The sequence below is a fragment of the Saccharopolyspora sp. NPDC045839 genome, assembly GCF_056431645.1.
On the sequence record NZ_JBWKKH010000057.1, the window covers coordinates 1 to 42,154 of the forward strand.

A 42,154-nucleotide genomic window follows, 5' to 3' on the forward strand; every position below is an offset into this window, starting at 1 on the left:
CCCCCCCCCCCCCCCCCCCCCCCCCCCCCCCCCCCCCCCCCCCCCCCCCCCCCCCCCCCCCCCCCCCCCCCCCCCCCCCCCCCCCCCCCCCCCCCGCCGGTCAGCGGCCTGCTGGGCCTGCGCCGTTGCGGAGTTCAGCGTTCCGTTGCAGGCGCCGCACTGCTCGGCGTTTTCTTCGCGGCGCCGATGGCGAGTGCCAGCAGTGCCAGTGCGCTCAGTCCGAGGACTGCCGCGACGGCCGGCAGCAGTCCGGCCCCCAGGTTGCTCAGGGTCAACCCTCCGATGGCTCCGCCCAACGAGACTCCGAGGTACGTGCCCGACGTGTTGAGCGCCAATGCCTGCGGTGCGGCCGGTCCGGCGAGCAGGTGGAGGCGCGCTTGGATCGCCGGGGAATTCCAGAAGGCCATGCCGCCCCAGATCGTCCCCACCACGAGGAGGACGGAAAACGGTACGGGGCGGGCGAACCAGAGCACGCCCAGGATCACCATGATGCCGGTGAAGGTGCTGATCCCGGCGACCAGCGTGCGGTCCGAGCCCCACCGGTCGGTGGCCTTCCCGCCTGCCCAGATGCAGACGATGCCGGCCAATCCGGACGAGCTGAAGGAGAGCGCGCGCTGATCGACGCCGGCGTTGCTCACCGCGTCGAGGTAGGGGGCCGTGTAGGTGAGCATCATCATCGATCCGGTCATGAGCGCGCAGTTCGCCATGAGCCCGAGCGATACCGGCGCGCTGGTGAGAGCGCGCAACTGCTCGGGGATGCTCGGCACGTCGCCGGCCTCGCCGCGCTCGCGAGGCAGGGTTGCGAGCAAGAAGGCCAGCGCCGCGGCTCCGGCGACCGCCATCGAGACGAATGTCGTTCGCCAGCCCCAATGGCCGCCGATCCAGGTGCCGATCGGGACGCCTGCCGCGATCGAGCCCGTGACGCCGAGCGCCACGACTGCGACGTACCTGCCGATGTGGCTTTCCGGAGCTCGCTCGGCGGCGTAGGCGAACACCGCCGGGGTGGACGCCGCCGCCGCGATCGCCGCCACGACCCGCAGGGCGACCAAGAAGCCGAAGCCGGTTGTCGTGGCCGCCAAGATGTTCGCCACGACGAAGATCACGAACGAGGCGGTGAACAGGTACCGGCGGGACACCCGGGCCAGGGTGACTCCGGCGACCGGCGCGGCGAGAGCGACGGTGAGGGAGAAGACGGTCACCAGCTGTCCGGCGTGCGCCTCGCTGACACCTAGATCTCGCGCGATCTCCGGCAGAACACCCGCGATCACGTAGTCATCGGTGTAGAAGACGAAAGCCGCTGCGAGCAGTGCGAACAGCCACGCGGGCACAACTGATCTCCCTTTGCAGTACAACAATGCCTGACAGTGCGCCGCACACTATCACAGGTGTGATAGTTTGCGGCGCCGCTGTCGGCCGGGAGGCTCGCCGGTCAGTGGCCTGCCGGGTAGAGGTACTGGTCAGGCGGGATCGTCGTGCTGTGTGCCCAGGCTTCGAAGAAGCCGTCGAGGTCCTTTCCGGACACTTCCGCCGCCAGCTCCTCGAACTGCGGCCAGGAGGCGTTGCCGCCCGCGTACCTGGTCTGCCACTGCCGGAGGGTGCCGAAGAATGCCTCGTCGCCGATGCTCCGGCGCAGCGCGTGCACCATCAGCGAGCCCTTGTCGTACAGGGCTTGGTGCAGGGGGTTCTCCGAGCCGGGGTCGTACAGCTTCACCGACCAGAACTCCGGGTCGTTCCGTTCATCCTCCACAGTGGATTTATAGAACGACTTGTCGATGTCGACGCCGTTGTGCTCCTGCCACAGCTGGACGGAGTACTGGGCGACGCACTCGGCTATGCAGCCGTCGCGCCAGTCGGTGAACGACACGTTGTCGCCGAACCACTGGTGGGCGTTCTCGTGCAGCAGCGAGAAGTCGAAAACGGCGCCGAAGTACGTCGGCCGGGTCTGGGTTTCCAGTGCGCCCGGGTTCTCCCCGGAGCTCTGGCCGAGCACGATGCTGCCCGCCGAGGAGAACGGGTACTTCCCGAATTTCTCGGCCAGCACGTCCATGATCTCGACGTATTGCTCCTCGGTGGCCGGGTCGATCTGCGTGCCGGGGGAGTAGGCGTTGATGACCGGCGTGCCGTCGGAGAGCTCGGACCTGTGCACGGTGAACTCGTCGATCGCGACCGTCGTGAGGTAGGTCGCGATCGGCTGGTCTTCGTGCCACCGGAAGGTCGCCTTGCCGCCGGCGGTGGTGGTCTCGCCAGGCAGTCCGTTGCCGATCACCGTCCAGCCCTCGGGAACGGTGGCCGTCAGGTGGAACGCGGCCTTGTCGGACGGGTGGTCGTTGGCCGGGTACCACGACGTGGCCGAATGCGGCTCGCCCAACGCGTTGGCGCCGCCGTTGGGGAACGTGTGCCAGCCGCCACCGCCCGGCTGCCCGGAGTACCGGACGCGCACGGCGAACGAAGCACCCGCGGCGATGGGGCTGGCGGGGGTGATCACCAGCTCGTGCTCGCCCGCGCGGCCGAACGACTTCGCGGCGACGCCGTCGACGGACACCTCGGTGACCTGAAATCCGGACAGGTCGAGGTGAAAGCCGTCCAGCTCCGCGCTCGCAGTCGCGGTCACCGTGGTGTCGCCTTCGAGGTAGCCCGGCCTGGCCGGGTCGTAGCTGATGCCGACGTCGTAGCGGGTCACGTCGTAGCCGGAGTTCCCGTCGTCCGGGAAGTACGGGTCGCCCAGACCACCGCTGCCGGGCTGGGCCGACGCGGTCGCGATGCCCAGCACCATGACGCCGGCGACGGCGCCCGGCACGAGGAGTCGGTTACGCACCGGCCACGCTCCAGACCGCCTGGATGATGGCGTTCGTGCTGATGACCTCGGCTTCCGGATCGACGTTGTCGATCGTGTCGCAGGCGTCGTGGATGCACGCGCCGATGCCGTTGGTGAACCCGGACACCGGCACCCCGGCCGCGTCGAAGGATTCGTGGTCCGAGCCGCCTACGCCGATGTCGAACGTCGGGATGCCCTGGTCGGCGAAGTGGCGTTCGAACACGTCGGTCGCGGGCGCGCCCGCGTGGATCACCAGCCACTGCCGGTCGCCCTTGGAGCCGGTCATGTCGAAGTTGAGGTACACCGCGATCTTCGCCAGCTCCTCGGGAGTGCGGGCCGCCACGTACTTCGCGGAGCCGATCAGCCCGGGTTCCTCCGCGCCCCACCAGGCGAACCGGAGGTGCTTGGCCGGGGCCAGGTGCGCCTCGCTCACGGCCAGCGCGGTGGCCAGGATCGCGGCCGAACCCGTGGCGTTGTCGCTGATCCCCGGGCCGGCGGGCACGCTGTCGAGGTGGGCGCCCAGGAGCACCACTTGGTCCTCGTCGCCGCCGGGCCAGTCCGCGATCAGGTTGTAGCCCTTGGCCCCGTCGTGCTCGAACTCCTCGACGGAGGTCCGGAAACCCGCTGCGTCGAGCCGTTCCTTCACGTAGTCCAGGGATTCCTGGTACCCGCGGGTGCCGTGCGCCCGGTTGCCGCCGTTGCGGTCCGCGATCCGCTGGAACTCCTGCAGGTGCGGCAGGACATCGGCGGTGGACACGACGGGGGTTCCGGCGGCTTGCGCGGTGGGAGCCCAGGTCAGTGCGGCACTTGCGACGAGCAGGGCCGCCAGGGCGTGTGATCTCATGTGCCGGAACGGTAGGGATGAGCTGTCAAGAACCTGTTGTGATCGAATGAGATTCCCTTCTGGGGAACCCTTCCAAAGCGGATCAGGCCAAAAGACGTCGATCAGATCGGGATCAAGCTCTGTAGGGGACCGGCCGTCGTGGTCGGGCCAAGGCCCGCGTCCCTGGCCCGACCGCGACACTCAACTCCGCGGAAGCTGTGGCGATCCTCACCGCGTGTTACGCCATCCGGTCCATATCCTGTAGTCCGAGACCGACGCGCCGAGTGGGGAGAGGACCGCGTTGACCGAGGCACCCGAGAGCACGCCCAGCTACTTCGAGCGGCTCGACGCGCACCGCTTCAAGCCGACCACCCACGCCAGCGGCGCGTGGCGCAACGACGAGCAGCACTTCAGCCCGGTGGGCGGGATCCTCGTCCACGCGATCGAACGCGCGCGGGCCGGCCGCCCCGAGCTGCTGCTCAGCCGCGTCAGCTTCGACATCCTGGGCAAGATCGCGCTCGACGAGTTCGAGATCCACGTGGAGACGACCCGGCCGGGCCGCACCATCGAGCTGGTGGAGGCCACCGCGATCATCGCCGGGCGCCCCGTGGTCCGGGCCCGCGCGTGGTTCCTGGCGGAGCTGGACACCAGCGGGGTCGCCGGGGGCGAACCCGATCCGCTGCCGGACCCCGAGTCGCTGGTGCCCTGGCCGATGAACTCCCTGTGGCCGGGTGGCTTCATCGCGTCGCTGGACACCCGGCCCGTCGGCACGCCCCGGCCCGGGCGCAACACGGCGTGGGTGTCCACCCGGACCGACCTCGTGGCCGGCGAGCCGGTCAGCCCGGTGGCGTCCTACGTGGCGCTCGTCGACACGGCCAACGGCATCGCCGTGCGGCAGGAGCCGACCAAGTGGATGTTCCCCAACGTCGACCTGTCGATCCACCTCTACCGCCAGCCGGCAGGCCGCTGGACCGGGCTGGACACCACCGTCGTCTTCGGCGGCCGTGGCCAGGGCCTCACCAGCACCGTCCTGCACGACGTCCGGGGCCCGATCGGGACCGCGCAGCAGAGCCTCACCGTCCGCCCGCTGGAGCAGTAGCCCGCGCTCACTTGCGCCCGAAGAACTCGAGCTCGCCCAGTGCGATGTGCTTGCCCTCGGCCAGGCCGGTCACCGTCTTGATGTGCACCCGGACCTTGACCACGTCGCTGGCCTTGATGCGGACCTCGTACGGGGTCGGGCTGTCGGGCACGTCGACGGTCTCGGTGCGGGTCCGGCCGCCGGAGCGGGTGGCGGTGATCTCCAGCCGGGCGGGCCGGGCCTGGCTGCGGAACTCCTCGTCCTTCCGCGACGGCCCGGTGCTCACCAGCACGCCCACCAGCCGGAACGGGTGATCGAAGTTGAACTCGGCCCATTCCCCGGGCCGCTCGGTTCCCCAGTACACGTCCCTGAGCCCGTCCACGGCCTTGCCGCGCGGGTGGTCGGGCATCTCGGCGCTGGCGCTGGAGCTCACCGGTCCGATCGGCGCCGCCCCGAAGGTCTTGTCGAGCACGTCCTCGACGATCTCCCGGCCGGTCGGGTAGAACAGGACGCCGCCGATCACCAGGACGATCACCACGGCGAGGATGACGAGCCGCCGCCACACCTTGCCGCGATCGATCCGGCGCCGCCGGCGGCGCGCGCGATTCGATTGCGGCGCTTCGGAATCCGGGATGAGCGGCGCGGCGCAGCGGATGCAGAACCGCCGTTCGGGCGGGTTGGGGGCGCCGCACGCGCCGCACGGCGGGCCCTCGGACACGGGCTCCGCGACCGGCGCGTTCGGCTCGGGCCGTGGCGCGACGGGCTTCGCCGGTTGCACGGCGGCCGGTTGCTCCGGCTCGGCGACCGGTTCCGCAGGGGGTTCGGGTGCCGCCGGGATGGGGGCGGGCGGGACCGGGATGCGGGCCGTCGGCGCTGACGGGTCTGGCGCTGACGGGTCTGGGGCGGACGGGGCCGGGGCGGGTGGTTCGGGTCCGGTGCCCTTGTCCCAGCCCAGGTAGGCGCCGCAGGTGGTGCAGAAGTCCTCGCCGCGGGCGACTTGGGCGCCGCACGTCGAACAGGAGCGCATCGGGTCATCCCCCTTCCCGTTGTGGCGGCCCTGGCAGGACCTCGACGGTGCAGGTGAGGTGGATCGGGCAGGCCGCCTCGACCACCGCGTCGACCTGCTCGCGGTCCACCGCCGAGCGGCCCGGCCAGACCTGGACCACGGCCCGGGTGATCGCGTTGCCGGGCAGCGCGGTGCCCGGCCGGGTCGACCAGACCGCGCCCGGGCCGTCGAGCACTCGCGCGTGCACCCCGGCGCACAGCCAAAGCCGGTCCACGAGCCCCCGCACGGTGCCGTTGCGGCGGTGCAGCTCGACGGCGCGCATCACCACCGCCCGCCGCAGCGGCGGCGGCCACGCCGGGTCGAGCTCCACCGCGACCCAGCCGGCCAGCCAGGACACGAAGTCCTCCGGCGCCACGCGCGGGTCGAAGTAGCCCGCGATGTTGTCCATAGTGGACAAGATCGGGGCGAGGACCGAGTCCAGGCCGGCGGTGAACCGCTGGGCGAAGTCGTCCCCGGCGTACAGCGCGGGCAGCAGGTCGCCGAGCGGGTAGCGGCTGGGCAGGTCGGGTACCGCGCGGCGGCTCATCGCGGGCCTTCCGCCGGATCCCCGGAGCCCACCAGCACCTGGTGCTGGTGGGAGAAGACCAGCGCGTGATCGGCCAGCTCTACGCGATCCACCGGCGTGCCCCGCTGCCCGGTGATCGGATCGGCCGGGAACAGCCGGATCTCGTCGATCAGCTCGACGCCCTCGACCTGCTGGAGCACGGCGAAGACCTCGCCGACCTGGACCGGTCGCCCGAACGGCCAGCCGGTGCCGTCGGCGCCACCGCGCAGCGGGTTGAGGTACCGGTAGAGCGCGGCGACGGCGTCCCGGTTCACCCGGTTCACGTCGGCTTCCGCGGAACGCATCCGCGCCACGACGGTGATGCCCTGGTAGAACGGCGGCTCCACGACCAGGCGGGTGCCCAGCAGCCGGTGCTCGTCGAGCCGGGCGGCGATCGCGGCGAGCAGCTGCGGCGAGGGGATCAGCTGCTCGAAGCGCAGCTGGTCACCCGCGTCGGCCACGGCGTTCGGCACGACCAGCACGCGGGCCGCGCCCGGCTCGTGCTCCGCGCCCGCGGGCAGGCAGCGGATCCGGGCCGCGGCCGGCGCCGCCTGCCACGCGATCTGCTCGTAATCCGCGGCGGTGACGGCCCGCTCCTGCACCCGGAGTTGGTGCGGCGCGCGCACTTTCGCCTCCGACACGGTCTCCCCGTCGACGCCGCCGCCGGCGGCCTCGCGGTTCTCGACATCGGCCACGTAGGGCACCGAGCTGCGCAGCACCGAGATCGCGCCGCGCGCCACGTTGCCCGATCGGCCGCCGCCGGTGCGGTACTTCGGCACCCTGATGTGCGCGCCCTTGGGCGGCACCGCCCCGAACCGGCGCAAGGTGCCGTCCGGCGCGCGCACTGCGGGCGGGAAGAGGAACTCGCCGTTCGTCGCGTCGAGCGTGACGTGCCGGTCGGCGGGGCCGGAGTTGCCGAAGTGCTCCACGACGTGCCAGTCCTGCCAGCCGTCGTCCGCGGCGACCTGCACCACGATCGGCTCCGCGTCGGTGAGCACCGGCGCCCGGTCGAGCCGGAACCGTTGGCCCGGCACGCCTTCCGACAGGCCCAACGCGACGTCGGTGACGGTCTCGGCGTGCTCGACGGTCGTGCTGCCGCCGATGGTGAACGCCTCCGCCACCCGGACGGTCGGCGACTCGGAGTAGAACGGCTGATTCCGTTCCGGGGCCACGACGCGGCAGCGCAACCAGCCCGCCCGGACGCCCGCCACCGACGACAGGGCGTGCCCGGCGGGCACCTGCAGCACCACCTCGCCGGGCCGGTTGAGGCCGCCGGTGGTGTCGTCGAAGACCGCGCACTCCGTCCAGCGCACCCCGTCCCACGACTCCCACACCAGCGGCGGCTGCCGGGGATCGACGCCGATGCCTTCGACCTGGCTGTCCAGCCGCACCGCGACCACGCAGCGCGGGACGGCGTTGCTGAGGCCGAACAGCATGGCGTCGTCGACGGCCGGTTCCGCCTGGAAGCACGGCACGTCCTTGCCCGCGTCGAGGTCGCCGGTGCGGTTCTGCTGCGCCCCGGTGGCCGAGATCGTCACGAGCGTCGTCAGCTCGCAGGGCACGATGGGCAGTTCGTCGGTGGTGGCGAAGACGACCGCCTCCTCGGTCTCCGAACGCGCGGTGGCGACCTCGGTGCCCAGCGGGAGGAGCACCGTCTCCGGCTGCGCGGCCGACAGCCAGAAGGTCACGTCGGCCCGCGCCGCCGCCGGCGGGAACAGGCGGACGCCGAGCAGGTCGAGGAACGCCAGGTAGTTCTTCTCCGGCACCCGGTTCAGCCGGTAGATGAGCTGGTCCACCATGTGTGCGAACGTCTCGATGAGGGTCACGCCCGGATCGGAGACGTTGTGGTCGGTCCACTCCGGGGCGCGCTGCTGCACGTAGCGCTTGGCCTCGTCGACGAGTTCCTGGAAGCGGCGGTCGTCCAGGTTCGGCAGGGGCAGGGCCATCAGTCCGCGTCCTCCTCCGCCGCGCTGTGCGGGATCGTGTAGAAGGGGAAGACGAGGTTCCTGCGGTCGTTGGTGGCGCGCAGCGTGTAGTGCACGTCGATGTACAGCACGCCTTCCTCGACGGTGTCGAACGCGACGACCACGTCGGTCACGTCGATCCGGGGTTCCCAGCGCCGCAGCGCGCTGCGCACCTCCTGTGCGATGCGTCCGGCGGTGGCGCCGTCGCTCGGGGCGAACACGTACTCGTGGATGCCGCAGCCGAATTCCGGGCGCATCGGGCGCTCGCCCGGCGCGGTGCCCAGCACGAGGCGGATCGCCTCCGCGATCTCCTGCTCCCGCTCGACCATCGCGATGCCGCCGGTCGCCCCGACCCGCATCGGGAAGGCCCAGCCGCGGCCGATGAAGCGCTCGCTCACAGCGGGCCTCCGATCAGCACGTTCGGCGCCCCGACGACCACGGTCGCGCCGCAGGTGGTCTTGTCGTTCATCCGCGCGGCGGGCAGACCGCCGATGAGCACCACGCCGGAGCGAGGCGGGCTCGGCATGAGCACGTTCCCCGCGCTCAGCACGGTGTGCGGCAGCAGCGGGCACACGTGCTGACTTCCCGTCACCGCGGCGGGTTTGCCGCCGATGAGCACGGTGGCCACCTTGAGGGCGGCGGCCGCGGGAGGCTGGCCGATGGTGCCTCCGTGGGAGGTGGGATCGCCCATCCGGGCTGCGGGTGGCATCGCGGGAACTCCTTGTCAGCTCGCGGAATCGGTCTGATCAGTTGATGTGGACCATGCGGCCGCGCAACGTCGCCATCGCGCCGCCGTCGATTCCCACGTTGGTCCGGCCGTTGATCGAGACCGACGTCTTCGCGTCGATCGACACCGATCTGCCGGTCAGGGTGATGTCGCCGGTGCCGGCGTCGAGCGTGATCCCGCGGTCGGTCAGCGACACCGTGCTCAGCGCCCGCCGGCCGCCGACGGCGGACACCGTGATGTCGATCGTCCGCTGCTTCTCGTCCATCCGGATGTCCAGCCGCTTGTCGCCGCTGGTGAGCCGGATCCCCGGGGTTTTGGTGGTGGAGTCGATGAGTTCGAGCCGATGTCCCTTGCGGGACACCAGGGAACGCCGGTTGACCTTGCCGGTGGTGCGGTCGACCAGCGGCAGGTCGTGCGGCGACGGGTTGTCCCGGCCGTTGTAGAGCCCGCCGAGCACGTAGGGCTTGTCGAGGCAGCCCTGCTCGAAGCCGACCAGCACCTCGTCGTTGACGTCGGGACTGAACACGCCGCCCCCGCCCTGCCCGCCGAGCTGCACGGTGCGGACCCAGTCGGTCACGTAGGCGTCGTCGAGCCACGGGAACTTCAGCTTCACCCAGCCCCGCTGGGCCCCGCCCGCCTCCTTGATGTCGGTGACGATCCCGGTGGCCAGGCCCGGGATGCGCGGGCCCCGGTCCGGCGCGTTGGCGCCGGTGACCAGCCCGGTCAGCGACCGGTCGAGGGAGGTGCTGACCAGCACCGTGGTGCGGTAGCCGTTCCCGGGCTCCAGCACGTGGTGCACCGCCGTCGCGGTGAACCGCCCGGAGAACTTGGGCCCGACGTTGCCGAGTGCGACCGGCACCCCCGCGCGCAGTTCCGGGTTGCCCTCCGCGACCGCTTCGATCTCGCCGAGCCCCGCGCTCATCGACGCCGCCAGCGCGCGTGCCGCCGCCGTGGCCTCGGCCTGCGTGCCGTAGGGCGTGTCGGCGACGCGCAGCCGGGCACCCTTGCCGAACTTGCCGGTCGCCTCCGCCGCGGTGAGCCCCGGCCGCACGGTCTTGCTCCTGGTCGCGTTCTCCTCGGCTATCAAGGGACGTTTGGTGGCCACGTTCCAGCCGCGCACCTCGACCTTGTCGACCTGGTCCACGGCCGTGAGCACCGCGCGCAGCGCCATCAGGTTCCGGCCGTACTCCAGGACGAACGGGCTCTTGGTCGCCGGGGTGTCGGGCGAGGGAGCGCTCGCGGCGGGTTTGAGCGCGGCGAAGTCCAGCCGCCCCCGCTCGTCGACCCGCACGGTGACGCCGTGTTCCTGCGCCAGGTACTGGAGGAACTCCCAGTCCGACACGTTCGCCTGGGAGAGCTGGGTGTAGGTGATCGGCTTGGCGTCGATGCGGCCGGCCCGCAGGCCCGCGCCCGTCGCGACCTTCCGCACGATCGCGGCGGCGGTCATGTTGCGGAACGCCGTGACCTTCCGGCCGCGCATCAGCCGGTGCGCCTTGCTCATCGCCCGCACCACGGTGAACGAGCCGGTGCCGTCGGTGTCCAGCTCCAGGCCGGTGACCTCGCCGGTGAACAGGCGCTTCGGCGCCTGGCTGGAGGTGGTGGCGACGGACACCGTCAGCGGCGAGCCGATGGTGATGCCGGTCGCGGTCAGCAGCTCGTGGTCGGGATCCCGGAAGGTCAGCAGGGCCGCGTCGGGCAGGCCGACGTTCTCGTCGACCACGCAGCTGGTGAGCTGTTCCTGCCAGGCCGCGGGCAGTGGGCCGGGCGTGGCCACGATCGGATCGGCGGCGACGGAGCGCCCGCCCTCTTGCGCGCCCATCACGCACCGTCCTGTCCGTCGTCGAAGGCGGGTACCAGCAGTTCGGTGCCGGGCACCAGGATCATGGGGTCGTCGATCTCGTTGGCCTCGGCGATGATCCGCCACGCCGTCGCGTCGCCGTACTCGTGCCAGGCGAGCTGCGGCAGGCTGTCGCCGGCGACGACCCGGTGCGTGCGGCGGGTGTTCTCGGAGCCCGAGGTCGGGTTCTGGCCCGGGGTGTCGACGCTGGCCTCTTCGATGCCCAGCGAACAGGTCGCCCGCAGCGGCTTCCCGTCGACGTCGAACAGCGAGTAGTCGACCGAGAAGTTCGACAGCACGCCGTTGAACGAGGTCGTCCTGGCGGTGCCCCACTCGAACCGGACCCACGGGCTGGCGGGCTTCTTCCCGGCCAGGCTCTTCGGGGTCGGCACGCAGGCCACCATCAGGTCCTCGATCTTCTTCTCCACCGAGCCGTCGTGCTTGTCGGTGGCATCCAGGAACACTTCGAGGGAGAGGGAACGCGGGCCGCTGCCGACGAATTCGGGCAACGCCGCGTCGGGCGCCATCCGGGACGGCTTGCGCCGCCACTCGGTGCTCTTGGTCAGCGCGAGCTTGTTCGGGTTGAACTGGAACCGGACCCGCTTGATCGTCGCGCCCGGTTTCGCGCCGACCTTCGCGGGCGGCTCCATGATCAGCAGCTGGGCGCGGGCGAGGTTGTTGCCCGGTGCGGCGGCCATCCGGCCCCTCCTCTCACGACGGTTGCAGGCCCAGGTGGGCGATTTCCAGCGTCTCCACCGCGGCCTGCGCGGTGGACGGGTCGAAGGACGGGCCCTGCCAGCTGACCGGGATGATGCCGAGCACCTGCCACCGGGCGATGGGCGTGAGATCCGGCTTCAGCGCGACGATCTCGCCGTTCTTGCGCTCGGCGCGCCGGATGATCTGCGCGAGCCACCGCGAGATCTTGGCGGTGTCGCTGGTGACCGGCCGGGTCAGCGTGATGTTGGTCCAGGTGATCCGGGTGGGCAGCTGCCAGGTGAAGCCGTTGTTGCCGCCCTCGGCGAACTGCTCCACCTCGACCTGGGCGCCGAGCCCGGAGCAGGTGTTGAACCTGCCCAGGTCGTTGCCCCCGATGACCAGCCGGAAGAACACGCTGGACGCGAAGATCTCCTGAGGCACCGGCAACACTCCTTCCGAACGTGCTAGCGGCGGCGGTCGTGCAGCCGCCCGATTCGTTCCCTGCCGTGGCGGAACTCGGCGCGCAGCAGCCGCCCCACCGGCTCGATCAGGCGACGAGCGAGCTCGTCGATGTCCTGCCCGCCGCCGCCCGCCCCGGCCGGGGCGGCGTCCTGCTCGGGCTTGCGCTGGACCACCGTGACCGGAACTCCCGCCGGGACACCGGGAATCGGGCTCGACGCGGCGACCGGTTTCGGGGCAGCGGCCTGCTGCCGGTGCTCTACCGGGGCTGTGCTCGAACGCTGCACGGTCGGAGCCGCCGAACGGGACACCGGGAGTACTTCGTGTGCGCCCGGGCCGATGTCGTGCGGAGTTTCAGCTGCTCGGTGTCTCACCGCAGCACTCGGCAAGGCTTCACCACCGGGGCGGTGCGGTGGCGTCGGGAGCGGGGTGAGCTGCACCGGAGTGCCGGATGCCGGGGGAGCAGCCGAGATCCGGGCCCGCTGCACTGGCGTGCTCGGCGCGGGATTCGGCGGCGTGATCCCGGACGGCGGTGCCGGGTCGGCGTGGCTCCAGCCCACCGGTGCCACCGGTCGTGCGGGTTGCTGAGGGCTGCGCGCCGCGCCGACGCCCGGGTCCTGCCCGATTCGTGCGGTCGGCGGCCGCGCCGACAAAAGCGGCAGGATGCGCTGGACGGGTTCGTGGGTGCTCGGGCGAGCCCTGGTCTGCGTCGTCGCGCGACTCGGGGTCGAGGGTTCGGTTGTCCGAACCCGGCGTTGGACGACAGCGGCCGCATCGGGGCCTCGAGCGGGGGAAGCCCCGGTCAACGGGAGTGTGGTCGGCGCATCGCTTTCCGGTGAGTGAAGACGCGCCGTCAGATCCTCGGGCGTGGCCGTGGAAGCCCCCCGGCGCTGGCTCAGGGGCGAGCGCCGGACCACCGGCACCAGGCCAGGCCCGGGTTCTGCCTCGCCAACCCCGACCGGAAGGCCCGGGTTCGGAGCCGTCCAATTTTGCCTAAAATTGGAAACCTCCAGATCCCGCCCGGAATCGGGGGATTCCCGATTTTGCCTAAAATTGGGAGCCTCCTCGTGCGGGGCCGCGTTGGTGACGTCCTGGTCGGATGTCGATACGCCATGGGCCGCCGGAAGAGGATGGCCGGGCGGCGCGCTCAGCGGGTTCTCGATCCGTTGCACGGCAGCAGCGTCATGGATCAGGGGTGCTACGGGAGGGGCCTCGTCGTGTCCTCGTTCGGGGTTGGCCGGGATCGCGTCCCGGATCGAGCGCGGGACGATGGGGTCGGTCGGCGCCGAGTGCGCGCCGACGGGTTCGGGCCCTTCTGGCGCTTCGCCAGGGGAATCGTCGTGCGCAAGTCGCTGCACCACCATGGGTTCCGCGGAATCGTGGATCAGCGGCGCAACCGGGGCGTCTGCCGACGCACTTCGCGGTGGGGCACCGGCTGGTCCGTGCGAGGTCTCGCCTGGGTTATCTGGCTCGGCAAGGCCGGGCGGTGGCAGGGCTTCGGCACCGCTCGCCGGCGAGTGCGCGTCGCGGGCTTCGAGCTCCGGCGTCGCGGCGAGCCGCTGAACCAAGGGATCCGCTTCCCCTGACGCATTGCGCGGCTGCGATGCAGGCGAGATTCGTTGCGGCTCGACCAGGTCTGCGGAGTCAGGGCGAACGGTCGCGGGAGAACCGCTCTCCGGGCTTGCGAGAGCCTCCACGCCGGTTGCTCCGGCGGCCGGTTTCCGCTGCACAACGGGAGAGTCAACGGACGGTGGGGCCGACTCGGCGGGCGTCGGACGGTCTTCGGCGCCCGCCGATCCGGCAGGTGTCGCGGACGGCGGGATCTGGGCGATCGGCGCTCCGATGCCCAACCGGGGGCGAACCCGGGGCGAGTCCTGGCTTCTCGGAGCGGCACGCGCGGAGGTCTTCGTGACCCGCTGGACCGCGCGGTGCTCGCCGGTGCCGGACGGCGCCGGATCGGTGCTCGCCGGCGGCAACGCCGACCCGGCCTCCGGAACTTGATCGGCCGAGCGGCCTGCGTCGGGGAAGACCACGGCACTGGGCGGAAGGGTGCGCAACGGGTCGCCGGGGCCTGACCGCACGGCGGCGTCGGCCTTGGCCGGGCGGGAAACCTGGCGCTGCACGACCGGCTCCGGCGCATCAGCCCTCCCGTCATCCGGAATTAGATCGTCTACTATGGATGATGATCCGGGCGCGAGCGTCGTCACCGCGCGCAAGGGCCGTGGCGCGAGCGGCGTCGCCGGCCGGGCCGCGGTCAGCGGCGGAGAGAGCCGCCGTGGCCGCACCGGAGCAGCAGTCCCTTCGGCGACAGGGGATTCCGCCGGGGCAACGGGTGCCGGGGAGCGGTCCAGCGGCACCGGATCGCCGTCGTATGCGGGGACGACCACGGGCAGCGCCTCGGCTGCCGAGCGCTGCACGGGAACGCCGATTGCCGGGCGGAGCAGTCCGTGCACGAGTCCGGACGGCGCGCCGGCATCGAGGCCGTGCCCCAGCTCGGTCATGACGCCGTGGTCCTGGAACGAGGTCACGGAGTCCCGGAACCGCATGGCCGCGGTCACGCCGATCCCGGCGCGCTGGATCACGCCGGGATCGGCGGCGGTCCGCCGCCACCCGCCGTCCCAGCCGGGCGTTGCGGTGGCAGGTCGCGCCGAGCCGTCCTCGCGCCGCGCGCCGCCGCGGCGACGGCGGAAGAGGTCCCACAGGCTCACCCGGTCACCCGCCTTCGTTCATCCTGGTGTTGATGCGCGCGATCTCGCGGACCCAACGCCGTCGTTCGTGGTGGTCGAGTTCGAGGATCTCCTGGCGCGGCCAGTGGAAGTGGTAGGCGACGTACGCGACCTCCTCGTGCAGCCGGTCGACCGCGTACGTCACGATTCCCCCAGGCGCCCACCGGCGAGGTCGACCTCGAACGCCGTGCCGCAGGACGGGCAGGTGACCCCCGCCCTGGTGTGCCCCTCGCTGTTGATCCGCCGGTAGAAGTCCTGCAGGAACGCGATGTCGGTGGCGTACATGTTCTCCACCAGGCCCGTGTGCACCTCGGTGAGGCCGCCGAGCCGGGTGATCACCTGGCTGAGCAGCACCACGCTGAGGTAGGCCGGGTTCTCCTTGACCCGCACGTCGATCAGCGGCCGGAGCTCGTCCTTCGCGGTGGCCAGCCGCATCCGGCCGTGCTTGTGCACGGTGCCGTCGGAGTGCACGTAGCCGCGGGGGAGTTCGAACTCGAACTCGTCGTGCTGCGTCGCCTGCTCGGCCGGGGCCGGGCGGGTGCCCGCCGCCTGGCCCTTGCCCGCGACCTCGTCGAGCTCGCCGAGCGACGCGATGCGTCGCCTCATTCGACCTCGATCCGCTCGAACGTGATGGTGGCCTTCTCCGTCGCCGCCTGGGATTCGCCCGCGGTGAGCGACGGGCCCTCCCACTTGCTGACCCAGGCGTCGAAGAGCTGCATCCGCCGCACCGTGTCGCCCTTGGAGTCCTGGATCTCGATCGTCAGGTTCTCCCGCGCGACCTCGACGTTGCCGTCCAGCAGCGTCTTCTTGATCCAGTCGGTGAACTCGGCGCTCTGGTCCATGCCGCGGGTGATCGTCACCTCGCCGCCCTTCTGACCACCGGGCTGCTTCTTGTTGATCCGCTCGCCGGTCGGCGTGACCTGCTGGGTCTCGATGACGTCCTGCTCGACGGTCAGGCCGCTGATCTCCTTGACCGATTCCACCGTGATGCCACCGAGCTGCACACCGAACCGGTGCGTGGCGAGACTGTCGCCCTGTGCCATGGCTTATCCGCCGCCTTCCGTGCTGTTGGGGCTATTCGCTGAGCAGGCTGGTGCTGTCCGAGAACTGGGAGAGCCGGAAGATCACGAACTCGGCGGGCTTGACCGGGGCGACGCCGATGTCGCACACGACCTGCCCCAGGTCGATCGACTCCTGCGGGTTGTTCTCCCGGTCGCACTTGACGAAGAACGCCTCCTCGGCGGTGCGGCCGAACAGCGCGCCGTCGCGCCAGGCCTCGTGCAGGAACGCGGAGATGTTGCGCCGGATGCTCGACCACAGCCGGTCGTCGTTCGGCTCGAAGACCACCCACTGGGTGCCGATCAGGATCGACTCCTCCAGGTAGTTGAACAGCCGGCGGACGTTGAGGTAGCGCCAGGCGGGATCCGAGGACAGCGTCCGGGCGCCCCAGATCCGGATGCCGCGCCCGGCGAACGCGCGGACGCAGTTCACGCCGATCGGGTTGAGCAGGTCCTGCTCGCCCTTGCTCAGGTTGATCTCCAGGTCCACCGCGCCGCGGATGACCTCGTTCGCCGGGGCCTTGTGCACGCCGCGCTCGGCGTCGCTGCGCGCCCACACGCCGGCGATGTGGCCGCTCGGCGGGACCAGTGTGTTGCGCCCGCTGGCGGGGTCGAAGACCTTGATCCACGGGTAGTACAGCGTCGCGTACCGCGAGTCGTAGCCCGCCTGGTCCATCCGCCAGTTCCGCACCTGCTGGGCGTTGAGGCCCGGGGGAGCGTCGAGCACCGCGACGCGGTCGCCCATCTGCTCGCAGTGCGAGATCGCCGCGAGCTGCACGGTCTTCACGCCTTCGGCGTCGATGAGGCCGCGCTGGTGGGCGCTCATCAGGTCGGGGACGGCGACCATGGTGATCTCGTCGATGGTCTCCAGGCCGCCGAAGCCGGTGCGGGCGGCGAGGTCCCCGACGTACTCCTGGGCGTCCACAGTGGCCGGTTTGGATTCGCGCGGCGGCGTCGCGGCGATCGTGACCGACTGGTTCTCCGGCCTGGTCAGGGCCGCGCTGGACCGCTCGGTGACCTCGATGAGCTTGGACCGCTCGCGGACCTGGGTGACCACGTAGCTCTTGACGTTCTTCTTGGTCGAGACGTCATAGGTCTCCGCGACCTTGCCGCCCTGGCCGACCAGCAGCCGGAACCGGTCCTCCGGCGGGTTCTCGCCCTCGGCGTCGGCGACCTCGACGGTGATGTCGGCGCCGGCGCCGGGCAGCGCCGAGATCCGCAGGCCGCCGAGTTCCACGGGCGTCGCCGGGGTTGCGTCGGGCGCCGCAGCGGGCCCGCCGATGCGGACGACGTAGGCGGTGCCGCCGCCGTTGGCGAAGTAGCCGTAGACGGCGTGTGCGAGGTAGCCGTCGTCGAAGCCGCCGAAGGTCTGCACGTACTGGCTCCAGTTCGTCACCAGCGTCGGCTGGTGGAACGGCCCCTGAGGTGCGAAGCCTACGAAAGCGGCGACGGCCGTCCCGACCCCTTCGATCGGTCTGGCCCCGTTCTGGACCTCCTCGACGTACACGCCAGGGGACAGGTACGACGGCATGTGCGCTCCTTCGTCTGAGGTGTGGCGTGCCCAGAGCCTCGCGCCCGGCGGCGCGAGCGAACAGGTCCGCCCGACCCCCACCGAGGGCAACACGACTGCCTTCCCGGGCAACCAGGCCCTGCCTTCCCGGTCTCGTCGGCCGGGAAACCGGGTTTCTGCCCCAAGGTGTGCCCTTCTGGACATTTCCCGACAGCGCTGGTCGCGGTACCAGTGCTGATCAGGTACGTCGTGAGGAGGTCTCATGCGCAAGCGACACGGCGACGATGAGACGGAATCGCGGGTGCGGACATCGCAGACTCGGTCGGCAGGTTCTGACGTCCCCGCACTGCAGGCGAGCGTTGTTCCACAGCCCGCTGCGGACATCCTGCATCTGCAACGAACCGTGGGAAATGCCGCAGTTGGACGGATGATCGCCGACGCTCGGCATGCACGTGGTGCGTCGGAGGAGGCGCAGAGGTCAGACGGGGGCTTCGGGGCAACCCAGGTACTTCCCCCTGCCCGTGCGTTGGAAAGTTCGGTGGGTAAGCGCAAACGTGCGGAGCCGACGGAACCGGCCAGGCGTTCGAGTCGGCTGAAGGTCGAGCAGGACTACGACATCAACAAGCCAATCCTGGAATTTACCTCTTTCTACAATGGTCCGCGGGAGCAAAGGCTTGAAGAGAAGCAGGGTTTCAGCTTTTATCAGGTGGCCAAACTGCGCAAGCCGGCTGGTGCGCCGCGGTCGGCCGATCATTATTACGACTTCCGGCAGCAGGTGCGGGACGAGTATGTGAGGAAGCCTCGGGGGCGAAGAAGCTGGACGCTTCCTTCGTGCAGGATGGTCCTTACCGGCCGAACTACGGCAAGGGTAAAAATCCGATGATCGATAACAACCCTGATGGGATCACCTTTCGCGACGAGCCCGGCTTTTCCGGGGATCGGAAGATCGACGGCGGTTCTTGGTTGAGCTCGTATCGGGTGTTCTTTCGTTGGAGCGTCAAGCGCAAGGATACCGGTAGCGAATGGATCAGCCCCGAGGTCGAGCACTCTTTGGAAGCGCCGTACGACGAGGGCAAGGACGTCACTGTTCTGCACAGCGGCCCGCACGACGAAAGGTGGGAGGTGGACCTTTCTGGGCCGGCGGAATCTTGACGATGGGTGGTCTTTGGGGATTGGCTTCCCGTCGCCTAGTTTCCGAATTCCGATTCCAGCACCAGCCTTCCCAGCTTGCCGTACTCCTGGCGCACCGCCGTGATCAGCTCCGCCATGCCCACCGGCCGGTCGGCTTCCGCCGCCAGGTAGGCCGCCGTGATGGCGCAGGAGCGGATCGAGCCCCCCGTGAGCTCGAAGCGCTCCGCGCAGAAGGCCAGGTCCAGGTCTTCGGCTCGGGGGATCGCGGCTCCGAGGCAGCGGTCCCAGAGGGCTTGGCGCTCGTCCGGGCCCGGCATGGGGAAGTCGGCGATCACGTCCAGGCGCCGGGTGAACGCTTCGTCCAGGTTCGCCCGGAGATTCGTCGTGAGGATCGCGATGCCGTCGAAGGTTTCCATGCGCTGCAACAGGAATGCCGACTCGACGTTGGCGTAGCGGTCGTGGGCGTCCTTGACCTGGGAGCGCTTGCCGAAGATGGCGTCCGCCTCGTCGAACAGCAGCACCCCGTTCACGCCGACCGCCTCGGCGAAGATCCGCTCCAGGTTCTTCTCCGTCTCGCCGACGTACTTGTCGACCACTGTGGACAGATCCACCACGTAGAGGTCCATCCCGAGGCCGGCCGCGACCACTTCCGCCGACATCGTCTTGCCGGTGCCGGATTCGCCCGCGAACAACGCGATCACGCCGCGCCCGCGGCCGCCACCGGGTCGCATCCGCCAGTCGCCGAGGACGAGGTCCCGGTGCCGGGCGCGCATCGACAGCTCGGCCAGGTGGCGGTGGGTCGGCTCGGGCAGCACCAGGTCGTCCCAGTCGACCGCCGGCGTGATGCGCCGGGCGAGGCGTTCCAGGCCCGCGCCGTTCTGGGCGCGCACGCCCGCCCGCAGATCCTCAAGACCCACCGGGCGGGCGTCGAGCGCGGCGAGCTGGGTCGCCACCGATGCCGCCCGGCCGACCTGGTCGGCGTCCAACCGGTAGCCGGCGAGGGCATCGACCAGCGCGCTTTCGGGCACCGCTGCGGCGTCACCGGCCGCCGCGAGGGCCTGCCGCCAGGTCCGCGCCCGTTGCTCCGGTTTCGGTGCCGCAACGTGGATCGACACCGGAGCCTGCCGCGACCAGGCCGGGTCCCAGTTGCGGGAACCGTGCAGGAACAGCGGAACTCCCGCCGCCGACGCGACGATCGCCCGCAGCAATCGGACCTGCTCGCGTTCCAACGCTTCCAGCGGCCCGAACACGATCCCGGCGCGGTGCAGCCGCGCTTCCCGCACCAGCGCGGGCAGGACGGGCTCCGGTTCACCGGCCAGCTCCCCGGCGTCCAGGACGAGCGCGCGACGACCGCTGACGGCCAGGGCGTCCGTCGCGACCTGCAGCGCGCCCTCCGCCCCGGTGAGGTGGACGAGCCGGATCCCGCTGTCCAGCGCTGCGCCGATCCGCTTGGCCAGCACGTCGGGCGAGCGCGGACCGGCATGGGCGAAGTGGGCAAGGCGCGCGACGTGGGGGTCGATGTCGTCGTTGCCGAGCAGGTGCGCCACGACCCGGTCGGGAACCCGGAGCGTCCGCGACAGCGCCGGACGCTCCGGCTCCTGCACCTCCAGCAGGCCGCCGGCGACCAGCGGCGCGCCCAGGGCGAACCGGAACCGCCCGTCGCCCGCCGCGGGCACCCCGCACAGTTCCAGCGCCAGCCCGGTCGTCGGCCGCCGCCGGGTCACGTCGTCGTTGAGGTAGCCGTAGAGCGGTTCGAAGCGGACGTCGACATCGGGCGCGATCGCCACCAGCAGCAGCTCCAGATCCAGTGGCGCGAGGCCGAAATCCGCGGCGAGGCGCAGCAACCTCGGCCCGGGGTCGGGCACGGCCGCCGCGAGCGAGTCGAGCTCGGCGGCCGCGGGATCGTCGTCGCGGGTCGCGGCCCAGGACTTCGCCGGAGAGGCGAGGATGCGATCGACGTCGTCCGGGGTGACGTAGAGCCCGCGGTAGGGATCGTCCGGTTGCGGGTCGGCGGCCCGCCGCGCCGCCACGACCTCGCGGACGCGCCGCTCGATCAGCCCGAGGCGGGCCCAGAGGTAGTTCAGGTCCGGCCCGGTCACGAGATCATGCCCCGCCGCCGCCGCTTCGGCTCCGGGCGCGGCCGGGTCGGGGCGAAGCCGGCGCCTTCCGCCGTGGTCGGCCCGTCGTAGCGCAACCGCCGGGCGGACTCGTTCACCGGATCACCCGAGCGTTCCGCGTGCAGGACAACGCCTTCGGTGACCGGCGGCCCGGCCGGGATCCGCTCGCCGGCCAGCGGCGCCGTCACCCGCAGGTTGATCGACGGCTTGAGCTGCCCGCCGAGCGCCGACCACACGTCGGAGGCCGACCGGCCCTCCGCCATCGTCCCGCCGGCCTCGAACGGCACGGTCAGCCCGAGCTCGGCCAGCGTCCCGGTCAGCCACTGCGGCGCCAGCGCGTCGTGGCGCACCAGGCAGCGCAGCACGTCGGAGAGCAGCCGGTGCTCGTCCTGCGGGCGGTTCGTCCACGCCGTCACCAGGTAGGAGAGCTGGAACCAGTGCGGCGGGCTCTGCCAGCCGATCGTCTTCCCGTCGTCGTCGTACTGCTCGAACGCGCCCGCGCGCCGGAGGTCCGGTTCCTCCCTGATGTCGTAGAGGAAGACGCTGACCGTGGGCGAGTTGCGCTTCGCCGCCCAGTCCGTCGTGGGCGGCTCGAAGGCGAGCTCCACGCCCGAGCCCGGCACGCCCCCATCGGCCAGCAGCAGGCGCAGGCCCTCGTCCACCTCGTGGATCACCCGATCACCTCCGCCCGACCATGTCCGGCGGCGCGATCGTGGGATCCACCACCAGGAACCGCGTCGTGACGGGGCCGAATCCCGGGCCCGACGCGGTGATGGTGCGCGGCCCGGTCCGGTCCTTGGGCAGGATCAGCAGCTGCGCGGCGAACCTGCCGTCCGGGCCGGGCAGCGTCGGTGCCGCGGCGGCGGTGATGCCGGGCGTCCACAGCAGCCGCACCGGGGCTCCCGGCGGGAAGTCGATGCCCCGGACGGAGGTCACGAAGCCGGGTTCGCCGATGTTCGGCACCGCCACGATCCGGGGCTGCAGCACGCGGTACGGGGTGGTCGCGGCGTTGTCGGCCGGGTTGGCGTCCGTCCCGGTGGTCCGCAGCGTTGCGCCGATCACCGCCTCCAGCGCCGCGTTCGGCGCCAGCACCACCTGCTTGGTGACGACTCCCCCGGGAGGCAGATCCGGCAGGGCGCACCGCACGGCCGAGCAATCCGGCGGCAGGCTGATCACCGGGACACCGGGCGGCAACGCGATGTCCAGGGCCAGGCCCGTCGCCGTGCCGGCAGCGGTGTTGCGCGCGGTGTAGGTCACCTCGGTCCGACCGCCCACATAGGACGGATTCGGCCGGGCTTCCACCGCCACGGCGGGATTGGCGTCCGGCGGTGGCGGGGGATCCGGCAGCACCGGTACCACCGGCACGACCGTCGTCGCGGTGTTGTCGTCGGGCCGGGAGTCCTGCATCGAGCTGCCCGCCGTCCAGCGGAGCCGGTGGTTCCCGGCGGTCACGCCGACGAGTTCCGCGGTGACCTGGATGGACGTCCCCGGCTGCACCACGTCGAGATCGCATCGCGCCTGCTCGGCGTCGCAGCTGCCCGCTTGCGCCCGGAGCCGTTGCAGCCGCAGCCCGTCCGGCACGTCGAGGGTCACCGTCGTGCCCGGTGAGGAGGCCGGGCCGTTGTTGCGCACGGTGGCCGTGACCGGCACCGACGACCCGGCCTCGACGGTCGCCGACGACGGGGGAGCGGTCAGCGCCAGGTCGATGGTCGCCTGCCAGGTCGGTTCCTTCTGCCGCCCGGGGAGGCGGCCGGTGATCGGGGTCAGCCGGCCCTTCGTCGCGTCCAGGACCGCCAGGTGTTCCGGCGGGTTGAAGTCCTTGACCGGGCGCTCGGACACCACGATCTGCTCGCCGTCGGGCGCCAGGCTGGCGTCCCGGGGCTGGAACGGACCGGTGTCCCCGCCGTCGGGCCGGTCCGCGCAGCTCGGCAGCCCCTTCGGCAGCAGCACCTCGCAGCGGTCGTCGGCCAGGTATATCCGGTACAACCCGTCGGGCTCGCGGTTGAACACGATGCTGCGCCCGTCCGGTGCGAACGCCGGGCTGTCGTCGACCACGTCGCACAGGCAGACGAGCTCGCTCAGGTCGCGTTGCCGGTCGAGGCCTTCGGCGCGGGCGATCCAGATGTGGTTCTTCCGCTTGTCCGTGTCGGCGACCCTGCCCCGGCTGAACGCGAACTGCTTGCCGTCCGGCGAGAACGCGGGCTGGGTGTCGTCCTCCTCCGCGTTCGCGCCCTGCAGGCGCCCGGTGACCTCGCCGGTGGCGACGTTCACGACGACGATCCGGCTCCGGCCGCGGCCTTCCTCCATCGCCCCGGGCGACCTGCGGGCCACGGCGATCTTCGTGCCGTCCGGCGACCACGCGGCGTCGGTCTCCCAGTCGCCGGACTTGCGGTCGGCGATGGGCAGCAGCCGCGGATCGGAACCGTCGGCGCCGACGATCCAGATCCGCTGGACGCGCTGCCCGCCGACGGTCTCGAACCGGCTGACCGCGATCTTGCTGCCGTCCGGGGAATAGCTCTGCCGCTGCGTCCACGGGTCGAAGCCCGGGTCCGGTTCGAAGAGCTTCCGGGAGTCGACGAGCGCCTGGGGGTCCTCGGTGAGCACGTCGACCCCCAGGCTTCGCGGATCCGACCCGTCCTGCCGGATGTCCTGCAGCATCGCGGTGTTCCGGAGCTCCGCGGTCGTGCGGGCCACCACGAGGCGCCCGGTGACCCCGTCGGAGAGCCAGGTGGGGGAGTCGACCAGCCGGTCCTCCTCCAGCATCTGCCGGGGCGCGGGCGCGGGCAGCGTCGCGGTGTCGGCCCGGTAGACCCGGTCGATGCCGTCGGCCGCGGTGGCGTAGCCGCCCCCGACCTGCTGCGGGTTGGGGCTGACGAACAGCAACCCGTCGCCGTTCGGCAGCCAGCTGGGCTCCCGGCTCTGCCAGCCGTCTTGGAGCAGCGGCGTGCCGGTACCGGTGCCCCGGAGCACGCGCACGCTCTGATCGGAGGCGTCGCCGATGTTGCCGTCCCGGTCGAAGGTGTAGCCGATCCGGTCCCGGTGCCCGGCGTCGTCGACCGGGTTCCACGAGGGCTGGAACGCGCTGCCGGACGGCTCGTCGGTCAGCCGCCGCAGGGAACCCCCGCCGGAGGCCTGGTCGTAGATCTGCCACCGGCCGCCGGCATCGCAGGCGTAGGCGATGCGGGAACCGTCCGGCGAGAAGGTGGGATGCGTGTCGTTGTCGGCGGTCTCGGCGAGCCGGTGGGCATCGGTGCCGTCGACGCGCACCAGCCAGATGTCGCGCTGCGTCTGCTGCCCCGACGTCTCGGCCGAGTCGAACGCCACCCACTGCAGATCCGGCGAGAGCCGCGGATTCGCGGCGTCGCGGCCCCGGGTGAGCCGCCGCACCTCGCCATCGGCGCCCCGCAGGTACACCTGCGGCTTGGACTCGTCGCGCAGGCTGGTGAACACCAGCAGCCCGCCGCGCGAGGACACGTCCCGGTCGAAGTGCTGCGGGGATTCGGCCAGCAGCGGCTGCGTCGACGTCTGCCCGGGCAGCCCGGTGGTGGTGACGCCCAGGCTGCGGTGCTCGGTGCCCGAGTAGGCGATGCGGGCCGGCGGCTGCTCGGCGGCCGGCCGGGGCGGCGCCTGCGCCGCGGTGGTCGGAACGCTGATCAGCCCGTCCAGCAACAGCACGACGCCGACCAGGGCGATCCCGAAACGCGTTGAGCCGCGCCGGAATCCTGGCACGCTGGCGATCACGGTTGACCTCCACCACAGGCGACCGGTACCCCGGCATCCTGTCCCGGCACCCGGCCCGGCTCCCAGATCCCGACAGGCAGGCGAGCGGGCAGGGCTCCGGCACTTTCGGGCAACGCCCGGCGGGCGGCGGGTCAGATCAGGCCGTGCCGCATGACGTAGCCGACGGCGTGCGCCCGGTTGCGCAGCTGCAGGCGCGTGGTGACCTCCTGGAGGATGTTCTTCACGGTGCGCTCGGAGTAGGACATCTTGACGGCGATCTCCCTGGTGTCGAAGCCGTCGGCGATCAGGCGGAGAACCTCCACCTCGCGCGTGTTCAGCGTCGACAGGATCGGCCGGACCGCGGCGGCGGCGCTGCGCTGGAGCTGCCCGACGTGGTCGAGCAGCCGGCCGAGCATGTCGCCGGGCAGCATGCCCTCGCCGCGGACCAGCGCCGTGATCAGCCCGACCATGCGGTCCTGGTCCGCTTCGCGGCGCCGCAGGACGGCCGCCACCCCGCATTCGATGGTGGTTTGCAGCGCGTCCTGCTCGAACTCGCTGACGATGAGGCCGGTGCGCACCGACGACGTCCGCTGCAGCCGGCGGAGCAGCTGCCCGGCCGCGTCGTCCAGCCGGTCGATCACGACCAGCGACACCTCGGCCCGGGCTTCTTCGCTCGGTCTCAGCACTTCCACCTCGGGGCGCGGGCGCAACTGCTGGGTGACGCCGAACTCCAGAATGGGATCCCCTGCGTAGACCGCCACCGGGACTCTCGTCATCGTGTCCTCTCCCTAGAACCGGGTCCTGTCGCTGCGTGTTCTCGGTGAGTCCTGCTCGATGCGCCCACGGCACCGCCGCCGGGCGGACTTCGGATGGTGCCGGATCAGGCCTGCGGCGCGGGACCGCCGCTCGTGAGGGCAGCGCGGCGCCGTTGCCGCGGGCAGCCGCCTTGCCCCCGCACTGCCCTCACCGCCCTGCTCGAAACCGCACGGGCCGCCTAGCTTTTCTGAGGTGAGCCCTTTTGCCGAACTCGAAAGCGCCACGGTGGTGGTGAATCCGGGCGGGGAGGCGACCACGACCCTCACCGTGCGCAACGACACCGAGATCGTCGAGGCGTACGAGTTCGAGGTGGTCGGCGAATGCGCGGCCTGGACGACGGTGGAACCGACGCGGCTGTCGCTCTACCCGGGAACCCAGGACGTGGTGACCCTGCACCTGCGCCCACCCCGGTCGCCGGAGGTGCGGGCCGGCGAGGTGCCGCTGGCCGTGCGGGTCGTGCCCGTGGAGCGGCCCGACCTGGTGACCGTGCCCGAGACGACGGTGATCATCACCCCGTTCCACCGGCTCAAGGCCGCGCTCGTCCCGCAGCGGCGCCGCGCCTGGCGGACCGGCCGGTACGAGGTGGAACTGCACAACCGGGGCAACACGGCCGCGGCGATACCGCTGTCGGCGACCGATCCGGCCGAGCAGCTGAACTTCCGGTTCGAGTCGGATCGCCCCGCGCTCGAACCCGGTGAGCGGGCCGAGGTCCGGCTGCGCGCGCGGTCGAGGAGACTCATCTGGTTCGGCAAGCCGGCCGGCCACCGGTTCCTGATCACGGCCGCGACCGAGGCGGCGGTGCTGGAGGGGGAGCCGCCGCAGCCGGAGGAGCTGGACGGCGAGCTGGTCCAGCTCCCGCTGCTGCCGCGGTGGCTGCTCACCCTGCTGGCGTTGCTGCTGGCCCTGCTGCTGGCCTGGCTCTTCATGGTGGGCCCGGCGCTGCGGAGCGCGGCGCGGGAGGCAGCCAGGGAGGAGGCGAAGCAGATGGCGCAGAACGGCGAACTCGTGCCGCCGCCACCCGCCGAACCGCCCAAACCCCCGGACGCCGGGCAACAACCGCCGCCCCCGCCGCCCCCGCCGCCGCCACCGGACGTTCCGGGAGTTCCGCCGGGCAACGGCGGGCAGCATTCGATGACCATCGAGGTGGGCACCGACCCCGGCGCCAACCTCTCGCGTTCCGCGCAGGTCCCGGAGGGCAAGGTCTTCTTCGTGACCGACCTCGTGCTGGCCAACTACCAGGGCGACGAGGGCCTGCTCACCATCCGCTTCGGCGACCGGACGATCACCACGATCGCGCTGGAGACCTTCCGGAACCAGGACTACCACTGGGTGACGCCGATCGAGATCCCGGCCGGCGAGGACGTCACCGCGACCGTGCGCTGCGCCAGGCCCGGCACGCCGCCGTCCGGTCAGCAGGCAGGGCGGTGCGTGGAACTGCTCAACGTCAGCGGTGTGCTCCGCGACGCGCCTCGATGATCCGCCCCAGTAATCGCTATTCGGCATCTGCTCCCCTAGCATGCCCGTTTCGCCCATCAACTCATAGCGCCGTTCCGCCAGGAAACCACGAAACTGTGCGGAAAACCACGAAGATCGATATGCGGGAAAACATCGCAACCTTCCCGGTTTCGGCGGGTGGAGTGATTTCCGGGGGCGACAGATCCGCCATCCGGGGGTGGTGGGGTGGGCTGTTCAGTGGCGGCCGGGAGGCATGTTCCGAGTCCGGGTCGTGCGGATCGCCTGCCCGGTATTCCCAGGTCGGATCCGGGCAGGGCGGTTCGGTTTAGTCCTGGACAATCCCGGAAGCGCGAACGCAATGCGGCATCGGTGTGATGTTTCACCCGGCAGTCCACAGTGGACTAAAAGCGAACGGCGCAGGAGATCGTCCTCCGTCCGCCGCACTCGCTCAGATGAGCAAATTCGCAATGATGAAGTGCGCATTTCGCCGTCTGTGGAAATCGTGGATGCGCCCGGTCTCAGGGCGGAATTCCGCGATAGGCTGCCCCCAGGGCACGCTTCCGCGAAGCGGTTTCATTAATTCTTAACGCATTTCACACTTCGTTTCCGCGTCGCCGGATGGTTGCGAATCCGCGCGAAAAACGCCCGATCGGCGGCATCGGTGTACCAAGGCGGCGAGGGCTCGCCGCATCGCGCGACGCTCCGGCCGGGGCGTCGGCGACGGGAATCCTCCTGGTGCGCGGGCTGAATCTGCCCTGGGGGCCGAGCCGCGAGACTTGGACGTGCACGTGCCACTGGACGAATCACGCCGCCGCGGGTCGACGGGCGGTCACTCGGGGCGGCACAGCACCGGGTTCGCCAGTTCCACGCACGGGCGGTTGCCGTAGGCGCGGATGATGTCGCTGCCCACCTGGTTCGTCAGGTAGCGCCGGAAGCTGGCGGCCAGGGAGGTCGGCGCGGGTTCGCCGAAGGTGTAGGCGTACTCCGTCTGCCAGAACGGATAGGCGCCGTGATCGGCCGCTTCCAGGCCGGCTTCGTGGCCGTCGATGCGGACCTCGCGCAGCTCCGCTCGGCGGTTCTCGGCGGCCCGGAGCTCGCTGTAGCCGATGGCTCCGGGGGTGTTGGCCACGGTGTCCAGCAGGCTGCGGGTCTCGGTGCGTCGGCAGCGGAGGACGCTGCCGCGCAGGCTCTCGTTCCTGGGCTCCACGCAGTCGTCGGAGTTCTCGCCGGGCTCCACGTCCCCGCCGAGGAGCCGCTCCTCCAGGGTGGCGCGGGTGCCCGACAGGGCTTCCCGGTCGACGACGCGCACCGGCACGTCGTTGCCGCCCACGGCCCGCCAGTTGGCGACCCGGCCGCTGAAGACGTCCCGGATCTGCGCCGGCTTGAGGTCCTGGACGCCGGCATCCGGGTTGATGACGATCGTGAACAGCAGGAACGCCACGGGCTGCGGCAGCAGCTCCGGCAGCCGGTCGCCCTTGGGGCCGTCGGAGAACGCCAGCACCTCGGGCGATCGCGTGCTGTTGAGCAGCTCGAGGCCCTGGGCGCTGCTGCGCATCTCCCACTTGAAGTTGGCCCCCGGGCAGGACTTCGCGTACTCGGCGGCGGCCTCCCGGAGCACGGGTTCGAAGGCCGTCGAGCCAGTGATGGTGAGGTCCCCGGCGGCGCAGTCCAGCCGGGCCTCGTTCTTGGTGAGGTCGATGATGAACGGCTCGACGAGGCTGACCATCAGCAGGAAGCACACCAGCGCCACCACCCACCGGGGCGTTCCGGTCTGGCTCTTGGTCTCGTGCACCTTCCCGCTGCCCACGCCGCCGCTGATGGTGCCGACGACCTCGGGATCCGGGATCCCGCCGCCGTCGTCCCCCGCGCGTTCCAGGACGACCAGGACCTTGTAGTGCGCGGAGCTGTTCAGCTTGACCTTGGGCAGCTCGACGAGCCCGACCGTCCGGTCGGCCTCCTCGACGTCCGACATGCCCAGCCCTGGCGCCTTGGCGTCGAAGTACGTCGCCAGCGACGGGTCGCTGAGCTCGGTGACGACGACGCCGGCGACCCGGCGGCCGGGGAACCTGACGCGGATGCCCACGGAGGTGTCCTCGGGGAAGCCGTAGTCGCCCTCGGCGATGTTGGTGGTGCCGGTGTTCTCGATGCGCAGCAGGACGAACGACGGGTCGACCAACCGCCCGCCGTCGGCCCGCTCCAGCCGCCGCCACGCGCCCGCGTAGAGGGCGCTGACATCGGTGGGCGTGGTGTCCATCTGCACCCGGTAGCCGAGCCGCTTGCGGCCGACGAACGCGAATTCCCACAGGAAGGCGATGATGGGGACCAGCGCACCGACCATGGCGAGCGCCAGTTCCCAGGGAAATCCGTCCACGACCGCCTCCGCAGGCACAGGCAACGAACCGAGATCGTCAACGTAGTGAGCCCGCGGCGGCGGCCGGCCTCACTTACCGGCCAATTTCCCCGCAATTCACCGATCGTTCCGCATCGTGGCCGACCCCCGGTCGCACGCACCCCCAGGGCGCGCGATCGGCCGGGGTCGGCACTGCCGGTCGAGGGCGCGGGCCGACCAGGATGAAAAACGCTCGGTGATTCGGGACATGCCCACTCCCCGGATTCCGCCGGCACTCGCGGCTGGATCTGCGCAACCCTTGCACGGCGGCCCCGGGAGAGGTCCCGACCGGGATCCGAGTTCGTCGTGCGCCGTTGGGCAAAGTCCGCTCGGTCGGGTGGCTGGACCTTGGCACGCTGGGGGAATGCGTTCTGCGGGTGCCTCGGGAGCACCGGTGGCGGACTGCGGGCGCGCTGCCCGGGTTTGGCGAATGCGGTAGTACTCGGCCTGACACCGAACATCAGGGAGAGAGCGCATGACAGCTGCGGACGTGCCCTTCTCGATGTATCCGCGGACCACCGCAGTGCCCATGCGGGATCTGCTGCGGCGCTGCGCTATCACCCACGACCACGCCGAACGGGCCGCCCTGCTGGAGCGGCTGGCGGACGAGCTGGACCGGGCCACCCGGGACGTCCTCGCGGGCCGGCCGGCCGAGGAGTGCGACCGGCGCGAGCTGGCCGCCAGCCTGCGCGGGCAGGCCGGCATGGTCCGGTTCTTCGCCGACCTGGAACGCCGCGACCGGGCCAGGCAGGCGTTCGACTCCGCGCGGCCGCGGGCGCGATGACCGCGGCGCGGGGTCAGCGGAGGTCGAGCGACGGCCAGAACGGCCCGGACTGGATGACCCGGTGCGGGGCGCCGGGTTCGCCGGGTGCGGGGAGGCTGCGCAGGGCCTCGACGGCGGCGGCCAACGTGCCCGAATGCCGCCAGACGACCCCACCGCGCCGGTCCGGCGAGTCGACGAGCAGCCGGACCGCGAGGGCCTCGTGGCGATCGGCGATCCACAACGCGTCGCTGTGCTCCGGCCAGTTCAGCACCCCGAACAGCCACTCCCGGCGCCCGGCCGCGCCGGTCAGGCTCCAGAAGGTCCACAGGGACAGCCCGAGCAGGACCGCCAGCTCCGGGTAGAGCTGCAGGGCTTCGTCGATTCCGGTCACGAACCGGCATCCTTCGCGAAGTTCGCTCGGCGGCGTGGCAGGCCGGATGGCGCGTCGGCCGCTGCCGCCCTTCTGGGGGACGTGCGGAGGTCGCCGATCGTGCGCGGCCGGGCGCCTCCGGCGAGCGGACCTACATTGGTGGGCAGCCCGCCGGACGACCTCCGTGCCCGCTCGAACCGCCCGGCGGGACCACCCTGGGTGACGAGGAGGCCGCGATGGACTACGAAGTGTTCGACCTCGGCGACGTCCGGCTGCAGCGCGGTGCCACGCTGCGCGACGCGAAGCTGGCGTACAAGACCTACGGCGAGCTCAACGCCGCCAAGGACAACGCGATCGTCTACCCGACCTGGTACTCGGGGCAGCACTACAACAACGAATGGCTCATCGGCGAAGGCATGGCCCTCGACCCGTCGCGGTACTTCGTGATCATCCCGAACATGCTGGGCAACGGCCTGTCGTCGTCGCCCAGCAACACCCCGGAACCGCACGACCGGGCGCGGTTCCCGGACGTGACGATGCACGACAACGTCCGCCTCCAGCACCGCCTGGTGACCGAGCGGTTCGGCATCGAACGGCTGGAGCTGGTCACCGGGTGGTCCATGGGCGCCGGCCAGACCTACCAGTGGGCGCTGAGCTACCCGGAGATGGTGCGGCGCATCCTGCCGTTCTGCGGCTCGGCGAAGACCAGCCCGCACAACTTCGTCTTCCTCGAAGGCGTCAAGGCCGCGCTCACCGCGGACGCGCAGTGGCACCACGGCTGGTACCGGGAGCAGCCGGTGACCGGGCTGCGGGCGATGGCCCGGGTCTACGCGGGATGGGGTTTCTGCCAGCAGTTCTACCGCGAGCGGATCTACTCGCGGGAGCCGCTCGGCTACGGCTCGCTGGAGGACTTCCTGGTCGGGTTCTGGGAAGGCCTGTTCCTCAAGCGGGACGCGAACAACCTGCTGACCATGTTGTGGACCTGGCAGCACGCGGACCTCGGCGGCACCCCCGGGTACGCCGGTGTCGAGGACGCGCTCGCGGGCATCCGGGCGACGACGATCATCATGCCCGGCGAGCAGGACCTGTACTTCCCGCCGGAGGACAACGAATGGGAGCAGGCCCGCATCCCCGGGGCGGAGCTGCGGGTCATCCCCGGTGCCTGGGGGCACTTCGCCGGCGGCGGCCTCAACCCGGTGGACACCGCGTTCATCGACGACGCGCTCAAGGAGCTGCTCGGCCGGGAAGCCCCGTTCTAGTCACCGTCCGAAGTGGATAGTCGCGGTTCGTGGTTTCGATTGAAACTGCGAACAGACCAGAGGTGGGTGCCGTTCGGTGCCGGATAGAATCAGCGCAGTGAGCGCCCTGACCCCGATCCGCGTGGTCGCCGACCACTTCGACCTGGCGATCTCGACGTTGCACTACTGGGAACGGCGCGGCCTGATCAGCCCGCAGCGGCGGGGCGGGCAGCGTTGCTACGACGCCGATCAGCTCTACCGGATCGCGCTGATCAAGCTGTGGCGCACGACCGGGCTGATGAGCATCGACGAGATCGCGGCCATGCTCGACGCGGAATCCGGTTGGCAGGACACCGTTCCCGCCCGGATCGCGGAGATCGAGCGGCAGCAGGCGGCGCTGGACGCGGCGCGGGCGTACCTGAACCACCTGCTCGGCTGCCGGCACGAGTCCGGCCCCGACCGGTGCCCGCGCTTCCGCGCCGCCGTCGACCTGCCGTGATCAGCGGCGCGGCATGGCCAGCGCCGCGACGCCCGCGGCGGCCGCCAGGCAGGCGGCGGAGGCGGTGAACGCGACCGCGTAGCCGTGCGCGAGCGCTTCCGCACCCGGTTCCCACGCGATGGCGGCCGTCAGCGCGGTCAGCGCCGACAGCCCGATCGCGCCGCTGGTCTGCCGGACGGTGTTGAGGAGCCCGGCCGCTAGGCCGTTGTGGCGGGGCGGCACGCCGCCGGTGGCGGAGATGGTGATCGGGGTGAACGCGGCGGCGGTCCCGAATCCCAGCAGGATCCCCGGCAGCAGCACCGACGAGAGGTACGAGGCGTGCACGCCGATCAGCGCCGCCACCCCGGCGAAACCGGCGCCGCCGAGCAGGCAGCACAGCACGGCCGCGCGGCGGGCGCCCAGCTGCATCGACAGTGCTCCGGCGGTCTGCGCGCCGCAGAACATCGCGAATCCGATCGGCAGGTAGGCGAGGCCTGCTCGCAGCGGCGAATAGCCTTGCACGTCCTGCAAGTACAGCGACAGCAGCACGGGACTGGCGAAGAAACCCAGGCCCAGCAAGAACATCACCAGGTTCCCGCTGCTGACCGAACGCAGCCGGAACACCTCCAGCGGCAGCAGTGGGTCTGCCGCCCACTTCGCCTGGTGCAGCAGGAAAATCCCGAGCAGTGCGAGGCCGCCGAACAACGGCGGCAGGGCATCCTGGACGGAGGGCTGCATCACCGCGTACACCAGCGCGCCCAAGCCCGCCGTCGCCAGAACCGCGCCGATCACGTCGAGCCGTGCCCGGGCTCCGGCGGCCGCCCGGCCCGGCAGCACCGCGACGGCGGCCGCGACGGCCAGCACGCCGACCGGGACGCTGACGAAGAACACCCAGCGCCACCCGGCCCACTGCGTCAGCACGCCGCCGATGACCGGGCCGGACGCGGCCCCGACCGCGCCCACGGCGCTCCAGGTGCCCAGTGCGCGGGCCCGCCTGCCGGGCTCGGTGAAGGTCGTGGTCAGCAGGGACAGCGTCACCGGCATCAGCAGCGCCCCGCCGAGGCCCTGCGCCGCCCGCGCGACGAGCAGCTGCTCGGCCGACCCGGCCAGCCCGCCGGCCAGCCGGGCGGCCGTGAACAGGCCCACTCCCAGCACGAACATCGCGCGCTGCCCGAAGAGATCCGCCAACCGCCCACCGAGCAGCAGGAATCCGGCGAAGACCAGCGTGTAGGCGTTGACCACCCAGGACAGCGCGGCCGGACCGAACGCCAGTTCCGCGCGAATGGCGGGCAGCGCGACGGACACGATCGTGGCGTCGAGGACGACCACGAACGAGCCGGCGCAGGCCAGCGCGAGCACCACAGCGGGCGCGGCGACCTTCGGCGGCGAGGACTGCGCGTGCATGTTTTCCCTTCTCCTGCTGGAAGAACCGATGCCGCCGGCACACCTTCGGGCCGGGTGGGGCGGCGGAGGGCAGCATGCTGGCTCAACCCGGGTTGAGTGCAAGCCCGGGCCCGCGAATGCGTCGTACTTTCGGGCTTTTCCGGACGTGTCGCTGAACCGGGCCACAGGGGCCATCCCTTCCAGTGACCAGGCACATGAGCGCCGCCATCCCTTGCCATAGTCGCGCTTGGCGCCCCGGCGCCGACCCGGCGAGAACTGCGACTTCTCATGGAGGCCAACGATGACGGTGCTCGAATTCGACCACGCGGTGACCGGCTACCGGCTGCAGCACGCGTACTGGCTGGCCAAGGCGGCGAAGCTCGCCTACGACAACGAGGCGACGATCCGGGAGACCACGCGGGAGTGGGGCTTCGACCGGTGCGAGTACTTCCACGCCGAGCTCGACGAGTCGTTCCCCATCGAGGACACGCAGGCCTTCGCGGCGGGCAGCGACAAGATGGTCGTCGTCGCCTTCCGGGGCACCGAGCCCAAGAAGATCAAGGACTGGCTGTCCGACACCAACACCCTGGCCGCTCCCGGCCCCGCCGGCAAGGGGCTCGTGCACCTGGGCTTCAGCCGCGCGCTGGACTCGATCTACCCGCAGGTGCGGGAGGCGGTGCAGCGGCTCCGGGACAACGACCAGAGCCTGTGGTTCACCGGGCACAGCCTGGGTGGAGCGCTGGCCATGCTCGCCTCCGCCCGGATCTTCTTCGAAGACCCGCAGCTGCTCCCGGACGGCGTTTACACCTTCGGGCAGCCGCGCACCTGCGACCGCCTGCTGGCCACTCCGTACAACCAGGCGCTCGCCGAGCGGGTGTTCCGGTTCGTCAACAACAACGACGTCGTCCCGCAGCTCCCGCCGGAGCCCGTGTTCCACCACGTCGAGGACGTCCGGTACTTCGACAGCCGCGGGAAGCTGCACGAGAAGATCACCTTCACCGCCGGGTTGACCGACAAGGTCAAGGGGTTCACCGGCGACGCGTTCGCGCCCGCTGCCGACGGGATCCGCGACCACATGATCGACCGGTACGTCGAGCTGATCCAGAAGAACCTCTGACAGGCCCGAGCACGCCCGCACCTGCCCGCAGGTGCGGGCGTTCTTCGCGCAGATCGCCATGCCCGTCGCCGAGCTGATCCTGACCGGAGCAGAACCGTACACAGTGGACCGAGAGCGGTGCCTTGCTCCGCCGCTGCGGTGGGGTGGTACCGCACGTCGATGGCCGATGCCGGGTCGCTCGCGCCGACCCGGTGGAGCCGGATCGGCGCGCCGCCCGGGTTGTCGTGCAGCCGGACGCCGTCGCCGAGCAGGACCGGCGCGATGTGCAGGTCGATCTCGTCGATCAGCCCAGCCAGGCGAACACCACGTCATCGTCGGCGGCCGTCGCGGTCGAGCCTGCCTTGATGTAGAGCACTGTCAGCACGACGCCGGGCAACAGCATCATCGACGCGCTGATCCTCATGACCCCATCCTCTCGGCGCAGGCCGGTTCCGGCCCGCGACCGTTTACTGTGGACAGAGCATCGGTGGATCACTCTCTGCGGCCCAGTTCCGCGAGGTATTCAGCCCGCTGTTCGGTCAGGCGCTCGACCAGGGCGGGCGCCTCGGCCCGCTCGATGGCCGAGGTGTAGCAGGCGAGCGCCTCGTCCGCGCGACCCTGGCCGCGCAGGATCTGAGCGGCCAGGAACTCGCTGTTCGCGCCCGCGTTCGCGTCGCCGCTCGCGGCGTACCCGTCCGCTGCCGCCAAGGCACACTGGACCGCCTCGTCGTGGCGTTCCGCACCGGCGAGCTCGCGCGCCTTGGAGTCGGTGGCGTCGGCCGCGAGCCAGGCCTCGCCCGCGGCGTTCGCCTCGGCGATCACCGCCTCGAAGTCCGCGATGGCCGACTCGTCGTCCAGGTTCGCCTTGGCCAGCCCGCGCTCGTTGAGCATCCGCAGCGCCGACTGGCCGTCCCCGGCGGCGCGCGCCCGTTCCAGCACGGCGTCGATCACCTCGATGGCCTCGTCGTCGCGGAACTGCACCAGCATCCGCGCCAGCTGCGTCGCCAGGCCCACCTGCAGCGGCAGGTGCTCGGCCTCGACGGCGTGCCCGAGCCCCCGCTGGAACGCGCCGTAGGCGACGCCCGGCTGGTTGCCGCGCAGGGCCGCGACGCCCAGGCCCAGCATGGTCTCGCCGAGCGCGACCGGCGGCGCCCCGGACTCGGACTCACCGCGGTAGACCTCGTCGATCACCTCGATCGCCTCGTCGGCCTGGTCCGACCAGGTCAGGTACTGCCCGAGCCGGAACTTCTCGGCGAAGGCGCCGGTGATCCCGGCGGACTCGGCCTGCCGCAGCGCGAACCGCATGCGGGCCGCGGCCTCGGCGTCGCGGCCCAGGTCCGAAAGCAGTTGTGCGCTCAGGCCGGCGGCGTTGAGCACCAGCCGGGCACCGCCGATGGCCACCTGCAGGGACAGCGCCTCCTCGGCCGCCTGCAGGGCCTCGTCGAGCCGGCCCTGGGTGGCCAGCGCCTGCGCCTTCATCCGCAGCCCGGCCTGGCGCGTCTGCCTGCCGATCCCGGCGTCCCGGAGCAGGTCGTCGATGGAACCTGTGGCCTCCCCGAACCGCTGCGCCATCAGCAGCAGGAACGTGCGGTGCAGCACGGCGTGGTTGCGCAGCTGCCGCTCGGCGATGGTCGGCTCCGCCACCGGCACGAGCAGGGCCGCCGCTTCCTGCGCGTCGCGCAGTGCTTCGTCGACGCGCTCCTCGGTGCCGAGCACGTCCGCCCGGGTCGCGAGCAGATCGGCCAGGACGTCCCGGCCGGCGCGGGCGCGGGCGTCCTCGATCGCGGCGTCGAACGCGGGCAGGTCGGCCGCGGTCGCGGTGCCGTACAGGGCGAGACTGACCTGGTCCTCGACGTCGGCGTAGTCATCCCGGCCGAGCTCGCGCAGCGCCTTCCCGCGGTCGGCGAGCGCGTTTGCGGCCTGCTCGTGCTGATCCCTCGCGACCAGGGCTTGCACCGCGACGCGGTAGGCGTCCGCGGCGACTTCCCGCCCACCTGCGGCGAGAGCGCGCTCGACGGCGTCCATGACCCCGTCGTGATCTCCGGTCGCGGCGCGCTCACCGGCCCGCCGCAGCCAGTCCTCGGCCGTGGTCGGTTCGGTCGTGGTGACCTCGGCTGCCACGACCGGCGTGTAGGTGCTCGACTCCAGCGGCAGGTCGTAGCGCTCGTCGGCGAGCGCCCGGGACCGGGCCACCTGCCGGGTGTGGAAGTCGTTGCCGTTGCGGGCATCGAACGCCGCCGCCAGCCGGTCGGCCGTCGCCCAGAACGTGGCGCCCAGCTCCGACGCCGTCCAGGGGCCGGCGTGGTCGCCCAGCAGCGGCGCCAGCACCGGGTCGTCGGAGTGCCGCACCGGCGTCGAACCCTGACCGGCCCGGGTGATCGCGTCGAGCAGCACGGCCGCGGCGCACGACCCGGCGAACTTCTGCCGGTCGTTCATCGGGTCCACCATCAGGTCGCGGATGTGCCGCTCCAGCAAGGCCAATCCGCGTGCCTCGTTGCCCGTGATCGCGCAGAAGACCCAGTGCCGGGCGATCATCGCGATGTTGTCCGGGTTGCCGCGCGCGGCCCGGTAGCCGCGCATGTGCGCGGCGGCGGCGTCCTCGCCACGTCCCAGCCTCAGCAGCGGCAGCAGCGAATCGGCCTCGTTGCCCTCCGGTTCCTCGCCGCAGCCGAGCTGCTGCTCCTGGATCTCGTCGAACAGCGCCACGGCGGCCGCGTCGTCGCCGATGGTCTGCTGGTAGTCCGCGAACTCGCTGCGCGCGCAGGCCTCGCAGTGCGAGTATTCGTCCCTGGGCAGGGCTTCCAGCTCCAGGCGGAACCGCTCGGCGTCCGCCAGCCGACCCGTCTCCACGGACGAGGAGAACAGCGACTGCACCACGCCGGAGCGGCCGGCGCCGGCCTCGGTGTAGCGGCGGTCCATGTCGGCGAGCACGGCCTCCAGCTGCGCCGAGGAGAACTGCAGGCTGCCGGTCACCGTGGAGGCCATCCACTTGAAGTACCAGAGCAGGTCCCAGGAATCGGCGGCGCCGGTGAGCTCCGAGGGGAACCGGACCGGGTCCGAGTCGAACTTGCCCAGACACCAGGCGAAGGCGGCGAGCATGCCGTCGGTGTCGCCGGTCATCTTCGCCGAGGTCACCAGGCGCATCCGCGCCGCGTAGGCGAGTTCCTCGTGCCCGGCCTCCTCGGACAGCGCGATGGCCTGGTCGAGCAGCGCGCGCTCCGGCGCGCCGTACGGCGTCTGGTCGGCCTCTTCGAGCAGGCCGGTGATGGTCTTGGCGGCGTCGCTCATGCCAGGTCGCTTTCGAATCCGATGGACAGGTGGACGAGATCGGTCATCGTCGTCGTGAGCAGACGGCGATCGCGGGCGGACAGCGGGCGGTGGCCGGCGAGCATCGCCTGCAGGTAGACCAGTTGCACCGAGCGGGAGAACACCGCCTCGTCGCGGACGTCCGCGAGCTGCCGCACCAGCGGGTTGGACCAGTTCAGGCACAGCCGGGCCGTCGCGTCCGCGCCGCGCACGGCCGCGTGCCTGGCCATGAACGCGTCCGCGTCGGAGACCAGGCCGGCCCACAGGGTGGGGGCGACGTCGGTGGCCTTGGAGCGCTCGATGTGCCGCAGCACCTCCGGATCCGCCACGTACAGCGCGGGCAGGTCCACCGGCGCGAACATGCGCACCGCCGCCTCCGCCCCGGAGTCCGCGAGCACCGCGGTGGCGCGATCCTCCAGCGCGACGACGAATTCCCGGTCCGCCAGCGGCGGCGGGTTGAGATTGTCCAGCTCGGCGGTGACGCTGACCCGCTCCAGCGCCAGGCCCGGGGTGAGCTCCACCAGCTGCCGCAGCAGGTCGGCGTCGAAGGCGTACCCGGCGTTCACGATGGGCGCGTCCGCCGGGATCACGGCCGCGATCTGGCGGAACTCGTCGACGGTCTCGGTGTAGCGCACCCGGGGCGTGAGGGCGGCGTAGTCGGTGACCTTCATGGTGCCCGCGCTGGTCTCGACCGTGAGCCAGGAGAACAGGATCCGGGCCAGGTCGGCGTCGTGCACGGCCAGCGCCTTCATGCCCTGCTGGTGCACGCCCATCACCTGGCCGAACAGGTGCGGGTCGGTGCGGGCGGTGCCGAGCAGCCAGCGGCGCAGCTGGGCGCCCAGCTCCGTGCGGGTGTGCTCCAGGTCGTCGCCGCCCACGAACGATTCCCGGGACGCCGTCGGCTTCAGGTCGGTCGTGTCCAGCACGCACCGCACGAAGAAACCCCAGTCGGGCAGCAGGTCGTCCACCCGCTCGCTCAGCAGCATCCGGCCCAGGTACACGCGGTTCGCCTGGTTCCCGCCGGGCGGCGGCGCGTACGGCAGCACGAACGCCACGCCCCGGGTACCCGTGCCGGGCGCCTCGACGGGGAACGCGGCGAGCGGTTTCGCGCCGACGATCTCGATGCCGAGCTCCAGCACCTGCTCGGGGTGGGCGTGCGGGTTCAGGAACACCGGCGCGCGGGTGGTGGTGTCCCGGGTGCCGTCCGGCGCGGCGACCTCCACCGGGTGCGGCAGGTACTGGCCGAACCGGGTGGCCAGGGCGCGAACCCGGGCCGCGGAGAGCATCTCGGCCTCGTCCGGGCGCGGGGTCAGGCGCACCGTGGTGCCGATCGGCAGCGCGTCGGTCTGGTCCTCGGGCAGCTCGCGGATGTGGAAGGTGCCCTCCGCGTGCCCGACCCACTCGATGGCGCGGCCGCCGCGCGCGGACCGGCTGAGCACGGTGATGTGGTCGGACACCATGAAGCAGGAGAGCAGGCCGATGCCGAACTGGCCCAGGTAGTCCTCCCGGCGCAGGTTCAGCACCTCGTCGCGCTTCGAGGAGCGGCCCACGGTGGCGAGCAGATCGGTGGCCTCGGCCGCGGTCAGCCCGATCCCGTTGTCGGTGAAGGTGAAGTCGGGCCGGCCCGCGGCGGCGGGCATGATCCGCATCCGCCCCTCGGGGGCCGCCGGGTCCAGCCGCCGGCGGGCCTCGATCGCGTCGCGCCCGTTCTGCAGCAGCTCCCGCAGGAACACCTGCGGGCTGGAGTAGATGTGCCTGCTGAGCAGGTCCACCACGCCGCGCAGGTCCACCTGGAACGGGCGCGCGGGTACCTGCTCCGCCGGGTTCCCGGGCTCGGGTGCGGTGGTGGGCATGGCGGAACTTCCTTTCGCGGTGCGCCCGCTGGTGGGGGCGCGGGTTCGGGCCGCGCGGTGGGCGGCGGGACCGTGCCGGAGGTTGCGATCGGGGCGCGCGCGGCACCCCGGTCACGGCCGAGTCTCCGTTGGCGGGAGGGAAAGCCGATGCGCTGGGCCGCTTCGCGTCCCCGGCGGCCTCGTGCGGTTCAGATATACCACCTGCCGCCGACGATTCCGGCGCTCGGTCGCGACCGGCGGTGGTGATCTGAGCCCTTCGGCCGTCCGGAATCCGTGCGGTGTAGGCAGAAATACCCACAGGGAACCGGTGACCGGGAAGAGCGGTCAAGGCGCGGACGGCACTCGCCGCGATGGCAGCGGATTTCGCGGAGTCCTCTTCGGACTGTTGCGACGGCACGTCAGGATCATCCTGTGCGGACGGCGAAATCGAGCACGAACAGTTCACCTTCCGTCCGGGGAATGGTCAACCTCGTCGAACCGCATGCCGAGCAGCCGGCCGAGAAACTTCCGTTCGGTAATTTATGACAGGCGGCATAGTACATGCGAACGGGTGAACGGCGGCGTCCCCGAGGGGGTTTGGGCCTGCCGGTATGATCCCGATCTTGTTCTGGGGCGGGGCGACGGCTGGGGATTCTTATGCTGCAGGGCCTGGGCATCAGCGACCCGGGAGAGCAGATCTACCGGCTGCTTCACCGACGAGCTCTCCACGTCGTGGGCCTTCACCGACGCGGAGAGAAGATGGCCGCGATCCACGCGATCGACAAGCAACTCGCGCGGGGCGACCGGCAGCTCCTGCTGCTGGACATGTCGGAGGAGTGGCCGAAGGCCGCCGTCGCCACGGGAAACGTGGACACGGCCGACCACGTCGCGGTGCAGATCCCCTGATGAACTCGACGGTCGGCGGCACCCTGGAGCTCAAGCAGGGCGAGATGACCCGGCTGCACGACGAAGGCAAGTCGGTGGCCGGCGTGACCTGGATCGGACACGACTCGCCGAATATGCCGGAGTCGCTCTGCGACCGTCTCCCTGCACGGCAAGTTCGACTTCAACAACGACATCGTCGAAGCCATGGGCAGCCTCTTCCGCACCGGGGAGCTCGACGGCGCGACGGAACTGTCCACCGACGCCCGAGGCAAGAACCAGCCGGCCAATGGACACTCTGCCTATCTCGACGCGGGCACCACGAGCTACGAGAACATCAAGAAGATCGTGACTGGAGAACAGGACGACGTGGTCGAATGAGCTACCTGACCGAGCGCGGTGACCGCATTCCACCTCCTTCACCCGGACCAGCTCGTCCAGCGGGCGAGCAGGGAACCCGATGCAGTCGGTGGGTGTCGCTGAAGCGAGCACCTCTGCCGGCGAGCAGCGGGCCGGGTTCCAGCGGCGTGGCGGTCGAGGCTTCGTCGCGCGGCGTGCCCGCGCTTCCGGTCGGTGGTGCGCTGTGAACGCCGATCAGACGTTGAGCAGCGGGCGGACTCCGGTCGGTGCGGTGCTGCGTTCTCGTCATGTTCCGCGCCTGCTGTCGGCGTCGTTGATCGGTCGGCTGCCGACCGGCATGGCGCCGCTTGCGATCCTGCTCACCGTTCGCGGCGGCGGCGGTGACTACCGCTTGGCGGGCTTCCTGATCGCGCTCTACGCGGCGAGCGCCGCGGTGTGCGGGCCGGTGATGGGCCGGCTGATCGACCGGACGCGCCAGGCCCCGGCGCTGTTGGTGAGCGCTTCGGTGTCGGCCGCCGCGCTCCTGGTGCTGGCCTTCGCGGATCCGGTGCGCAGCCCGGCGATCGGCGCGATCGCGGCCGTCGTCGCCGGCGCGGCCACACCGCAGCTCGAACCGTGCCTGCGGGTGCTGTGGGAGCACGTGGTGGCCGGCGAGCGGAACGTCAGGGCCGCGTTCTCCCTGGACGCGGCGACGCAGGAGCTCATCTTCGTCACCGGCCCGCTGGTGGTGCTCGGCGCGATCGCCGTCGCGGGCCCCGCCGCAGGTCTGGTTTCCGCCGCGGTGCTGGGCTTTTCCGGTGCTGCCTGGTTCGCGACCGCCCGCCCGGCCCGGGCGTGGCGCGGCACGCGGGTGGAACGCCACTGGGCCGGGCCGCTGCGCGGTGCGGGAGTGCTCCGGCTCTTCGCGGTGCTGGTCTGCGTGGGGGTCACGATCGGAGTTTTCACCGTCGGCATCACCGGATACGCCGAGGCGGAGGGAAGTTCCGCCCACGCGGGCTGGCTGATCGCGCTGAACGCGGCTGGGGCGCTGGCGGGCGGGATCGGGTACACCGCCGTGCGCGCGGCGCACCGCGAAGACCGCCGGCTGCTCGTGCTGCTGGCGTTGCTCGCCGCTGGGTACCTGCCGCTGGTGCTCACGCCCGGCATCGCGTTGATGTTCCCGCTGGCCTTCCTCAGCGGATGCGCGCTGCCCGCCGTGCTGGCGTCGGCGTTCGCGCTCATCGCCCGGATGGCGCCGGACGGGACGCTGACCGAGGCGCACGCCTGGATGATCACCTCGTTCGGGGTCGGCAACGCGATCGGTTCGGCGCTGGCCGGGACGCTGCTCGACGTCGCCTCCGCCCGGTCCGCGTTCGTGCTGGCCACCGCCACCGCGGCGGCGTCGGCGCTGATGGCCGTCCCCAGATTGATCCGCAATTTCCATTGAGGTGATCTCAGTGGGTTTTGGTGTGTTCGTGGTGGGTGAGGGTGAGTGCGGCGCGGACGATCGTGGTGATTTTGCGTGGGCTGGCGGTG

General features: G+C 71.4%; 38 protein-coding genes. 13 read left to right on the forward strand and 25 right to left on the reverse strand.

Translation table 11 applies throughout. The features are described 5' to 3' along the window. Nucleotides 1–134 precede the first annotated feature (134 nt). The 3 genes from AC07EQ_RS41525 to AC07EQ_RS41535 all read right to left on the reverse strand — a co-directional run bounded on the left by AC07EQ_RS41525 (nucleotide 135) and on the right by AC07EQ_RS41535 (nucleotide 3,659). Nucleotides 135–1,328: an MFS transporter gene (locus AC07EQ_RS41525; RefSeq protein WP_478393280.1), complete on the reverse strand. Its 1,194-nt coding sequence runs from the start codon at nucleotides 1,326–1,328 to the stop codon at nucleotides 135–137. A gap of 101 nt (nucleotides 1,329–1,429) precedes the next feature. After that, nucleotides 1,430–2,815 carry a M1 family metallopeptidase gene (locus tag AC07EQ_RS41530; protein WP_478393281.1) on the reverse strand — a complete coding sequence of 462 codons (1,386 nt, stop codon included), beginning with the start codon at nucleotides 2,813–2,815 and terminating at the stop codon, nucleotides 1,430–1,432. Continuing rightward, nucleotides 2,808–3,659, reverse strand: a complete 852-nt coding sequence (locus AC07EQ_RS41535) for a M20/M25/M40 family metallo-hydrolase (protein ID WP_478393282.1) — start codon at nucleotides 3,657–3,659, stop codon at nucleotides 2,808–2,810. Before AC07EQ_RS41535 ends, AC07EQ_RS41530 begins: the two co-directional genes overlap by 8 nt. A 280-nt stretch (nucleotides 3,660–3,939) precedes the next feature. On the opposite strand from AC07EQ_RS41535, the gene AC07EQ_RS41540 reads away from it, so the two are divergent. After that, entirely contained in the window at nucleotides 3,940–4,737 is a 798-nt protein-coding gene (locus AC07EQ_RS41540) for a thioesterase family protein (protein ID WP_478393283.1), read from the forward strand. A gap of 7 nt (nucleotides 4,738–4,744) precedes the next feature. Here AC07EQ_RS41540 and AC07EQ_RS41545 read toward each other — a convergent pair whose 3' ends face one another. The 9 genes from AC07EQ_RS41545 to AC07EQ_RS41585 are packed head-to-tail and all read right to left on the reverse strand — an operon-like array spanning nucleotide 4,745 to nucleotide 12,296. Beyond that, a complete protein-coding gene (locus tag AC07EQ_RS41545) occupies nucleotides 4,745–5,743 on the reverse strand; it encodes an NADase-type glycan-binding domain-containing protein (RefSeq protein ID WP_478393284.1) in 999 nt (332 codons plus the stop codon). A gap of 4 nt (nucleotides 5,744–5,747) precedes the next feature. Then, nucleotides 5,748–6,308: a phage tail protein gene (locus AC07EQ_RS41550; RefSeq protein WP_478393285.1), complete on the reverse strand. Its 561-nt coding sequence runs from the start codon at nucleotides 6,306–6,308 to the stop codon at nucleotides 5,748–5,750. Further along, nucleotides 6,305–8,272 (reverse strand): putative baseplate assembly protein, encoded by a 1,968-nt coding sequence (locus tag AC07EQ_RS41555; protein ID WP_478393286.1) that lies wholly within the window; start codon nucleotides 8,270–8,272, stop codon nucleotides 6,305–6,307. The genes AC07EQ_RS41550 and AC07EQ_RS41555 overlap by 4 nt, the downstream gene beginning before the upstream one ends. After that, nucleotides 8,272–8,688, reverse strand: a complete 417-nt coding sequence (locus AC07EQ_RS41560) for a GPW/gp25 family protein (RefSeq protein WP_478393287.1) — start codon at nucleotides 8,686–8,688, stop codon at nucleotides 8,272–8,274. The genes AC07EQ_RS41555 and AC07EQ_RS41560 overlap by 1 nt, the downstream gene beginning before the upstream one ends. Continuing rightward, nucleotides 8,685–8,999 carry a PAAR domain-containing protein gene (locus AC07EQ_RS41565; RefSeq protein WP_478393288.1) on the reverse strand — a complete coding sequence of 105 codons (315 nt, stop codon included), beginning with the start codon at nucleotides 8,997–8,999 and terminating at the stop codon, nucleotides 8,685–8,687. Before AC07EQ_RS41565 ends, AC07EQ_RS41560 begins: the two co-directional genes overlap by 4 nt. A 37-nt stretch (nucleotides 9,000–9,036) precedes the next feature. After that, nucleotides 9,037–10,836, reverse strand: a complete 1,800-nt coding sequence (locus tag AC07EQ_RS41570; protein WP_478393289.1) for a VgrG-related protein — start codon at nucleotides 10,834–10,836, stop codon at nucleotides 9,037–9,039. Continuing rightward, nucleotides 10,836–11,552, reverse strand: a complete 717-nt coding sequence (locus tag AC07EQ_RS41575; RefSeq protein ID WP_478393290.1) for a CIS tube protein — start codon at nucleotides 11,550–11,552, stop codon at nucleotides 10,836–10,838. The genes AC07EQ_RS41570 and AC07EQ_RS41575 overlap by 1 nt, the downstream gene beginning before the upstream one ends. Before the next feature lie 13 nt (nucleotides 11,553–11,565). Beyond that, nucleotides 11,566–11,991: a phage tail protein gene (locus AC07EQ_RS41580; protein WP_478393291.1), complete on the reverse strand. Its 426-nt coding sequence runs from the start codon at nucleotides 11,989–11,991 to the stop codon at nucleotides 11,566–11,568. Nucleotides 11,992–12,014: 23 nt separating this feature from the next. Then, entirely contained in the window at nucleotides 12,015–12,296 is a 282-nt protein-coding gene (locus AC07EQ_RS41585; protein ID WP_478393292.1) for a hypothetical protein, read from the reverse strand. Nucleotides 12,297–12,438: 142 nt separating this feature from the next. On the opposite strand from AC07EQ_RS41585, the gene AC07EQ_RS41590 reads away from it, so the two are divergent. Both AC07EQ_RS41590 and AC07EQ_RS41595 read left to right on the forward strand, forming a co-directional pair. Continuing rightward, a complete protein-coding gene (locus AC07EQ_RS41590) occupies nucleotides 12,439–12,597 on the forward strand; it encodes a hypothetical protein (protein WP_478393293.1) in 159 nt (52 codons plus the stop codon). A gap of 629 nt (nucleotides 12,598–13,226) precedes the next feature. Next, nucleotides 13,227–13,595 carry a hypothetical protein gene (locus AC07EQ_RS41595; RefSeq protein ID WP_478393294.1) on the forward strand — a complete coding sequence of 123 codons (369 nt, stop codon included), beginning with the start codon at nucleotides 13,227–13,229 and terminating at the stop codon, nucleotides 13,593–13,595. A gap of 1,126 nt (nucleotides 13,596–14,721) precedes the next feature. Here AC07EQ_RS41595 and AC07EQ_RS41600 read toward each other — a convergent pair. The 4 genes from AC07EQ_RS41600 to AC07EQ_RS41615 are packed head-to-tail and all read right to left on the reverse strand — an operon-like array spanning nucleotide 14,722 to nucleotide 17,324. Next, nucleotides 14,722–14,880 carry a DUF6760 family protein gene (locus AC07EQ_RS41600; protein ID WP_478393295.1) on the reverse strand — a complete coding sequence of 53 codons (159 nt, stop codon included), beginning with the start codon at nucleotides 14,878–14,880 and terminating at the stop codon, nucleotides 14,722–14,724. Beyond that, complete coding sequence (locus AC07EQ_RS41605; protein ID WP_478393296.1) at nucleotides 14,877–15,341, reverse strand: hypothetical protein; 465 nt, start codon at nucleotides 15,339–15,341, stop codon at nucleotides 14,877–14,879. The genes AC07EQ_RS41600 and AC07EQ_RS41605 overlap by 4 nt, the downstream gene beginning before the upstream one ends. Continuing rightward, nucleotides 15,338–15,778: a phage tail protein gene (locus AC07EQ_RS41610; RefSeq protein WP_358304911.1), complete on the reverse strand. Its 441-nt coding sequence runs from the start codon at nucleotides 15,776–15,778 to the stop codon at nucleotides 15,338–15,340. Before AC07EQ_RS41610 ends, AC07EQ_RS41605 begins: the two co-directional genes overlap by 4 nt. A 31-nt stretch (nucleotides 15,779–15,809) precedes the next feature. Beyond that, nucleotides 15,810–17,324, reverse strand: coding sequence for a phage tail sheath family protein (locus AC07EQ_RS41615; protein ID WP_478393297.1), 1,515 nt, complete (start codon nucleotides 17,322–17,324; stop codon nucleotides 15,810–15,812). A 241-nt stretch (nucleotides 17,325–17,565) separates the two neighbouring features. Here AC07EQ_RS41615 and AC07EQ_RS41620 point away from each other — a divergent pair, with 241 nt between their 5' ends. Together AC07EQ_RS41620 and AC07EQ_RS41625 are read left to right on the forward strand one after the other, a co-directional pair. After that, nucleotides 17,566–18,186, forward strand: a complete 621-nt coding sequence (locus tag AC07EQ_RS41620; protein ID WP_478393298.1) for a hypothetical protein — start codon at nucleotides 17,566–17,568, stop codon at nucleotides 18,184–18,186. Continuing rightward, a complete protein-coding gene (locus tag AC07EQ_RS41625; protein WP_478393299.1) occupies nucleotides 18,183–18,455 on the forward strand; it encodes a hypothetical protein in 273 nt (90 codons plus the stop codon). The genes AC07EQ_RS41620 and AC07EQ_RS41625 overlap by 4 nt, the downstream gene beginning before the upstream one ends. 35 nt (nucleotides 18,456–18,490) lie before the next feature. Here AC07EQ_RS41625 and AC07EQ_RS41630 read toward each other — a convergent pair whose 3' ends face one another. The 4 genes from AC07EQ_RS41630 to AC07EQ_RS41645 all read right to left on the reverse strand — a co-directional run bounded on the left by AC07EQ_RS41630 (nucleotide 18,491) and on the right by AC07EQ_RS41645 (nucleotide 25,047). After that, nucleotides 18,491–20,533 (reverse strand): ATP-binding protein, encoded by a 2,043-nt coding sequence (locus AC07EQ_RS41630; protein ID WP_478393300.1) that lies wholly within the window; start codon nucleotides 20,531–20,533, stop codon nucleotides 18,491–18,493. After that, the gene (locus tag AC07EQ_RS41635) at nucleotides 20,530–21,225 is read right to left on the reverse strand and encodes a Pvc16 family protein (RefSeq protein WP_478393301.1); all 696 of its coding nucleotides are present in this window, start codon (nucleotides 21,223–21,225) and stop codon (nucleotides 20,530–20,532) included. Before AC07EQ_RS41635 ends, AC07EQ_RS41630 begins: the two co-directional genes overlap by 4 nt. A 4-nt stretch (nucleotides 21,226–21,229) precedes the next feature. Next, nucleotides 21,230–24,292 (reverse strand): hypothetical protein, encoded by a 3,063-nt coding sequence (locus AC07EQ_RS41640; RefSeq protein ID WP_478393302.1) that lies wholly within the window; start codon nucleotides 24,290–24,292, stop codon nucleotides 21,230–21,232. Between the two features lie 131 nt (nucleotides 24,293–24,423). Beyond that, complete coding sequence (locus AC07EQ_RS41645; protein ID WP_478393303.1) at nucleotides 24,424–25,047, reverse strand: helix-turn-helix transcriptional regulator; 624 nt, start codon at nucleotides 25,045–25,047, stop codon at nucleotides 24,424–24,426. A gap of 232 nt (nucleotides 25,048–25,279) precedes the next feature. On the opposite strand from AC07EQ_RS41645, the gene AC07EQ_RS41650 reads away from it, so the two are divergent. Beyond that, entirely contained in the window at nucleotides 25,280–26,563 is a 1,284-nt protein-coding gene (locus tag AC07EQ_RS41650) for a COG1470 family protein (protein WP_478393304.1), read from the forward strand. A gap of 808 nt (nucleotides 26,564–27,371) precedes the next feature. On the opposite strand, the gene AC07EQ_RS41655 is transcribed toward AC07EQ_RS41650, so the two are convergent. Beyond that, the gene (locus AC07EQ_RS41655; protein ID WP_478393305.1) at nucleotides 27,372–28,913 is read right to left on the reverse strand and encodes a substrate-binding domain-containing protein; all 1,542 of its coding nucleotides are present in this window, start codon (nucleotides 28,911–28,913) and stop codon (nucleotides 27,372–27,374) included. Between the two features lie 493 nt (nucleotides 28,914–29,406). Between AC07EQ_RS41655 and AC07EQ_RS41660 the strand changes: the two genes are divergently transcribed. Next, entirely contained in the window at nucleotides 29,407–29,715 is a 309-nt protein-coding gene (locus AC07EQ_RS41660; protein WP_478393306.1) for a hypothetical protein, read from the forward strand. Nucleotides 29,716–29,728: 13 nt separating this feature from the next. Here the strand turns inward: AC07EQ_RS41660 and AC07EQ_RS41665 are convergent, their stop codons facing one another. Then, nucleotides 29,729–30,085, reverse strand: coding sequence for a hypothetical protein (locus tag AC07EQ_RS41665; RefSeq protein ID WP_478393307.1), 357 nt, complete (start codon nucleotides 30,083–30,085; stop codon nucleotides 29,729–29,731). 215 nt (nucleotides 30,086–30,300) lie between these two features. Here AC07EQ_RS41665 and AC07EQ_RS41670 point away from each other — a divergent pair, with 215 nt between their 5' ends. Together AC07EQ_RS41670 and AC07EQ_RS41675 are read left to right on the forward strand one after the other, a co-directional pair. Continuing rightward, nucleotides 30,301–31,323 carry an alpha/beta fold hydrolase gene (locus tag AC07EQ_RS41670; RefSeq protein WP_478393308.1) on the forward strand — a complete coding sequence of 341 codons (1,023 nt, stop codon included), beginning with the start codon at nucleotides 30,301–30,303 and terminating at the stop codon, nucleotides 31,321–31,323. Between the two features lie 97 nt (nucleotides 31,324–31,420). Beyond that, nucleotides 31,421–31,801, forward strand: coding sequence for a MerR family transcriptional regulator (locus tag AC07EQ_RS41675; protein ID WP_478393309.1), 381 nt, complete (start codon nucleotides 31,421–31,423; stop codon nucleotides 31,799–31,801). Here the strand turns inward: AC07EQ_RS41675 and AC07EQ_RS41680 are convergent, their stop codons facing one another. Then, a complete protein-coding gene (locus AC07EQ_RS41680) occupies nucleotides 31,802–33,184 on the reverse strand; it encodes an MFS transporter (RefSeq protein ID WP_478393310.1) in 1,383 nt (460 codons plus the stop codon). It abuts the gene before it with no gap. A 280-nt stretch (nucleotides 33,185–33,464) separates the two neighbouring features. Here AC07EQ_RS41680 and AC07EQ_RS41685 point away from each other — a divergent pair, with 280 nt between their 5' ends. Then, on the forward strand, nucleotides 33,465–34,280 hold the full coding sequence (locus AC07EQ_RS41685; protein ID WP_478393311.1) for a lipase family protein: 816 nt from the start codon (nucleotides 33,465–33,467) through the stop codon (nucleotides 34,278–34,280). Between the two features lie 471 nt (nucleotides 34,281–34,751). Here AC07EQ_RS41685 and AC07EQ_RS41690 read toward each other — a convergent pair whose 3' ends face one another. Both AC07EQ_RS41690 and AC07EQ_RS41695 read right to left on the reverse strand, forming a co-directional pair. Continuing rightward, nucleotides 34,752–37,547 (reverse strand): ATP-binding protein, encoded by a 2,796-nt coding sequence (locus AC07EQ_RS41690; protein WP_478393312.1) that lies wholly within the window; start codon nucleotides 37,545–37,547, stop codon nucleotides 34,752–34,754. Next, nucleotides 37,544–39,418: an HSP90 family protein gene (locus AC07EQ_RS41695; protein WP_478393313.1), complete on the reverse strand. Its 1,875-nt coding sequence runs from the start codon at nucleotides 39,416–39,418 to the stop codon at nucleotides 37,544–37,546. The genes AC07EQ_RS41690 and AC07EQ_RS41695 overlap by 4 nt, the downstream gene beginning before the upstream one ends. Before the next feature lie 738 nt (nucleotides 39,419–40,156). On the opposite strand from AC07EQ_RS41695, the gene AC07EQ_RS41700 reads away from it, so the two are divergent. The 3 genes from AC07EQ_RS41700 to AC07EQ_RS41710 all read left to right on the forward strand — a co-directional run bounded on the left by AC07EQ_RS41700 (nucleotide 40,157) and on the right by AC07EQ_RS41710 (nucleotide 42,065). Beyond that, nucleotides 40,157–40,303, forward strand: coding sequence for a hypothetical protein (locus tag AC07EQ_RS41700; RefSeq protein ID WP_478393314.1), 147 nt, complete (start codon nucleotides 40,157–40,159; stop codon nucleotides 40,301–40,303). Nucleotides 40,304–40,486: 183 nt separating this feature from the next. Then, nucleotides 40,487–40,660 carry a hypothetical protein gene (locus tag AC07EQ_RS41705; RefSeq protein ID WP_478393315.1) on the forward strand — a complete coding sequence of 58 codons (174 nt, stop codon included), beginning with the start codon at nucleotides 40,487–40,489 and terminating at the stop codon, nucleotides 40,658–40,660. A 202-nt stretch (nucleotides 40,661–40,862) separates the two neighbouring features. Then, on the forward strand, nucleotides 40,863–42,065 hold the full coding sequence (locus tag AC07EQ_RS41710) for an MFS transporter (protein ID WP_478393316.1): 1,203 nt from the start codon (nucleotides 40,863–40,865) through the stop codon (nucleotides 42,063–42,065). The last annotated feature ends 89 nt before the right edge of the window (nucleotides 42,066–42,154 follow it).

Bases quoted from the DNA above. Each gene is read 5' to 3' on its own strand.
- AC07EQ_RS41690 (WP_478393312.1), bottom strand. From the start codon at position 37,547: ATGAGCGACGCCGCCAAGACCATCACCGGCCTGCTCGAAGAGGCCGAC.
- AC07EQ_RS41670 (WP_478393308.1), top strand. From the start codon at position 30,301: ATGGACTACGAAGTGTTCGACCTCGGCGACGTCCGGCTGCAGCGCGGT.
- AC07EQ_RS41700 (WP_478393314.1), top strand. From the start codon at position 40,157: ATGGCCGCGATCCACGCGATCGACAAGCAACTCGCGCGGGGCGACCGG.
- AC07EQ_RS41680 (WP_478393310.1), bottom strand. From the start codon at position 33,184: ATGCACGCGCAGTCCTCGCCGCCGAAGGTCGCCGCGCCCGCTGTGGTG.
- AC07EQ_RS41705 (WP_478393315.1), top strand. From the start codon at position 40,487: ATGGGCAGCCTCTTCCGCACCGGGGAGCTCGACGGCGCGACGGAACTG.
- AC07EQ_RS41660 (WP_478393306.1), top strand. From the start codon at position 29,407: ATGACAGCTGCGGACGTGCCCTTCTCGATGTATCCGCGGACCACCGCA.
- AC07EQ_RS41570 (WP_478393289.1), bottom strand. From the start codon at position 10,836: ATGGGCGCGCAAGAGGGCGGGCGCTCCGTCGCCGCCGATCCGATCGTG.
- AC07EQ_RS41535 (WP_478393282.1), bottom strand. From the start codon at position 3,659: ATGAGATCACACGCCCTGGCGGCCCTGCTCGTCGCAAGTGCCGCACTG.
- AC07EQ_RS41610 (WP_358304911.1), bottom strand. From the start codon at position 15,778: ATGGCACAGGGCGACAGTCTCGCCACGCACCGGTTCGGTGTGCAGCTC.
- AC07EQ_RS41575 (WP_478393290.1), bottom strand. From the start codon at position 11,552: ATGGCCGCCGCACCGGGCAACAACCTCGCCCGCGCCCAGCTGCTGATC.
- AC07EQ_RS41605 (WP_478393296.1), bottom strand. From the start codon at position 15,341: ATGAGGCGACGCATCGCGTCGCTCGGCGAGCTCGACGAGGTCGCGGGC.
- AC07EQ_RS41555 (WP_478393286.1), bottom strand. From the start codon at position 8,272: ATGGCCCTGCCCCTGCCGAACCTGGACGACCGCCGCTTCCAGGAACTC.
- AC07EQ_RS41625 (WP_478393299.1), top strand. From the start codon at position 18,183: ATGATCGATAACAACCCTGATGGGATCACCTTTCGCGACGAGCCCGGC.
- AC07EQ_RS41550 (WP_478393285.1), bottom strand. From the start codon at position 6,308: ATGAGCCGCCGCGCGGTACCCGACCTGCCCAGCCGCTACCCGCTCGGC.
- AC07EQ_RS41645 (WP_478393303.1), bottom strand. From the start codon at position 25,047: ATGACGAGAGTCCCGGTGGCGGTCTACGCAGGGGATCCCATTCTGGAG.
- AC07EQ_RS41695 (WP_478393313.1), bottom strand. From the start codon at position 39,418: ATGCCCACCACCGCACCCGAGCCCGGGAACCCGGCGGAGCAGGTACCC.
- AC07EQ_RS41620 (WP_478393298.1), top strand. From the start codon at position 17,566: ATGCGCAAGCGACACGGCGACGATGAGACGGAATCGCGGGTGCGGACA.
- AC07EQ_RS41565 (WP_478393288.1), bottom strand. From the start codon at position 8,999: ATGCCACCCGCAGCCCGGATGGGCGATCCCACCTCCCACGGAGGCACC.
- AC07EQ_RS41685 (WP_478393311.1), top strand. From the start codon at position 33,465: ATGACGGTGCTCGAATTCGACCACGCGGTGACCGGCTACCGGCTGCAG.
- AC07EQ_RS41615 (WP_478393297.1), bottom strand. From the start codon at position 17,324: ATGCCGTCGTACCTGTCCCCTGGCGTGTACGTCGAGGAGGTCCAGAAC.
- AC07EQ_RS41545 (WP_478393284.1), bottom strand. From the start codon at position 5,743: ATGCGCTCCTGTTCGACGTGCGGCGCCCAAGTCGCCCGCGGCGAGGAC.